Genomic DNA, 55,736 nt, shown 5'->3' on the forward strand with positions numbered 1-55,736 from the left:
TGCGCATGGTAGCGCTACCATTCTGACCGCCCTATCCGGGTGAACCCTGCCTCATGCCGCGCTTTCTCGCGCTTCCTTTCCGGCGTCGGCGAGGCGATACTCGCACGATGAACAGAAAACCGACCGGCGCAACCCGCGCCATTCGCGAAGTCGAAGCACCCACGCGTCAGCCTGCGCGGCGCCGGCCGAGCGGCCGCGCCACGATTGCCGATGTCGCAGAGCGCGCCCAGGTCAGTCCCATGACCGTATCGCGCGCCCTCAAGAATCCGGCGCAAGTGCTGCCCGAGGCGCGCGCACGGGTCGAGGCCGCCGTCGCGGCGCTCGGCTATGTGCCGAACCATGCGGCGCGCACGCTCGCCTCCTCGCGTTCGCGTGTGGTGGGAGTGCTGGTGCCGTCGTTATCGAACGCGGTGTTCGTCGATACGCTCGCCGGTATTCAGGATTGCCTGGGACCCGCGGGATATCAATTCCTGATTGGCAATACGAACTATTCTGCCGACAAGCAGGCTGAGCTCGTCACGACCTACCTCGCGCACGCACCAGACGGCTTTCTCGTCACGGGCATCGACGGTTCCGCAGCCATCCGTCAGCGTCTTGCTGCGGCCCGCGTGCCGGTGGTTCATATGTACGATCTGAGCCGCGCACCCGGCGAATGGTCGGTCGGATTTTCGCAGCAGAGCGCGGGCTTCACGCTCACGCGATATCTGCTGGAGCGCGGTTACCGGCGGCCGGGATTCGTGGCTGCGCAACTGGACCCCCGCACCATGCAGCGCCGCGCCGGATTTCGCCGCGCGCTGCGCGAGGCCGGACTCGACCCCGATGTTGAGATTCTGACCGGCGAGCCATCGAGCGTCGGCCTTGGCTCGAAACTGCTCGCACGGATGCTCGAACATGCGCCCACGTGCGACGCCATTTTCTGCTGCAACGACGACCTCGCGCTTGGCGCGTTGTTCGAATGCCAGCGGCGCGGCATCGCCGTGCCGGGACAGATTGCGATTGCGGGATTCAACGACCTGCCGCCCTCCGCCTGGGCGACACCGTCGCTCACGACAATCACGACGCCGCGCTACCAGATAGGCTTCGAGGCCGCGCGCCTGCTGTTGCAGATACTGGATGGAACGCCGCCCGAACGGAATCACGTGGATCTGTGCTTTACGCTGACGCCGCGCGAAAGTGCCTAGGATGAGCGCTGCTTGTCCGAACGATGGGCAAGCGCGATGGCGTCGAGTCCTGCCATCACGAAGCGTACGAAGTCCTCCGCTAGCGCCTCTTTGTCTTTGACGACGGCGGGCAACAGCGCAGCCTGCATCTGCCTTGGCGCGACCATCATCGCGACGCAAGGGAGCACGGTGAACATCACGGCTCGCTGGACGGCCGCAGTCCTGGGGTTGAGCCCCAGCACCGGGCCTGACATGGACGAGTCAACCGCTGACCGAGGATCTCGATGTCGTCGGGGACATCGAACTGCAACTCGACGCGCAAAGTACCGCGCCGGATACGGCGTGGATTGCGATTCTGCAGCATGTCGATGCCTCGGGTGCGGTGACGGAAGTCACCGCCGGCTATCTGCGAGCCAGCCTGCGCGCGGTCGAAGAAACTGACAGCCGCCCCGGCGCGCCCGTCCTTCCTTGCAGGACATTCGACGCCGTGCCCGTCGGCAAACTGGTGCAATACCGCATCCCCATGGTTGCCAATGCACGACGATTCCCGGCGGGTCATCGCATCCAGCTTTTCCTGACCAGTGACGACCAGAATCCGGAGACGCCCGCGTTGCTGAGCTTTCGCCATGCCAGTGTTGGCACCATCAGCCTCAACACGATCAGTTCGTCGTCCCGCTTGATGCTGCCGGTGTTGGCAAAGACGCACTGAAGTGCGCGGAGGTTACGCGGCGCCCGCTTCTCATTCGATCCGGGCATTGATATCGCAGACGGGCAATCGGCCGGTCGGCACTCAAGTGCTGACCGGCCGCAGAAGGCTACGGCTTAGTGTGCGATGGGTTGCGTGACGTCGGTGCCGAACCAGTGCACCGAGATTTTCTTCATCGTGCCGTCCTGCGTCAGCGACGTGAGCGCGTCATTGATCGCCTTGGCAAACTTGGGATTGCCCTTGCGGAAAGGGATGCCCATTTCCTGGTCGGCGCCCCTGAGCACTTCGCCCGGACGAAGCGGCAACTGCGATGCCTTGATGACGTACGGCAGCATCAGCCGGTCGTCGATCGTCGCGTCGATGCGGCCCGACGCCAGATCACGGAGCTTTTCGGGTGCGCCGGGATAAGTCTGCACGTTGATGCCCGATACGGCCCGCGCCATCTGATCGTAGTTCGTGCCGAGCGTCACGCCCAGCTTCTTGTCGCCCTTGAATTCATCGAGCGACTTGAGGTCGCGCTTGTCGTCCGAACGCTGGATCAGCTGCGCAGCGGAATACGTGTAGGGCTGGCTGAAATCCAGCGCCTCCTTGCGTTGCGGCGTGATGGTCACCTGGTTGACGATGACGTCGAATTTCCCGGCCTGCAGGCCCGCGATGATACCGCTCCACTCGGTGGGAACGAACTCCGGCTTGACGCCCAGTTTGGCTGCGACCGCCTTCGCCACGTCCACGTCGAAGCCTTCGAGTTCGCCCTGGCTGTTACGGGAATCGAAGGGAGGATATGTGCCTTCCAGACCGATCTTGAGTACCCCGGCCTGCTTGACGGAGTCGAGCAGATCTTCCGCGTGCGCGGCGACCGCGGTAAAGCCCAGCATGGATATCGCCACCACACTCGAACACAGCGCCTTCGAAAACTTCATGACATGTCTCCTGTTTATTTGAATGTTGGACTGCGCGACGACTTTACCATCGAGCATCGCAAAGCGGCCAACCATGTCATGGTAACAAAGGACGCATCAGCGCTTGCGCGCGCTGCCCGCGCAAGCCAGCAGCTCAAACCACCGTTTCACGCTCGGGGGTGGCGCTGATGCTGTGAATCGACAGGTCCGCGCCCTGGTATTCCTCCTCCTGATCGAGCCGCAGACCGATGGTCGCGCGGATCACGCCGTACACGACGAGCCCCCCGGCCGTCGCGATGACGATGCCGCCAAGCGTGCCGATCACCTGCGATACGAACGACACGCCGCCGATCCCGCCCAGCGCTTTCAGGCCGAAGATACCGGCGGCGATGCCGCCCCACGCGCCGCACAGTCCATGCAGCGGCCAGACCCCCAGCACGTCGTCGATCTTCCAGCGATTCTGCGCATGCGTGAACATGAAGACGAACAACACGCCGGCGATCGCGCCCGTGACGAGCGCGCCGAACGGATGCATCAGATCCGAGCCGGCACAGACCGCGACGAGGCCAGCAAGCGGCCCGTTGTACGTGAAGCCCGGATCGTTGCGTCCGGCGAGCCACGCGCTCAAGGTGCCGCCGACCATCGCCATCAACGAATTGACCGCGACGAGCCCGCTGATCTTGTCGACCGTTTGCGCGCTCATCACATTGAAGCCGAACCAGCCGACCGTCAGAACCCATGCACCCAGCGCGAGAAACGGAATATTCGACGGCGGATGCGCGGAAATCCGCCCGTCACGGTGATAACGGCCATGACGCGCGCCGACCAGCAGCACCGCCGGCAAGGCCACCCAGCCGCCGAACGCATGCACGACCACCGAGCCGGCGAAATCGTGAAATGGCGCACTCGTCATGTGAGCGAGCCAATCCTGAATGCCGAAGCGGTTATTCCACACGATGCCTTCGAAAAACGGATACACGAAACCGACCAGCACGGCCGTCGCGCACAGTTGCGGATTGAACCGGGTGCGCTCGGCGATACCGCCCGAGACGATGGCGGGGATGGCCGCCGCGAAAGTCAGCAGGAAGAAGAAGCGTACGAGGCTGTAGCCGTTGTCTTGGGCCAGCGACGTCGCATCGCCGAAGAACTGCACGCCGTAGGCGATCCAGTAGCCGATCACGAAGTAAGCGATGGTCGACACCGCAAAGTCGACCAGTATTTTGACCAGCGCGTTGACCTGATTCTTCTTGCGCACGGTTCCGAGTTCGAGAAACGCGAAACCCGCGTGCATCGCCAGAACCATGCCGGCGCCAAGCAGCAGAAAGAGGGTATCGGTTCCCGATTTCAACGTGTTCATATGTTCCAGATTGGGGCACGGGAGGATAGAAGGCGGCGATGTATGCAAATGTTGGGCCACGATGGGTTGGAGATGGCCCTGTTGCGGTGCTTGCGGGTGGAGAGTGGCGCTTCGATGGTGCGTTCGGGAGAACGCGAGCGCCAACCGGGTGCGTAGGGGGTCGCTTTTGAATGCACGTCTTTGGGGCGTGCTTGCACGTAAATTGCGCTCTGCGCACGGCCGTGGTGCCGATTCAGGAATCAGTTCGAGCGGTAGAAGCGGATCAAAACCAGTACGACCAATGCACCCGCGGTCGACACCACGATGTCGAGAAAAAGGCTGTTCGGAACCGTCAGCGCCAACGCATGCGCAATTCCAGACGCCATGCAGGCGCCCAGAATGCCCAGCACGATATCCTTGAGAATGCCGTAGGGCCTGCCTCGCCAGACAAAGCTGGCAAGTCCGCCCGCAATCGCGCCGCTCAAGATCCAGATGAGCAGGCTGTGGGAAGTATCACTCATTCGTTGTCCTCGATGAAGTGAACGGACCTGGCCGCCATCAGTGATGGTCGAAGAGTGCGATCTTGTTGGCTTTGATCATGGATCTGACTTTCGACATGAAGGGAGCATGCGGGTCCCGCTTGCACTCTTCCGCCACCGTCTCGCCCACCGGGTGGGCGGTATCGATGACCATGGTGTCGGTGCCTCTCACGCCAAGCTTATCGACGCCTGCGACCCAGTAAACCAGCGCGGGACGATAGACCTCGTCAACGGAGACGAAGTCCTCACAGGTCATTTTCGCCGGGCTCAACGGCTTCTCTTGCGCGCTGGCCGTATGAGCGACGAACAAACAGGCCACGATGGCCAGAACTTTCACGGATTTCATCAGGTACTCCAGGTGTCGATTAATGGGGTTTTGCAGCGGGGCTGCGGCATGACGTCAACAAGTCGTAGTGGACATACCGTCCGTCATGGAAATACATCGTAAGGACCTGGAATTAGCCCAGAATTACATCAACGTACGATGCTTTTCGCCTCAGGAGGCGTGCAACGTCCTGACGTTAGTGGACCTGCCCTTCATCCCCGCTCGTGATGACAGGGTGTACATTAAGGCCTCGTTGTTAGCCGATCTTCGTTGAATCCCGGATACCAGGGTGCCGCCATGAAAAGAATACTGATGGGCGTCGGGTGTAGCTTGATTCTCGGTGCTTGCAGCACGGGTAGTCCGTCGCGCCTACAGGTCCAGTCTGCGACCAACCTGCTGGTCTCTTCCGCGGGCGTCTACAGCGGCACGTCCTCGACGCGCGCCCCCGTCACCCTCCTCTCGCTTTTCGATGGGTCCGCCTATCTTTTCTATCAGGAGCCGGTGGCCGGCGTCATTATCGTGACCAACGGCCAGCAGACGGATGGTGGCCAGTTCAATGGCAGATCGGGCACCCAGTACAGTTTCGCGCCGGCAGCAGCGGCTTCGCCGGTGAGGGTGCAGATCGACTTCTCGCAATCGCCGAATGTGAGCGGCACGGTCGTCGCATCGAACCAGCCAGCCGTGCCCATGACCTTCTCCGCGACCTCCGAACCTTCGTTGGGACAAGGGCCCGGTCTTGGCGCGATTGCCGGCGAATACAGCGGGCCGATGCGCTCGTTACAGGGTAATGGGGCAGCGCAAATGCTCATCGCGCGTGACGGATTGCTGGCGGGCAGCACTTCCAGCGGGTGCGAGTTTCGCGGCAGCGTTTCACCCGATAGTGGCGTCAATGCCTACAGTGCATCCATCACGTTCAACGCTGCCCCGTGTGCGGTGCCGAACGCCACGATCACGGGGCATGCCTTGCTCCATGAAGGCCGTCTGCTGATTGCCTTGCCGAAGCAGGATCGCTCCGACATCGTCCTGTTCGACGGCACGAGATGATGACTGGTTCGTGGATCTAATCGGCTTTGACTTTGAATTGAGGTGAATAGGCGTGCACCACCCGGCGCACGCTCATGGCGCGCCAATAGGTGATAAACCGGCCACCGAACACGCCCGCGATCAAGCCCGACACAGCGGCCCCGATCAGCATATACATTCCAAGCGACGATACGTCGGTCGCCGTCGCCATCTGGAACCCGAGCCAGAATTTGCTGACGAATATGGCAACGATAAGAAGCAACGGCACCACTGAACCCGGCACCATCACGGTATTGGCAATCGGATTGACAATGAAGCGCGTCCGGCTCGCCATGAAAACACCGGCACCGATGCCGACCACTGCGCCAGTCGCCCATGCGATCGCGTCCGACCATCCGGCGAGCGGACTCGAAACCAGATGGGCGATGCCCCAGCCCGCAAAGATGAGCGGGACGATGGCCAGCCTCGAGAGTGGCGCCGTCCTGCTGTGCAACGCCTTAACACCCCGCGACAAAAGGACGGCGAGTAACACCCAGACCCAGATCGGTGTGCCGTGAATGATTGCTGCCGCTGACATGATGACCTCCATCAGAGATGATGATTTCGCGAAACGCGACGAACATCGGGATTGCCGAATGATCAGGATCGTAGCGGCGCTGAATTAGCTAAGAATGAGAGAGGTAAGCGGTTTCAGTCGACCCGTAACCGGCCATGCGATTGACGGAGTCGCCGCCTTGGGCGTATTTCTCTTCACAAGAGGCGCGGCGTATGACGTGCGTTGACGCGACGGTCGAATGGCAATGCGGGAGCGTCTGGTTATGGAAATAAGCTGTCTCTGGCGATTTCGGTGTGGCGGCACGTGCGTGCCGCGTCGCGCGCCATCCAAGGCCACTCAAGGCCGCTCAAGAACAGAGATGCTTGGCGCCGACGATCTTTTGTTCGTCCAGATGCCGCAGGATCACATTGCTGATCACGTTTGACGCCGCGTGAGCTGCCGGCGATAAAGGCCTTTCAGCCGACCTTATCTGACTCGCCGTCATATAGACTGGCGGCTCGAGAGGCACCGCTTTCATGTCCTCCCCGCCTCGGGTATGGGACAAGTCGCCGATTGCCAGAAGCGCAGAGCCGAGACCGGCCTGAACCGCTGAAATCTGCGCCCAGAAATCGTTCTCGACAATGATGGCTACCGCATGCGGACCTTCGTTGAAGACCGGATCCAGCAGCGTTTTCACAATGTGTTTGTGCGGAAGCTCGGGCAGGATGAGCGGCAGATGCCGCAGCGCGCTCCACGTAACGGAGTCCTGCTTGCCGAGCGTCGTGCGTTGCGCAATCAGAAAAAGTTGCTGCTTGAAAAGCGCCTGGCTGGCGACACCCACTGCGAATTCGCCGTCGAAAATCAGCGCGATATCGAGGCTGTGTTCGCGAACGCGGTTGCTCAGGAGTTCGCTTGCGGCGCGGACCAGATGCAGTGTGACATTGGGCAAAGCCGCTTTGCAGGCGCCCGTCACCGCGTTTGCCATGAACTCGGCCAACACTTCCGACATGCCAAGCCGAACGACGCCATTGACCTCTTCGCCGCAGGAGCGAACGAGGTCCGGTAGATGCTCGATACGGTCGATGATCGCCGTGGCTTCCGCATACAGCAGCTTTCCGGCGGCCGTGACTTGCACGCCCCGCGCGCTGCGGTGCAACACGGGGACACCCAACGTCTCTTCGAGCTCGCTCATCTGCTGGCTGAGAGCGGGTTGCGCGACATGAATCAGGGTTGCCGCACGCGAGAAGCTACCCGCGTCGACGATCTTGATGAAGTAAAGCAGATGCCTCAGTTGTATTCGCGATCGTCTCATGCCCGCTCCACGAAACCAGACTCGCCTACGGCCTGTGCGTCAGCTTACGAAAATGTCGTGATTCGTTAACGATTCAGTAATGTATACCATTCAGCCGTTTCGTTCCGGCAGGCGGCGATTCTGGCTTGAGGCCAGCGCACGGTTGACTGAAGGGCACAATTGAATTGCCACTCACCATTTTGTTTTCGCGGCGAAATTCGCCCACAATCCGCTACTTCGAGCGCATGTGATCAGCGAGCCGCTGCAGGTGTAGCAGGTTGATCTCGCCCTCACCCCATCCGAACCTTTCGAGCTCTTCGCATGAACCAGATACAGACCTGCACGCTGGACCAGCACAACCGCGCCACCCACCTCGCTCATGAAAACGAACGCCTGCGTGAGGCGATGCACGTGATTGCCGTCATTGCGGCCGGAGCGATTAGTCCGCAGCAGAATAAACTCAAGGCATCATCGTAGGTAAGTTGTTGCCACGCCTTCTCGCCCGCAACTCTGTCGCGCCCAATGTGCTCGTGAGACGTCCTGTGCGGGTCGACTTTCTTCCGGCCGTTCTGCAATACATCGAGTTGATACACTCGGCGTCGAGCACGGTACTCCTGCCGATAAATCGTGAACAGAAAGTGCACAGACGGCGGTCTCTGACCGTACTTTATAAGCAGGTCGGCGCTGACACCCTGGATACGCTTACCGTCTTCGTCAGTCACACCGAAAGCACAGTTGGCGACGCCAACCACTTCCGGCGCCCAGTCCCAACCATCGGAAGGGTCCCCGTATTTTATGAGTTCCAGAATTTTCTTGGCTTCGTCTGATGGCAGGTCGTCAATCATCGTTGGTCAATTTACCGCTATCTAGCTGATCAGACGTGTGACCCCGACGGTCGCCCACCAATTCGTATGATGTTACAACATCATACCCGCGCAGCGATCTGCTCCGACGCCTCACGGTAGTAGTCCTCCGGGAGGATACTCAGATCCTTCTGGCCACCGATCCTGACTAGCGTCATCACGCCGACCTTGCGTGAGAAGCGGGTCAGCGCTTCTGCCCGGCTGTCATCAAAGTGGCTATCTTCGATCTTGAGCGACGCCCTTGCCTTTCTGAACAGGAAGGTCAGCGAATGTGACGTTGTAGTGAAGCAATGTGCGCGGTCGACTACGGACGCCAACAGTCTAATAGCCGCGCGTGAGAGTGGAACCTGTCGAGGGCGCCGACCGTGGTGACGGGGAGAACTTCTGGTGCCGGGGACCGGACTCGAACCGGCAAGCTGTTAAGCGGCGGATTTTCGTCACACCACGTCTTTCGACGCCGACGGACACCGGGCGGCATCCTCGTTCGTGCGCTGGACTATGCCTTCGCCATCGCGGCTACGCTGTGCGGTAAAAATCCGCCAGCACAAACCACCTTAGGCGCCCCCCGTCTAGTCTCTACACCTTCCGCAACGGCGCATGTTTGCGACGGTGGGCTTGGCTCGGCGTTGCCTCAGTCCCGCGTGCAGCGGAAAACCAGGGGTTTCACCGAATTTGAGGGGTTCTGCACCGGCCGTTTCCGGACGGGCACTCAATATTTTAAGTCCGCTATGTTTACCAATTTCATCACCCCGGCAGGGCGGACGCGATTCTACCATTGCGTCGCGGCCGCACCAAACCCGCGCGTTCCGAGTCATCGCAGAGTCATAAAGCGTCCTGATAATGCCTTCGACGAAAACGTTTACAACCCGAGTGGAAACGACAGCGATGACCCCCACCATCAAGGATGTCGCGGCACACGCAGGCTTCTCGATTGCCACGGTATCGCGCGCCATCAACGCGCCCCATACCGTGAATCCGGTCACGCTCGACAAGGTGCGCCAGTCAATCGACGCCCTCAACTTCCGTCCCAGCCCGCTCGGCCGCCAGCTACGCGGCGAGCGTACCCGCCTGATCGGCGTGATCCTGCCCACGCTCGCCAATCCGGTGTTCGCGGAATGCCTGCAAGGCATCGACGAACTGGCCTGCGCGCACGGCTATCGCCTGATGCTGATGACCACCCAGTACGATGCCGATCGCGAGCGACACGCCATCGAAACGCTGCGCCAGCAGCGCGTCGAAGGTCTGATCCTGACGGTGGCCGACGCCGACACCCATCCGCTGCTCGACGAACTCGACCGCGACGGTCTGCTCTACGTGCTGATGCACAACGATACGGTGCGCCGTCCATCGGTCTCGGTCGATAACCGCCTCGCCGCATATGACGGCGTGCGCATGCTGATCGCCCACGGCCATCGCCGCATCCTGATGCTGGCCGGCACGCTCGCCGCTTCGGATCGCGCGCGGCTGCGCCATCTCGGCTACGCGCAGGCCATGCAGCAGGCCGGGCTCACCCCCGCCCCGGCGCTCGAAATCGATTTCAATGCCGACGAGCTCGCGCCCTCGGTCCTCGCGCATCTGACCAACGGCCCGAACCGCCCCACCGCCCTCTTCTGCAGCAACGATCTGCTGGCGATGGTCGTGATGCGCGGCCTGCGTCGCGCGCGTCTGCAGATTCCCACGGATATGTCGATCCTCGGCTTCGACGGTCTCGCTATGGGCGAATTGCTGCAACCGCCGCTCGCCAGCATCGGCGCGCCGAATCGCGAGATCGGCTGCGCGGCCTCGCGACGGCTGCTGGCGCGCATCGACGGCAGCTACGCGGACACCTCGCTCGCGCTCACGCTGCCGCACACCTTGCGCGAAGGCGCGACGATCGCGGCGATCTCGAACACGAGCGACGCGCCCCGCATGCGCCCGCTGCAACCCCTCGTGTAAGCGCGCCCGCAAGCGCTGATGCCGCGCTCTGATAACAACGCGCCGGGCCGCGCGACACCATGCAGCACCGTATCGCCGGCCCATCCCGCCCCGACTCTCGCCTCATTCCTTCCAAGGAGACCCGCTGTGACCCGCCGTTCCCTCTGCTCTGGTCTGCTCTTGCGCAACCTGACCGCCACGCTCAGGCGCGCGAGCGCCGCTGTGCTGTGTGCGTCGGCTGTCGTCGCCACCGCGTTGACGACCCTCGTCGCTCCGGCCACGGCCCATGCCGACGAAACCGCCATCTGCTACAACTGCCCGCCCGAATGGGCCGACTGGGCGAGCCAGATCAAGGCGATTCAGGCGAGCACCGGCATCCGCGTCCCGTTCGACAACAAGAACTCCGGCCAGGCGATCGCGCAGATGATGGCCGAGCAGAAAAGCCCGGTCGCGGACGTGGTCTATCTGGGCGTGTCGTCGGCCTTTCAGGCGAAAGACAAAGGCGTGATCCAGCCGTACAAGCCGGCTCACGGGGACGACATTCCCGCCAGCCTGAAGGACCCGCAAGGTTACTGGTTCGCGATCCATTCGGGCACGCTGGGCTTTTTCGTCAACAAGGACGCGCTCGAGGGCAAGCCGGTGCCGCGTTCGTGGGCGGATCTGCTGAAGCCCGAGTACAAGGGAATGATCGGCTACCTCGATCCGTCCAGCGCGTTCGTCGGTTACGCGGGCGCGGTGGCCGTGAATCAGGCACTCGGCGGCAGTTTCGACAACTTCCAGCCGGGTCTCGACTGGTTCCGCAAGCTCAAGGCCAACGCGCCGATCGTGCCGAAGCAGACCGCCTACGCACGCGTGCTCTCCGGCGAGATTCCAATCCTGCTCGACTACGACTTCGACGCCTACCGCGCAAAGTACAAGGATCAGGCCAACGTCGAATTCGTGATTCCTCAGGAAGGCACGATCTCTGTGCCGTACGTGATGAGCCTCGTCAAGGGTGCGCCGCATGAAGCGAACGGCAAGAAGGTGCTCGATTTCGTGCTGTCCGATGAAGGCCAGAAGCTGTGGGCCAGCGCCTATCTGCGCCCGGTGCGTGCCAGCGCCATGAGCCCCGAGGCTGCCGCGAAGTTTCTGCCCGCCGGCGACTACGCCCGCGCGAAGCCGGTCGATTTCGGCAAGATGGCCGCCAAGCAGCAAAGCTTCGGCGAACAGTATCTTCAGGTGATGCATTGAACGACGTCACGTTTCCGCTACGCTGGCGCATCGCGTTGATCGCGCCGGCGCTGGCGGTTTTCATCGCTTTCTGGCTGCTGCCGATGGGCGCGCTCGCGCAGTTGAGCGGCAACGGCCACGCGTTCGACACTTACCGCGCGCTGCTCACCAACGCCCGTTACATGACCAGCCTCGGCGCAACGGTGCTGCTCTCCGCAGCCGTGACGGCAACCACGCTGGTGCTCTCCGTGATCTCGGGCCTGCTGCTCGCGCGGCGCGAATTTCCCGGCAAACGTCTATTGCTGGCACTCCTGACCTTTCCGCTGGCGTTTCCCGGCGTGGTGGTCGGCTTCATGGTCATCATGCTGGCCGGACGTCAGGGTTTGCTCGGCGCCTTGTCGCTGAAGCTGACCGGCGACCGCTGGGTCTTCGCGTATTCGATGAGCGGACTTTTTCTCGGCTATCTGTACTTCTCGATTCCACGCGTGATCGTCACCGTGATGGCCTCGGCGAGCAAGCTCGATGCGTCGCTGGAGGAAGCCGCCCGCTCGCTGGGCGCCTCGCCGTGGCAGATCATGCGCGACATCGTGTTGCCCGCGCTGGCACCGGGCCTGATTGCTGCCGGCGCCGTGTGTTTCGCCACCGCAATGGGCGCGTTCGGCACGGCCTTCACGCTCGCGACCGACATCGACGTGCTGCCCATGACCATTTACACCGAGTTCACGCTGAACGCGAACATGGTGACGGCCGCGGGCCTGTCCATCGTGCTCGGCCTCGTCACCTGGCTGGTGCTGGCGTTGGCGCGCAGCGTCACCGGCGCGGCAGTCGCAGCAAGCGCCTGAGTGAGCGACTAGTCCTTTCCGAATGAAAATCCGCCAATGAATTCCGTCACCGATACCGCCAGGCCACCCGCAGCGCCGCCCTCTGCGCCCGTTACGCGGCGCCGCGCCCTGCCGCGCCTGTCGTCGCGCACGCTGCTGGCCGCCGGTCAATGGCTCGTCACCCTGCTGCTGTGCGCGTTTCTGATCGTACCGGTCGTGATGTCGATCATGGCCGGTCTCACCGTCAACTACTTCAAGGGCGTCTCGAGCGGTCTCACACTGCGCTGGCTGATCGAGGTGTGGACGCAATATCACGCGTCGGTTTTCCTGTCGCTCGAAGTGGCGGCGGCCACGCTCGTCATCACGCTCCTGACCGGCGTGCCGGCGGGCTATACGCTCGCCCGCAGCAAGACCCGCCTCGCGCGCGTCATCGAAGAATTTCTGGTGCTGCCCATCGCCCTGCCCGGTCTCGCGTCCGCCCTCGCCTTGCTGGTGGTGTACGGCGGCTTCACGATGTTTCGCATGAGCGTTGGGTTCATCGTGGTCGGCCACGTGGTGTTCACGCTGCCGTTCATGGTGCGCGCGGTCGCCGCTGTCTGCGCGAGCGCCGATCTGCGCACGCTCGAAGAAGGCGCCGCGAGCCTCGGCGCGAGCTTCGTGCAGCGCTTCCTGACCATCGTGCTGCCGAATGTGCGGCCGGGTATCGTCGCAGGCGCGCTGGCCGTGCTGACGCTGTCCATCGGCGAATTCAACCTCACGTGGATGCTGCATACGCCCGACACCAAGACCTTGCCCGTGGGTCTTGCGGACACCTATGCATCGCTACGCATCGAAATCGGCAGCGCTTACACCATTCTGTTTTTCATCATGACCATGCCACTCTTGGTGGCGATGCAATGGCTCGGCGTCGATGCCACCGGGCAGCGCAATACCTCGGCCAAACGCCAGCGTCCGGCACGCGCGCCAGGTGCCTCGAATGCGTCGGGTCAGCCCGCTTCAACCCGCTCCAACGACACGCCATGAAACTCGCTCCCGTTCCCATCACGCTCACGCAATGTGCCAAGACGTTTCGCGGCGCGCGCGTGCTCGAGCCATTGAACCTGCAGATCGGTGCCGGTGAAACGCTGGTGCTGCTCGGACCCTCCGGATGCGGTAAAACCACCACTCTGCGCATGATCGCGGGCCTCGAAACGCCCGACGTGGGCGGGCGAATCGCCTTTGGCGATGACGACGTCACCGCACTGCCCATCGAAAAGCGTCAGGTGGGCATGGTGTTCCAGAGTTACGCGCTGTTTCCGAACCTGACCGTGCGCGGCAACATCGGCTATGGCCTGAAAATCAAACGGGTCGCGACGGAGCTGGCGCGCCAACGCGTCGATGAACTGCTGGCGATGATGCGGCTCACCGGGCATGCCGACAAACCGGTCGACCAGCTCTCCGGCGGCCAGCGTCAGCGGGTCGCGCTCGCGCGTGCGCTGGCCATGCAACCGCGCGTGCTGCTGCTCGACGAGCCGCTCACCGCCCTCGATGCCCGGCTGCGCGACGCCTTGCGCAGTGAAATGAACGCGCTGCTGCGCGAGCTCGGCATCACCACCGTCTACGTCACGCACGACCAGGCCGAGGCGATGGAACTGGGCGACCGCATCGTCGTAATGAGCGCCGGACGTATCGAGCAGATCGGCACGCCACGCGACATCTACTATCGTCCCGCGAACCGCACGGTCGCGCAGTTCGTCGGCACGATCAACCGTCTCGCCGGCGAGCGGCGCGACGGCATGCTGACGACCACCGGCGGCGCCGTTCCGCTTCCCGCGCGGACCGTGGCGACAGGTCCATCGCCGCAGCTGGCGCACTCAGCGGCTACGGGGCACAACGAACTGTTTTTCCGGCCCGAAGACGCGTGGCTCGCCGATCCCGCCAGCGCGCACTTGCGCGGCACGATCGAAGCCGCAGCGTTTCTCGGCGAGCGGACCCGCCTGACGATTGGCGGAGCGGCACCCGATACGCTGATCGTCGATGTCGCCGGCCGGGTCGAACTGGCACGCGGCACGCCGGTAGGCATTTCGATCGCCCCCGAAGCGCTGATTGCGCTATCGTGAGTTTGGCGCGCCTGCCGCGAATCCTTGCGACGAATTCTTGCAAACCCCTGCGCATCTTTAAGGACATTTCCCCATGTTGCTAGCCCAGATCAGCGACCTGCATATCAAACGGCGCGGCGCGCTGGCTTACCGGCGGGTCGATACGGGCGCCGCGCTCGCGCGCTGCGTCGCCGCGCTCAATGCGCTCGAGCCACGTCCCGACGTGGTCGTCATGACGGGCGACCTCGTCGACCAGGGCGACCCCGAACAATACGCCCACCTCAAGGCGCTGCTCACGCCGCTCGAGATTCCGTACTATCTGCTGGTCGGCAATCACGACGACCGCGCCGCCCTGCGCGAAGTGTTCAGCGAGCGTGCCGAGTTACACACGGGGGGCGACTTCGTGCACTACGCAGCCGATATCGAACCGCTGCGCCTGATCGCGCTCGACTCGATGGTGCCGGGCCAAAGCGCGGGCACGCTCTGCGACGCCCGCCTCGCCTGGCTCGAAGCGCAACTCGACGCTTCGCGTGACAAGCCCGTGATCGTCGCCTTGCATCATCCCCCGTTCGAATGCGGCATCGGACATATGGACGAACTGCGCCTCGACCCACAAGCGGCCGACCGCCTGGCGGCGCTGATCGCGCGTCATCCGAATGTCGAGCGAGTGATTTGCGGCCATGTGCATCGGCCGATGTTCGTGCGCTTTGGCGGCACGATCGCCTCAGCGGTGCCGGCGCCCGCGCACCAGGTGGCGCTCGATCTGCGCGAGGACGCGCCGTCCGCCTTCGTGCTGGAGCCGCCCGCGTTCGCCCTGCACCGCTACGACGCGGCGAGCGGCCTCGTCACGCATCACGCGTATGTCGAGGCCGGCGAAGGTCCGTACCCGTTCTACGAGCCGGAAGGCGCCTTGATTGACTGAAGATCGTGCAGGGAATGGCGAACGTGCATTGACGCTGGCGGGCGTCAATGCACGACGAAGGTATGGCGCACGCGCAGCGAACATCTGAAGTAGGGAATCGCGAGGGTCGCGGCGGCGAGCGCCTGAATGAAGCCGTCGAACGGCACGGTGATGGCGATCGCAATGGCGTGAGTCATGTAATCGCCGAGCAGATACGCGATGCCGCGCATGACGACGATGCTCAGCAACCATGCCTGAAGATGCGCCGGAAAGCGCGCCGAGCGCCGCCAGCCGAGCATCAGCAACCAGCCCGCGCCCGCCACGATGAACGCGCCGATGGCCACGTCCATGCCGACCATCGCCAGCACCGTCCGATACCAGCCATGCGTTTCGGGCCGCACGAATACCGCGAGCAGTTCCCATTCGAGCATGGTCTCGAGCGGCTCGCGCATGTCGATGGCCGTGGTGGCCACCACCCACGCCAGTCCGAGCAGGACCAGCAGCAGCCAGCCGCCGAAGCCCTTCGGTTCTAATCCCTTTCGTTCAAATCCCGCTGCTGTATCCATGATGTGCTGCGCCTGAAGTCGCTGATCGCATGTCGCCGGTGGACGTTTGCCGGTCGCCCCGAAGCGGGGCCGCGCGATTTTACGGACATAAAGCGAACGACCATCTCATTTTTGTCATGACGGTATGCGCACCGCGAAACGCGAACTACGCAGCGCGAGCCAGCCCCAGGGTCCGTCAGCACGATCCGGCCCGCTCCGGTATCATCGGCACGCTTGGAGACCGTCCATTCAGGCGGTCCGAAACGCCTGCGCACATGTCCACTTCCGATTCCGCCTCCCCCGCCTCTGAACGCTCGCTGCGCAGCCTGTTGCTGCTGCTCGCCACCATCGCGGGTGTGTCCGTCGCGAACATCTATTACAACCAGCCGCTACTCGACAACTTCCGCGAGTCGTTCCCGCAGAGCGCGTCGTGGGTCGGCGCGGTGCCGGCCGTCACGCAACTGGGCTACGCCGCCGGCATGCTGCTGCTCGCACCGCTTGGCGACCGTTTCGACCGGCGCGGACTGATCCTGCTGCAGATCGCCGGCATGTGTGTCGCGCTGGTGGTCGCCACCCTGGCGCCGAACCTGACGGTCCTGATCGGCGCGAGCCTCGCGATCGGTGTGCTCGCAACCATCGCACAGCAAGCCGTACCGTTCGCCGCCGAAATCGCCTCCCCCTCCGGCCGGGGTCATGCGGTCGGCACGGTCATGAGCGGACTGCTGCTGGGGATTCTTCTGGCGCGGACCGCTGCGGGCTTCATCGCCCAATACTTCGGCTGGCGCGCGGTGTTCGGCGCCTCGGTGATCGCGCTGCTGGTGCTTGCGGTGGTGATCTGGCTGCGCCTGCCCAAAAGCAAGCCCACCTCGACCTTGCCGTACGGCAAGCTGCTCGTTTCGATGTGGCATCTGATCGTCGAACATCGCGGCCTGCGCGAGGCTTCGCTCACCGGTGCTTGCCTGTTCGCCGGTTTCAGCATTTTCTGGTCGGTGCTGGCGCTGCTGCTGGCGGGCGCGCCATTCCACCTCGGACCTCAGGCCACGGGGCTGTTCGGCATCGTCGGCGCCGCCGGCGCGATGGCCGCGCCGTTCGCCGGCAAGTTCGCCGACCGTCGCGGACCGCGCTCGATCATTACACTCGCGATCGCGCTGGTGGCCGTGTCGTTCGTGATTTTCGGCGTGTCGGCTACTAGCATCGTCGGGCTGGTGGTGGGCGTGATCGTTCTCGATGTCGGTGTGCAGGCCGCGCAGATCTCCAATCAATCGCGCATCTACGCGCTCTCGCCGCACGCGCGCAGCCGTGTGAATACCGTGTACATGGTCGCGTATTTCATCGGCGGCGCGGTGGGGTCGGCGATCGGCGCGATGGTCTGGCCGGCGTTTGGGTGGATTGGCGTGAGCATCGCCGGTTTGGTGTTTACGGGACTTGGCGCCTGGAATCATCTGCGCAAGGCGTCCCAGTCTGTCGCGACCTCCTGAGCGGAGCGCGGGTGGCCGAGTCGGGCGCGTGCGGCCTTCCGGCGCTTGCGTCTCAGGCCTCCGGCGGTCGTCTCTCGTTGCGTGTGTGAGCGTAGTCGTGCAATGCTTCGATAACCCGATCGAATTCAAACGACTTGTCGTAGAAATGGCGTACGCCGTATTGCAGGCAGCGTTCGCGGTACGCCGGTAACGCATGATTGGTCAACACCGCGGCGAAGGTGCGTTCGATCAACCCCTCCCGCTGCAGGTAGGCGAGCACTGGCACGCCTGAGCCATGCTTGAGTTGCAGGTCGATGATGACCGCATCGAAGCGCTCGTCCGCCAGCAGCGCGATCGCCTCGTCCGATGTATCGGCGTAAGCCGCCACATGCAGCACGCCCGAGGCGTCGATCGCTTCGACGAGACTGCGCCGGATCAACGCCGAATCCTCGATCAGCAGCACCCGCAAAGGCGGCTGGCCGGCGTTGGAAAGAGTGGTCGATTCGCTGCTCATTGCACTGGTCCGCGCGTCGCCGCGCGCCTGGCTCCTTTGCCCCGCGTTATTCGCCCGGCTAACCGCCCGGTTTCCGGAATGGTTGCGTGCCCGGTCACCTGTGCAGCCAGCGGGTCAATGCCCCGCCCATTCACCTGCTCATTCACCTGCGCATGGCAACGGCTCATGTCACCCGCTCGGGTCACCCACTCATTCACCCCCGCATGCCACCCGCACATATCACTCAATCAACCCGTTCTTGATCGCGTAATACGTCAGATCGGCGTTGTTGGTCAGGCGCATTTTCTCCAGCACGCGCGCCCGATAGGTACTCACCGTCTTCACCGATAAATGCAGCTCCTCTGCAATATCCGTTGGAATTTGCCCACCGGCGAGCTTGCAGAAAATCTGGAACTCCCGCTCCGACAACGCCTCGTGCGGACGCCCCGCGGCGGGCTTGTCGAGATTGTCGGCGAGAGTGTCGGCCACCGCCTCCGACAGATAACGGTGCCCCCGCGCCACCGCGCGGATCGCCCGCACGATTTCGTCCGGCTCGCAGTCCTTGTTCAGATACCCGTTGGCGCCCGCCCGCAACAGGTTGATGGCGTACTGGCTCTCCGGATAGCCGGACAGGATCAGCACGCCCTGGTCCGGGCGCACCTGCTTGACGATGCGCAAGGTGTCGATGCCATTCTTGTCCGGCATGGCGATATCCAGCAGCACCACGTCGAAAGCCTGCTCGCGCACGAGGCGGATGGTTTCGTCGCCGGTCGCGGCTTCCGCCGCCACGCACATATCCGGCTCGTCGGCGACGAACTGTCTGAACCCGCCTCGGACGATCGCGTGATCGTCGGCTATCAACACTCGGATCATCGGCTCCCCGCAGGTGCTGTGAAGATCGCGCCAGAGCAGACATTGTAATGACGTCCCGTCTCGCCGTGAGGCGAAACGTGCATGCGCTGCCCATGGGTTCGGTAGACGCTCACTCGCGGCCTTCGAGCAGGTCCGCCATGTCGTCGGCGTGCTCTTCCTCGACCGCCAGCACATCCTCGAAAATGCGCCGCGTGGTGATGTCGTTATCGCCCAGGTAGCGGATAATTTCGCGGTACGTATCAATGGCGATCCGCTCGGCGATCAGGTTCTCGCGGATCATGTCGGTCAGATTACCGCCTTCCTTGTACTCCGAATGCGAGCGGGTTTTCAGGCTGTCAGGTGCGAAGTCCGGCGCACCGCCCAACTGCACGATGCGTTCGGCAAAGCGGTCGGCGTGTTCCTGCTCCTCGGCGGCATGCTCGGCGAACTCGGTCGCAACGGCTTCCGAGTTGATGCCCTTGGCCATGAAATGATGGCGTTTGTAGCGCAGCGTGCAGACAATTTCCGTTGCCAACGCATCGTTCAACAACTTGAGCACCGTCTCCTTGTCGGCGCTGTAACTCTGCGTGACCGAGCCGTCGGACATATGCTTGCGGGCCTGTTCGCGGATCTTCTGCACATCCATCACGAACGAACCCTGGGGCTGGCTAGCTGGCTTGTTTGACATGGTGTTACTCCTTCATCCGGTATGGGGAACTGCACTTTCCGCACGAATCGCGCCTGACGCGCCAGTTGGCGCGAAGCGGCGTCTACGTTCGAAACACACCGAGCAGCAACGTGACGACAAACACAACCAGAAAGATATAAAACAGGATCTTGGCGATTTCAGCCGCGCCTGCCGCGATGCCGGTAAAACCGAACACGGCGGCAATGATGGCGATCACAAAAAATACGATGGCGTAGTGAAGCATGGTGACTCTCCTTCCTGAATGTTGAATGTGATGGATCGCCGGACCCGCGGCGCGGCCGTTCGAGGCGGGCTTCAGAAAAAGCGCCCGCCGCCGTACGCCGCGCCGCTAATCCACGATCTTTTTCGTGACCACAAAGCCCAGCACGAGGAACAGCACGCAGAGGATCAGGAAGACCACGAACAGGAACTTCGCGATCGCGGCGGCACCGGCTGCAATGCCGGTAAAGCCGAACAGGCCGGCAATCAGGGCGATCACTGCGAAGATCAAGGCCCATTTCAGCATGATGGATTCCTCCAGAAACACAGATGGTGGGTTGACACAGTCATCCTAACGATCGATCCAACGCGCCGCATTCGGGCTCTCGCCGTTTTTCGTGTGGGAATCCGCCGACATCGCATTACAGACGCATTACGATGACGCAACGCCGCACGGCATCGCGACCGCTCAGTCGCCGCGACGGCTACACTGATACCTCCGCGAAAAAGCAAGCCGTGCGAAAGGTGCGAGACCCGACCGTGACAACCCGACTCAACGAATGGATGCGCCACCGGAGCTGGGCGATTGCGATGACGGTCGCCATCGTCATCACGGTGGGCGGCCTCGTGATTCTCGAAACGGCCCGCGAGCGCATTGCCGCCGAGTACGAGAGCGCCCTCGAAGCGCGCGACGTCACCGTGCAGCTCAGCACCCTGGAAAGCCAGCTGGCGCGATTGCGCGCCTACCAGAGCGACTTTCTCCTGACGAAGCAGACCGCCAGCGCGCAGGCCTATTGCACGACGGCGGCACGTCTGCGCCAGACCGCCCAGCAATTGAGCCTCTACTACCGGCGCCGCGAAGCGGGCAGCGCCGAGCTAGCCAGCTTCACGCAAGTGAGCGGGCTGATCGACGCGCGCATCGGCGCAGGCGTCGCTGCGTTGCAGCAGGCCGCGCCGCAACCGCTCGGACTGGCCGCCTGCGGCACCGCGAGCGGCGAACGCGCGGTGGACACGGCGCTGGTCGACAACACCTTGTCGCTGCTGCGCGATAACGAAGCGAACCGCGCCCAGCATGCCCTCGACGCAAGCCGTGCAGACCAGCGCATTTCGACGCTGTGCGCCGCGGCACTCGCGGCGCTGAATATCGTCCTGTTCATCCTGCTGTTTCGCAATCTCGGCATTCAGCTCAACCGGCAGGCGCGCGTCCAGCGGCAACTGATCACCCAGCAGGAAGAACTCGACCAGCTCGTCATCGAGCGCACGCGCCAGCTCGAAGCGCTGGGCTGGCATCTGCAGGCCGTCAGTGAAAATGAGAAGACCCAGCTCGCGCGCGAACTGCACGACGAACTCGGCGCCATCCTGACCGCGAGCAAGATGGATGTGGCCTGGGCCAATCGCAAACTGAAGGACAGCGAACCGGCGGTCTCCGAGAAACTCGCCCGCGCGCTCGCCAATCTCGACCAGGGCATCGCGCTCAAGCGCCGCATCATCGAAGACATGCGGCCTACCGTGCTGGCGAATTTCGGCCTCGTCACCGCCCTGCGCACGCTCGCCGATGAAGCCGCGCAGCGCAACAACTGGACACTCGACCTGCAACTGCCCGCCGACGACATCCAGCTCGACGAGCAAACCGAAATCGCCCTGTTTCGCGTCGCACAGGAATCGCTGACGAATGCAGCGAAATACGCCCGAGCGTCGCGCGTCTCGATTGGCTTGCAGGTCGAGGATGCCCAGGTGGCGCTGTCGATCGCGGATAACGGCGTCGGCATCATGCAGGCGGATCTCAAGCGCACGCATACGCACGGCCTGCTCGGTATGCGCCAGCGCGTCGCGGCGCACGGCGGGCGCTTCGATATCCGGCGCGGCGTGCCGAACGGCACCGATATTCACGTCGTCATGCCCTGCGTCAGTTCGGCCGCGCCCTCGCTCGACGCTCCGCCGGCGAATACCGCGCTGTAGGACAACTCCCACGCGAACAACGGATCACGCCTACACCAAAATCGCAATCAGGCTGACAGCGCCGAAGCACCCCATTTCTTAAGATGCAATCAGACCGGATCGGCTGGCGTGATGCCCGGTCGGACGACAGCAAGCGCGTGCCGGTCGTCGGGCACGTCAACCGAATGCATTCTTGAAAGGGGAACTCTCATGACTCGACTCATCGCTTTGCTTCTCATTGCAGGCACTGCGGCACTCGCCGGTTGCAATACCATGGCTGGCGCCGGACAGGATATTTCCAACGGCGGTCACGATCTGACCCACTCCGCCGAGCAAGCCAAGTAACTTCAAAAAGACGGCGCCCGCGCGGCGCCGTCTCGTCGCTTCAAGTTGATCGGCAACACGGGCCCGGCGCATTCATCGATGCGCCGGGTTTTTTTGCGCCGCATCCCGTTCGCCATGTTGTTTGCCATGACGTTCCCCATAAACAAAACGGCGATCCACCGCGGGTGGATCGCCGCCCTGCTCCTCCCTGCCTCCCTGCCTGATCAAACCCTATACGGTCCTCGCGGCCCGATGCGACCGCTCGTATTCCATGCCGGATCGCCGCTTACTGGTTCGTGAGCGTGTTGTTCAACTCGATCGCCGGGGTACCGGTGTTGCCGCCCTGTGCCACCAGCAGATGGATCTGCCCCGGCAGCAACTGGCTCAACGTGCCGGCGATCGGTACCGTCGTCACCAGCCAGTCGGCGTTGTTGGCGAGACTGAAGCCCGGGGACTGGTAGATCGGCGTCTTGCTGCCCGCCGTCGTGGCGATCGCAACGTAGGTGCCACCCGACAGATACAGCGAATCCTGGCCCGTCGCCGGTACGGCATTGCTGAACTGGACGCCGGACATCGTCGGGCTCACCGTGTTGATGTTGGTGCCCGCGGGAACGATATACAGATCGAGGTTGGTCGCATTCGCCGATGCATTGAAAGCGCGTACGCGGGCGTCGCTCGACAGCAGCCCCTTGTCGAACGGATCGTCGATCAGGCCAATGCTGGGCGCGGTCAGCCCAGGCAAGGCAAGCACGGTGTACTCGTGGCCATTGGCGGCATCCGGAAAGCTGCCGCTCGCGAGCGCCGTGGTCGTGCCCGTGGCCGCATACGCCACTGTGGTGTTACCCGTGCCGATGTTGGTGAAATTGGTCACGCCGAGATAGTTGATGTCGGTTTGTCCGCCGGGTGCCTTGCCGTTCACGAGGAAATCGACGGCTGGGCCGCCTGGAATAGCGTGGATGAAATGGATTTCCGGATCAGTGATCCCGAGCGTTTTCGCTGCGTCACTGCCGCTGCCACCACACGCCGTCAAAACGGCCGCAACGCCAGCCAGCAACGCCATGGTTCGGATGAGCTTCATGTATTCACCTGTATCGATATCGGGTCTTGACCCATTAATTATGTGAGCGCCCGACCCGCCAGCCGCCGTGTGGGTGAGTGACCCGAACGGCGGCTGGCGGGATCGTTTTCGCGACGCCCCCTCCCTATCCCTACTGCACATCGCGCGTCTGGGATAACGCCGCGCGGCTCCAGCCTGTTGTCCTTGAGCCCGCCGGCGCAGTGCCGCCAGGCTCAAGAACGGTCGATATGAGATGTGCTGTTAGTGACGCTCGCTTTCAGCAATCGCCGTGCCGCGTGCACCAGACTGGCGCTGGAAGGGGCGAAAGCCGCGTGGTGGTCAACGAAGCGGGCGGTTTAGAATTTTTCCTCGGCAGACGCGCGCGAGGCGCGGTGTATCGTTCGTGCGCACCCCACTTTTACAAGGCCCGTTGCATGCCTTACCGACTCTTGCTCTCCGAACTGGACCTCGGCTTCACGACCTTGCGCAACCGCGTCGTCATGGGTTCGATGCACACGGGCATGGAAGACCGCTTCTGGAATTACCCTAAGCTCGCCGCCTATTTCCGCGAGCGCGCCAAAGGCGGCGCGGGACTGATCATCACAGGCGGTATCTCACCGAACCGGCGAGGCTGGCTGCTGCCGTTCGGCGGCACGCTGAATTCGGTGTTCGATTTGCGCAATCACCGTCTGCTGACCGGCGCCGTGCATGCGGAAGGCGGCAAGATCGCGCTGCAGATCCTGCACGCGGGGCGCTACGGCTATCAGCCGTTCGTGGTGTCGGCGTCGGCGCTCAAGTCGCCGATATCGAAGTTCAAGCCGCGCGCCTTGAGCCTGGCGGGCGTCGCGCAGACGGTGCGCGACTATGCCCGTTGTGCGCGCCTCGCGCAGCGCGCCGGCTACGACGGCGTCGAAATCATGGGCAGCGAGGGCTATCTGCTCAACCAGTTTCTCTGTCCGCGCACCAATCAGCGCACCGATCGTTACGGCGGCAGCCTCAAAAACCGGCTGCGGCTCGCGCGGGAGATCGTCGAAAGCGTGCGCGCGGCATGTGGCGCGAACTTCATCGTCGTGTATCGGCTCTCGCTGATCGATCTGGTCGAAGGTGGCAACACGTGGGACGAAACCGTGCAGGTCGCGCAGGCGCTCGAAACGGCCGGCGTGACGATGTTCAATACCGGCATTGGCTGGCACGAAGCACGCGTACCGACCATCGTGACCTCGGTGCCGCGCGCCGCCTTCGCGCCGCTCAGCGCGCGCCTGAAGGCCGCCGTCAAGGTGCCGGTGATCGTGTCGAACCGCATCAATACGCCGGAGGTGGCCGAAGATCTGCTCGCGCAAGGGGCAGGCGATCTGGTGTCGCTTGCGCGGCCGTGGCTCGCCGATCCGGAATTCGTCGTCAAGACCGCCGAGGGACGCACACACGAAATCAACACCTGTATCGCCTGCAATCAGGCCTGCCTCGATCACACGTTCCAGAACCGGCGTGCCACCTGTCTCGTCAATCCGCGCGCGGGACGTGAGACGGAACTGGTGTACCGGCCGCTTGGCGGGCACGCAACAGCGCGCGCGATCGCCGTGGTGGGAGCGGGTCCGGCAGGGCTCTCGGCGGCGACGGTGGCGGCCTCGCGCGGTCATCGCGTGACGCTGTTCGATGCGGGCGCAACCATCGGCGGACAGTTCAATCTCGCGATGCGTGTGCCGGGCAAGGAGGAGTTCAGCGAAACCCTCCGCTATTTCCAGAGCCAGTTGCGGCGGCATCGTGTCGAGGTGCGGCTCGCTACCCGCGTCGATGCGGCGCTGCTCGGCGCCGGCGGCTATGACGACGTGATCCTCGCCACCGGCATCGTGCCGCGGCGGCCGGCGATTGCCGGCATCGACGGGCCGAATGTGCTGACCTATGTCGACGTACTGCGCGGCGCGCCGGTGGGCCGCAGCGTGGCGGTGATCGGCGCGGGCGGTATTGGTTTCGATGTCAGCGAGTTCCTGCTGCATCGTCCCGGAGAGCCGCTGCCGCAACCGTGCGATGCGTGGCTCGACGAATGGGGTGTCGACCTGACGGTGCGCGGGCGCGGCGGTCTCAAGGCGGCCGCGCCCGCGCAACCGGTGCGCGACATCTGGCTCTTGCAGCGCAAGGCGGGCAAGCTCGGCGCGGGGCTCGGCAAAACTTCCGGCTGGGTGCATCGGGCCACGCTGGTTCGCAACGGCGTGCGCATGCTCGACAGGGTGTCGTATCGGGAGATCAGCGCGCGCGGGCTGAAAATCGCGCGCGACGGCGCCGAACAGTGGCTCGAAGTGGAAACGATCGTGATCTGTGCCGGGCAGGATTCGTTGCGCGATCTTCAGCCTGCCACGCCCGCCGCTGACGGTCCGCGCTTTCACGTGATCGGCGGCGCAGCGCTCGCGACCGAACTGGATGCGAAGCGGGCGATTCGCGAAGGTGCGGAACTGGCGGCACGGTTGTAGCAGCGCGGGTTATGACGCGCTTGCGCGCCGTGTTTGCGCGCTGCGTTTGCGTGCCCGCGCGAAGCTGACGGGCAACGCCCGCGCCGTGACGAGATGCGCCAGCCGTCAGGCCAGCGTGCGACGCCGGTAGTCGAACCAGAACGACAAACCGACGCTCGTGAGAATCACCGCCGTCGCGATCACCGTCGCGCTCGTCACCGCCTCGCCGAGCAGCAGCGCGCCGAGCGCGACGGCCACCACCGGATTCACGTACATGCAACTGCTGGCGATGATCGGGCTGGTATGCCGGATCAGATAGCCATACGCGACATACGCGGCCATGGTACCCACCAGCATCAGGTAGAAAAACGCCAGCACCGGCAGAAAATGCACCTCGCCCATGCGCTCGCCCGAGACCAAAGCGACGATCGTCGACATGGCCCCGCCGAGTCCGATCTGCAACGAGGTAGATAGAAACAGGTCCGAAGGCAGTTTCAGGCGGCTGGCGAGATGCGCGCCACCGGCCCAGAAAAGCGCGCCGCACAGGATCGCAAGGCTGCCGCCGGCCGACCCGGCTGCGCCGCCGCCATGACTCAGAATCGCAATCCCGACGAGGCCCAGACCGACCGCGAACCATTCGCCCGGCCCGATCTTGCGCCCTGCCACGACCGCGATGACAGTGGCAAACAGCGGCACGGTGGCGACCATCACGGCAGCCGTGCCGGTGCCGACCGTGCGCATCCCATAGGCGAGCATGCCGCTCGACAGCCCGACCAGCATAGTGCCCACGAGCCCCGCATTGCGGATTTCAGCGGCACTCGGCCAGACCGGCTCGCGCCGTGCGGCAAACACGAAGAGGCCCACTCCGGCGCACAGGTTGCGCAAGCCGGACAGCAACAACGGCGGGAACGAGCCGAGCGCCACATGGATGGCGAGGTAGGTGGAGCCCCACACGAGGTAGACCACACCGAGCGAAAGCGCGATCCGTCCGCTACGGGACTGGGGCAGACGAAGTGGAAAGCGGCTGGGAAATGGCAGCGACATGCGTTCAACCCGCCTCGACCGTTCGAGGCCTTGCGCCGCCGCTGGTGACCCTAAGGCCGGATGGCGGGTGCCGCAAGATGAATGCGGCCTGGCGGGCAAGGCTGAAAGACATGGCGGTAGAACAGGGAGAATGGCGAGGGACGGCAAATACAGGTCTATCAAGGCACCCGGGCCGTCACGATGATGCATCGCGCAACCTCAGCCGCCTGACAGCAGCGGGCACGCGCTTAAAGCCGGCGAGCCCCATGCGCCAACCGTTCAGCGCACCGCAGCATTATGCAGGAACGCCGTCGAACATCCATGAAAGAATCGTAAATTCTGTATCCGCGAAAAAGTCAGGCCGGGAACTCGCCCCGGCCTGCCCTTGCCGCACGCTCGACCGTTCAAGCGTGCCCGGTGCGCATCCCGGTCAATTGGCCATCGCACCCGAGGCTTCGTGCTTCATGCCCATTGCATCGTTGCCCTTCTTCATCGTGTCTTTCGACATGCCGTCCTTCTTCATGGCGTCCTTCTTCATGGCGTCCTTCTTCATGCCGTCCTTCTTCATGCCGTCCTTCTTCATGGTGTCTTTCGACATACTGTCCTGCTTCATGGTGTCTTTCGACATTGCGTCGTTCGACATGGCTCCGCTTGCCTGCGCGAAGGCGGCCGTGCCGCTCGTCAGAAACGCCACGGCCAGTGCTGCGATTGCGAACTTCTTCATGGGATGACTCCGTTTGTTGTGGATAAAGAGCGCCGGTCATGCCAGCGTGTTTCCGAAGCTTCTGCCGCTCGCGGGTCGGGCCCAACCCGCGCGCGTCAGGAGCCTCCGAACCAGTTGTAGCCCTGATCGACCCAATAGCCGCCAGGGTAGGTATTCGTGACGAACATCTCGACGATGTGCTTCGGATTCTTGTAGCCGAGCTTGGTCGGCATGCGCAGTTTCATGGGGAATCCGTATTTCGCGGGCAGGCGCTCGCCGTCGTATTCAAACGTGAGGAGCGTCTGCGGATGGAGCGCGGTGGCCATGTCGATGCTTTCGTAGTAGTCGTCGGCGCATTTGAAGCCGACGTACTTCGCGCTGGTATCCGCGCCGACGCGCCGCAGAAAACCAGCGAATGGCGTGCCGCCCCAGCGTCCGATCGCACTCCAGCCTTCCACGCAGATGTGCCGCGTGATCTGCTCGGCGTGCGGCAGCGCGTATAGCTCGGGCAAGGTCCAGCTCCGTTGACCGGTGATGAGACCGCTTACGTTCAGGCGGTAGTCCGCGGCGTCGACATCGGGCACGGCGTCGATGTCGTAGAACGCGTTGAAGGGGAACGGCCGGGTGAGCTGCGCTTCGGTATAGGTCGGCGCAAGTTGCTGCGGATCGAAGATGAAGGCCTGGGCGCGATCGTTCAGCCGCGAGACGGCGGTGAGAAACGCGTTGACCGATTTGTCGTCGCTGAGCGAGCAGCCGGTCAGCATCGAGAGGCCGCCGAGCGTGAGCACCTGTTTGCCGAACAGTCGCCGCGACGGCATGCTGAGTTCGCGGCGCGCGTCGATGAGGATCGACTCGCGGTCGAGCTTGCCCGGGACGATCCGCCGGGCCGGTTTCTTGTCTTGCATGGTCATGGTAAGGGATCCTTAGCGGCCGCGCAGCATGGCCAGTAACGAGCGCGGCACGAGTGCCACCATCGCCAGATGCACGGCGATGAACGCGGCCATCAGCGACATCGCACAGAAGTGCACGATGCGTGCGTTGTCGTAGCCGCCCATCAGTTCACGTAGCAGCGGAAATTGCACCGACTTCCAGATTGCCAGTCCCGACAGCACCAGCACGATCAGGTCGCACACCACGAACAGGTAGGCGAATTTCTGCACTGCGTTGTAGACGCGCAGATCGGCATGCGCGAGCTTGCCGGTCAGCGCGGCGATGAAATCGCGCAGGATGGCGCGCGGCGAAAGCGGCAAGAACTTGCGGAAAAAGCGCCGGCTCACGAGGTTGAGCGCGAGATAAACCAGGCCGTTGAAAAACAGCAGCCACATGGCCGCAAAGTGCCATTGCAACGCGCCCCCGAGCCATCCGCCCAAGGTGAGCGAAGGCGGGAACGTGAAGCTTTTGAAGATCGGCGATGCGTCGTAAATGCGCCAGCCGGAGAGCATCATCGTGAGCGCCGCGAGCGCATTGAGCCAATGCGTGACGCGTACCCAGAGCGGGTGTATCGGACCGCTGCGCGGCGGCGCGGCGCGCGGTGTCGTGTCAGCGAGAGCGTGAGGCGTTGCCATGTGAATCTCCTTGAATCAAGGGCGTGAGGTGCGGCGCGTGGCGCGTGCATAGCGGTGCATGTGGATCACGAACTTCAGCGAAGCTGGCCGCATCCACCGATCCTGAACCTATGTCGGGGCGTGTCAATGACACGTGGCCAGTTCAGCCACTTGCAATACCTCGCCCGTGGCGGCGTTTTCAACGAAACCCACCACGCCGAACTTGCCGGGCTGCGCGGCGTTGTCCGCAGCGTCGGCAGGATCGAAGGTGATCTCGCGGCGAATCTGCGCGTTGCCGGCCTCGAGCGGCACCGGGCCGATCCATTGCCGCACGACACGTTCGTGATGCAGCGTCACGCCGCTGTTTTCACCCGCGCGCACCTGCGAAGTCAGTGCGTTTTCGTAGACGGCGAGGTAGGCGTTCAAGGGATCGTGAAGGCTGGCATTGGACGCGAAGCGCGCGTCCACGCTGAAGCCCTTCGCGCCTTGCGCGGGCGGCGCGAGTTCGAGCGCGACAGTGGCCTGTGCAGGCTCGGCGATCACTTTATGGATGCGTTCGTCGAAGCTCGCGGGCTGCGACCAGCCGCGCAATTCACGACCCGACACGAAGATTTCCGGCGTGTAGATCGTGTGGCCGCCGGCGAGATCGGTCAGGCTCTGCTGGCGCTCCGTGAAGCGATGCTGGGAGAAGCGGTCCGTCCAGCCGGGGCTGTTCCAGTAGTCCACATGCAGGGCGAGCGGCACGATGCCTTGCGCCGCGCCGCTATCCTTCCATTGGCCGAGCCAATGATCCGCCGGCGGGCAGCTATTGCAGCCCTCGCTGCTGTACAACTCCACCAGCGCGACACGGTGCGCCGGACTGTGCGCCGTACACATCGAACCGGCGGCTTGAGCGACACCGCTGGTCGCGAGCGCGGCGAGCAGCGCGACGGCACGCACGAACGGCGAAGAGCCAAAGCGACGGCTCACTGAAGTCATGCGCGAAGGCAACAGCGAATGTACGCGCGGAGGCACAAGGAAACGCACGAGGGAATGCATGGCAGGCTCCATCAGGAAATCTGCACGTTTGTCGGCGCGCGTCGGCCGTTATGACAGCAAATCTGAAAATTTCTTGTGAGACCGAGAAAGGACCCCGCAAGCGCCCACAGCATCGGCGTTTCGCGAGCGCCGCTGACTGCTGCGGCAAAACGTGTCAGCCGGAACCCAAAAGGGCCGAATCGCCAGCGTGCTACCATCGACCTACCGTGTGCCGCCTCGTTCGGCACCTTGTCCCAAACACCGCTTCTCAAACACCTTTTCACCCAATCCGCCGGCTCCCCATGCGCACTCCGTTCAACCGTGTCCTGTCCCGTCTGCGTCTGCGCAGGGCGGCTGGCTGCGCGCGCGCCGGAGACTTGCGCCACGCCTCCCGTCAACGAACGCTGCCGCTTTCCGCGGCCCGGCGTCTGACCTGAACGCACCTCCTGACCGGAGCCGCGTGGGTCGGGCTCCGGGCCGATCCCGTACGCATGCCGTTCGCGCGCTTTCGCCGCGCGGCCCTCTTACACCGATCGAATGGAAGTCCCGTCATGAAGACGACCCAAACCTGCTATCTCACCGAACTCGACGTCGCCCGTCTGGAAAAACACGCCGCCATGCCCGGTGCCAACGCGCGGCTGCAAGACATGCTCGATGCGCTGTTGCTGCGCGCCGTCATCGTGGATGCGCACGACATCCCCGCTAACGTCGTCACGATGAACTCGCGCGCCACGCTCGCCGATCAGGCCAGCGGCGAACAGATGACCTGGACTGTGGTGTACCCTTCGAACGCCGATTTCGGCAGTGGCCGGTTGAACGTGTTTTCGCCGGCGGGCCTCGCCCTGCTAGGCGCAAAACGCGGCGCAACGATCCGCTTCACGCCGCCCAGCGGCGCGCAACAGAGGCTCAAGATCGAGCAAATCCTGTTTCAACCCGAAGCCGCCGACGATTTCACGCTGTAGGTCTACCTTTCAAAAGCCGCCGACGATTTCATGCTGTAGGCGCACCTTTCATCTTGCGACGCGCCCCGCCGCGCAGCCCAAACGAGACAAGCGTCCACGGCTGTAAGGCGTCCCCGGATCGGCCGGCGGCAATTTCGAGAGCGGTTGCCAAGCACCGCACAGCCGGTGTATCGTGTGCGCTGCTAACGCGGGGGTCCTGCGTCGCACAGGGGTTGGAGGTCTGTGCTGCGTGGGTGAGAAATACCCTTTGAACCTGATCTGGATAATGCCAGCGCAGGGAAGCGTACGGAATTCGCATCGCAGCACCGCCTCATCTTCCGGCGAATTCCCACAACTTCCGTCTCGTCTCCTGCTTAGCGGCCCCCCATATTGTTTTGCATGGAGATCCGCATGAACGCCAATCCGAAGTTCCTTTCCGCCGACGCTCACGTCGATGCGGCCGCTGTTGCCCCGCTGCCGAACTCCCGCAAGATCTACGTCACCGGCTCGCGCCCCGATATCCGCGTGCCGATGCGCGAAATCACCCAGTCGGATACGCCCGACAGCTTCGGCGGCGAAAAGAATCCGCCCGTGTTTGTCTACGATACGTCGGGCCCGTACTCCGATCCGGACGCCACCATCGACATCCGCGCCGGTCTGCCGGCGCTGCGTCAGCGCTGGATCGAAGAGCGCGGCGACACCGAAGCGCTGAGCGGACTGACGAGCGACTACGGTCGCGAGCGCGCCGCCGATCCCGCCACCACCGAATTACGCTTCCAGGGCCTGCACCGTACGCCGCGCCGCGCCAAAGCGGGCGCCAACGTCTCGCAGATGCACTACGCGAGGAAAGGCATCGTGACGCCGGAGATGGAATACATCGCGATCCGCGAAAACCAGCAGCGCGCCGCGTATCTGGAAACGCTGAAGACGAGCGGCCCGAACGGCGAAAAGCTCGCTGCCATGATGGGCCGCCAGCATCCGGGCCAGGCGTTCGGCGCGAGCGCCTTCGGTCCGAACGGCCTCACGGAAATCACCGCTGAATTCGTGCGCGACGAAGTGGCGCGCGGCCGCGCCATCATCCCGAACAACATCAATCACCCGGAAAGCGAACCGATGATCATCGGCCGCAACTTCCTCGTGAAGGTGAATGCGAATATCGGCAACTCGGCGGTGACCTCGTCGATCGGCGAAGAAGTCGACAAGATGACGTGGGCGATCCGCTGGGGCGGCGACACGGTGATGGATCTCTCCACCGGCAAGCACATTCACGAAACCCGCGAATGGATCATCCGCAATTCGCCGGTGCCGATCGGCACGGTGCCGATTTATCAGGCACTCGAAAAGGTCAACGGCAAGGCCGAAGACCTGACATGGGAAATCTTTCGCGACACGCTGATCGAACAGGCCGAGCAAGGCGTCGACTACTTCACGATCCATGCCGGCGTGCGCCTGCAATACGTGCCGCTGACGGCCAAACGCATGACGGGTATCGTCTCGCGCGGCGGCTCGATCATGGCGAAGTGGTGTCTCGCGCACCACAAGGAAAGCTTCCTGTACGAGCACTTCGAAGACATCTGCGAAATCATGAAGGCCTACGACGTGGCGTTTTCGCTCGGCGACGGCCTGCGCCCTGGCTCGATCTACGACGCCAACGACGAGGCGCAACTCGGCGAACTGAAGACGCTCGGCGAGCTGACGCAGATTGCGTGGAAGCATGACGTGCAGACAATGATCGAAGGTCCGGGTCACGTGCCGATGCAGCTCATCAAGGAAAACATGGACCTGCAACTGGAATGGTGCGACGAAGCGCCGTTCTACACGCTGGGACCGCTGACCACCGACATCGCGCCGGGCTACGACCACATCACCTCGGGGATCGGCGCGGCAATGATCGGCTGGTTCGGCACCGCCATGCTCTGCTACGTGACGCCGAAGGAACACCTGGGTCTGCCGAACAAGGACGACGTCAAGACCGGCATCATCACCTACAAGCTGGCCGCGCACGCGGCGGATCTCGCGAAGGGCCATCCAGGGGCGCAGGTGCGTGACAATGCGCTCTCGAAGGCGCGCTTCGAGTTCCGTTGGGAAGACCAGTTCAACCTCGGTCTCGACCCGGACAAGGCACGTGAATTCCACGACGAAACGCTGCCGAAGGACTCGGCCAAAGTCGCGCACTTCTGTTCGATGTGCGGGCCGCACTTCTGCTCGATGAAAATCACTCAGGACGTGCGGGAGTTCGCGGCACAGCAAGGCGTGACCGACGACGAAGCCCTGAAGAAAGGCATGGAAGTGAAGTCGATCGAGTTCATGAAAAAGGGCGCTGAGATTTATCAGCGGCAGTAAGGCCCGAGGCTGGCGCAGGGTGAACGCGCCGCCGCGCTTGCCGCGGCGCGTCATCCTCGGCCAGTCACTGAAATAAGCGGTAACGACTTTGCAACCTGATGCGGGGCCGCACGGCGTAAGCTAAGAGAATGGTGCCGTGTTGCACATCGTCAACGTCGACCGTGGCGGCATCCAGACGCATCAGGAGCGTGCCATGAGTCCCCTTTCGGCTACCACCCGCCTCGCCGCCGCGGCTGCGGTGCTTGCCCTGGCAGGCTGTTACTACCCGTACGGCTACTATCCGTACGGCGCGAACGGCTACTACACCACCGCACCCGGCTACGCCGCGCAGACTGCGGTGCCGGTCAGCGCCAGCGGCGAGCCGCTGCCGGCCCTGAACGATCACGCCTCTATTCCGGCGCCTCCGCCGCCGTCGGTCACCGCCTCGGGGTCGTACACGGTGCCGTCCGCTTCCTACGCGCCGACCCAGCAGCAACAGGTTTATGCGCCCGCTGCGACGTCTGGTTATGCGGCCTATCCCGCTCCTGCTCCGGCTTATTACCCTTATCCGGCTTACCCTGCTTATCCCGCCTACTATGGCTACGGCTACGGTTATGGCTATCCGTATTACGGACCGTCCGTCTCGATCGGCTTTGCCGGCTTCTGGGGCGGCGGTTGCTGCTGGGGTGGCGGTTGGCACGGCGGCGGCTGGCACGGCGGTGGCGGTTGGCACGGTGGTGGCGGTCATTGGCATTGAGGGTTGCGCGTAGCGACGCGCCGTGAGCGCCATGAAGCGCCACGGCTGCCGCGATGCTATTTGACTGCGCCCCCGATCGTGGGGCCCAACCTCTGTCTCACAGCCCCCGCTTCATAGCCCTTGCCTCACAGCCTTCGTCTCACAGCCTCCTTCTCGCCGCTCCAGTCCACCGAATCTGACCGTTTCGCCAACCCGGCGACATTTTCCCGTCACTTCCCCGCCACCCGTCAGCCATCCGTCCGGCTGACGGTCACCTCTCCCGTAGTTTCCCGTCTTGACTGCGCCAACGCGGGCTTTATGCTGGGATCGCTATGTGCACTACCTATTTAAATACGCGATTCCGGTGCTGTTTCCACGCGCAGCCGTACCGTCATTCGTCCTGCTCCATCCGACGCGTCACGTAGCACGCAGTCCGTCGCGCCGATTCGAATAACAAAGAAGGAGACGTGATGTTTCATCAACTGTTGACTCCCATCGGCAATTCGCTCTTGCCGTCGTTTCTGGTTGCCGCGCTGCCGATTCTGGTCGTGCTGGTGTTACTCGGCTGGGCCCGGCGGCCCGCCTGGCAGGCCTCGCTCGCCGGACTGGTCGTCGGGCTGCTGGTGGCGATTTTCGGCTGGCAGTTTCCGGTCGGGCTCGCCATCAACACCGTGGTCGCCGGCGCCGTGTTCGCGCTCTGGCCGATCATGTGGATCGTCGTCACCGCGATCCTGCTGTATAACATCGCGCAACGCTCGGGCCGCTTCGAAGCGTTTCGCATGTGGATGATCGACAACCTGCCGAACGACCGCCGCATCGTGCTCGTCGTGGTCGGCTTCTCGTTCGGCGCGCTGCTCGAAGGTATCTCCGGGTTCGGCACGCCGGTCGCCATCACCAGTTCGCTGCTGATCCTGCTCGGCTTCCCGACGCTCGAAGCCCTGACCTTCACGCTGATCTTCGATACCGCACCGGTCGCCTTCGGCGCGCTCGGCGTGCCGGTCACCGTGCTGGCGGCGGTCACGCATCTGCCGGCCGACAGTCTCGCGCAGATGATCGGCCGCCAGTTGCCGTTCTTCGCCTTGCTGCTGCCGTTTTACGTGATCACCGTGTATGCGGGCTTTCGCAACATGCTGCGCATCTGGCCGGTGCTGCTGGTCGCCGGCGGCAGCTTCGCCGCCACCCAGTTCGTCGCCTCGAACTACCTGAACTACAGCCTGACCGACGTGCTCTCCTCGCTGGTCTCGCTGATCGTGACGGTGGCCTTCCTGAAGGTCTGGAAGCCCGCCGTGGATCCGAAGTTCGCCGTCAACATCGACCGCATCGCCGAAACCCGCAACCGCAAGATCAGCGGCGCGCAGGGCTGGTACCCGTGGATCATCGTCTCCGTGGTCGTGATCGTCTGGACGATCGCCAAGGTGTTCACGATCGGCGATATCAAGGTGGCGTGGCCGGGTCTCAACAAGGCCGTCTTCATCACCCTGTATCACACGCCTTACGCGGCCATCTGGGACTTCCAGCCGCTCGCCACCGGCACGGCCATCCTCGTGGCGGCAATCATCACAGCGTTGCTGGTGCGCCTGTCGCTGGCTGAATTCGGCCGCGCCATCGTCGATACCTGGGTACAGACGCGCATCGCCATTCTGACGGTGGCAACCATCGTCGGGCTCGCTTATCTGATGAACTACTCGGGGCTCACCTACACGCTCGGTCTCGGCGTGGCGTCCGTAGGCGCGTTCTTCCCGCTGGTGTCGGCCTTCCTTGGTTGGGTCGCCGTATTCCTGTCGGGCAGCGATACCTCCGGCAACGCCCTCTTCGGCAACCTGCAGGTGGTGGCCGCCAACCAGCTCAACCTGAACCCGATCCTGATGGCGGCGACCAATTCGTCGGGCGGCGTGATGGGCAAGATGATCTCGCCGCAGAACATCTCGACCGGCGTCGCCACCACCGAACTCAAAGGCAAGGAAGGGGTGGTGTTCGCCAAGACGTTCAAACATTCGCTGATCCTGACCGTCGTACTGGGGATCATCGTGTGGCTGCAGCAGAACTACCTGCAATGGATGATTCCGCATTGAGCCTCCGCTCGCCGTCATGAAAGAGGCACGCCCACGGGCGTGCTTTTTTTCACCTTCGCTTTCGTTCTGTCAATTTCTCTCACATAGCGATGACTATTGCTCGTTTTACCTGCGGGACGGTTAAGCCTACGATTCACAAGGCTGGACAGCCTGCGGCCGGAGATTCTTGCTGTTTCATTCGAACCTGAAATATTCACAGATTCCCGCTGCTAATATTTGTTTCTGTATCGACTCAATCGCGTTTGACGAGCCTCTCATGAATTCCAGAAGCCTCTCCCAGCTTGTGCTGCTCGCTGCCCTATGGGGTGCGTCGTTCCTGTTCATCCGGATCGGCGTCGCCGACTTTGGCGTCGCGCCGCTGATGGCGCTGCGGGTCGGGATCGGCGCGCTGTTTCTCGTGATCGTGCTGTTCGCGAGACGCCCGGCGCGCCAGTCGCTCACGATCTTGCGCAGCCGTGCGCTGCCGCTGCTCGTGGTTGGCGTGCTGAATTCGGCGGCGCCATTTTGTCTGTTCGCGTACGCGGAGTTGACGCTGTCGGCGGGCGTCACCTCGGTGATCAACGCGAGCGCGCCGCTGTGGGGCGCGCTGGTGGCCTTCCTTTGGCTCAAGGACCGGCTGAGCGCGCTGCGCAGCGTGGGTCTCGTGATCGGTTTTCTCGGCGTATCGATGCTGGTGTGGGATCAGATCACCGCGTCACACGGCGGCAACGCGACGCCCATGACCGCTGCACTGGCCGCAGGCGCCGGACTCGGCGCGACACTGCTCTATGGCATCGCCGCCAACTATACGAAGCGTCACCTGACCGGCGTCGATGCGCTGACCGTCGCCACCGGCACCATGCTCGGCGCCACCGTCGTACTCGCCCCGCTGGCGGTGATCTACTGGCCGGACGCAGCCGTCTCGCCGGGCGCGTGGGGCGCGGTCATCGCGTTGGGCGTCGCCTGCACGGGCGTCGCGTACATGCTGTACTTCCATCTGATCGCGACCGTCGGTCCGGCTCGCGCCATCACCGTGACCTTCATCGTGCCGATCTTCGGCATCCTGTGGGGCGCGCTGTTTCTCGGCGAACGCGTGTCGCCGGGCATGCTTGAAGGCTGCGTGGTGATCCTCATCGGCACCGCCCTCGCGACCGGCGTGATCAAAAAGATCCCGTGGGTGAGGCCGCGCCGTCCTACCCGTGCCGATACCTGAAGCACAAAAAAATTGCCCGCGCTCCGTAGGGAGGGGCGCGGGCAAAACCGTCGCCCTACGAGGATAGGCGACGGGGCCACCGGGGCCGCGCGTCACGCGCGCAGGCCGTCATCGGGCGAAGCACCGGCTGGCTGGCCGGCGCTGGAAATCGTGATGATTCGGGGCGGGTAGAGTTCGCGTGCAGCAGTCGCCTGAGCGGCTACTACACGGCCATCAGGCCCCTTGAGGTAGATAAAAGCAGCTTGCGTGCCAGGCGGAAATACCGTTGGCGCATGGATGTAGATCGTTGATTTTTATCATTATTTTTTAACTCCCGGGCCAATCGAAGGACTTTTGCAGCGAGTTACGCCGTAACGTCACGTTACGTGCGACCCGCACACGCGGTAACAGAGGCCACACGCGGGCTCATCGCATCCACCGTCTGGCGCGCGCCGCCGGTTGGCGCACATGCAGCGGAATGCGCTTGTGACGGTCCCTGGATTCCTGTGTTGAAAGCGCCGCGCCGCACACGAGCGCCAGAACGAGCAGGCTGCTTGCCCACATCCAGTAGGGAATAACATCGAACATGGCGGGTCTCCTTTGTCATGGTTTTGCAAGACAAGCAAACTTCGTGCGAACCGCGCCGTCGCACTTCTGACGCTTCAGTAACGCCATCCGCCGCCGCGCCAAGCCATAAAAAAACCCGCCTGGAAGCCATCCCAGGCGGGTTTTTGACAACGTAGACGATGAATCAGCGCAACTGATCGACCACGAGACTCATGATTTCCTTGGCCGGCTGCGACGCGTCGACCTGACCCTTGTCGTCGACCACCGCGACACGCGTCTGGTCCGGCGTCACTGCGCGCACGTTCACGAGGTATTGCTTGGCGACCTTTTCGGTCTTGCCGTTGAATACCTGGCTCCAGAAGCCCTGCTCGGCGGAGCGCATGTCCTTCGGATCTACGTAGCGGATCGAATACAGGCCGCGCGTACGGTCGCGATTCTCGACCGTGAAGTTGCTGCGGTCCAGCGCGATGCCCACGCGCACCCATGCGCGGTCATACGGCTCGCCCAGCGTAAGTTCAGTGGACGTGTACTGAGCCGACGTGTTCGAGGTTTCGTTCTGATCCGGCCTTGGCGGCTGCGTCGACATGGCGACGTTTTCCGCTGCCGTTTTGGCGGCCGCCGAGTTTGCCCCTGCGGTTGCGGCGCCCGGCGCCGTCTGCGTGCCAGCCGGCGACAGCGCTGTGCTCTGCGTGTCGCCCGTTGCAGCATGCGAATCGGCCTGTGCCAGCGACGCCATCAGGCGCTTCAGGTATTCGGTTTCGAGACCCGGATCGTTCGGCTTGGGCTGCCACGTGGTCGACTCGTTGTTCGCGCCACTGAGGGCTTCCTGCATGCCCTTCTGGCTGATGAACACGTACGTGCCGCCGGTCGGCGCCGCTTCGAGGCGCGTGCGGAACTTGTTGCGTTCCGAGGCCACGTACGAATTGCCCATTGCCTTCGACAGCGTATCGCGGATCAGACCGTCGTTGATCTGCGCATGGGTTTCATTCCAGTCGGTCTCCATCACGCCCTTGTCACGCTGGTCCACCACCAGCAGGAAGCCCTGCTCCTGCCAGAAGCGGCGGATCTGCGCCCACGCCTGATCGGGCGTCTTGCCGTCGATCACGAGCCAGCTCTCGCTGCCGTCACGCTGGATGTGCATACCCTGGACGGCCGGCACCACGGTCAGGTCGGAAACCGGCGCCTGCGCCTGAACCTGCTTGAGCGTGGACAACGAAGTCTCGCCGCCCTGCGGCGGAAGCGAGCGCTGATCGGACGTCTCCTCGATCATGTTCGGCGGAACGGCCAGCGACACCTGCTTGGATTTGGAGTCGCTCTTGTAGTCAATCTGGGTCGGCGACGAGGTACCGCAGCCGGCGACCAGCCCGCCTGCCATCAGCAATACTGCATACCGCTTGGTAAGACGAAGATCAGTCATGTTCAGGGAATCCTTCCGCTACGCCACGGCAAGTTTCCGTGGATCAACCCGTTATTTTACCGATCCCGGAGGCTCATGTGCAAAAAGCCGGTTTGGCGGCCGCGCGGGGGCCATTTTGACCGCTGGTATTCACGACTCGCCGGGGCGGTGAAGCGCAGATGACGCGCGGGTCGAAAGCGGGTCGTTTTAACAGTTCACAACATTCCCCACATCGACATCAGACTGTCCTGACAGAAACCCTATCCCATTGTTTTACCGAGCCATTTCCGGTTCGCATGACGGCAATTTTTGAGATTCCAGAATGCCTCGCGATCCCCCGCCCGCTTTGGCCAAGAAACCCCAGTGATATCTTGAATTCGTCATCTTTAAAAGAACGAAGAGGTCAGCATGCGGATGTCGAGGACGATCCTTTTCCGTATTTCTGGAAGCGTCGCGTGGTCGGCGATGTTCAGCTTACTGCTTCCGGCAGCAGACGCCTGCGCGGCACTCGGCGACACCATGGCCAGCGCGCGGCTGGGAACGAGCGCCGCACCCGTGCCGCTGCTCAACGGCGCGGTGCAGATGCGCACCCAGCGCGACGCGGGCGGCACGACCGTGAACGAATACGCCTCCAGCACCGGGCAAATCTTTGCCTACACCTGGCAAGGCCCCACGATCCCCGATCTGCCCGCGCTGCTGGGCGCATACGACGCGTCCTATCGCGCCGGCGCTGCCGAAGGATTGACCGGGAGTCACGACCTGCATGCGTCGCGGGTGGCCCGTTCCGATGTGGTCGTAGAGTCCGGGGGCCAGATGCGTAGCTACGTGGGTCGAGCATGGCTGCCCGCGGCTTTGCCTGCCGGCGTCACACCTGCCGATCTGCCCTGAAGGAGTCCACTCATGCCGACCCGCATCGTGTCCTTGCTCCTGCTGTACAGCGTACTTGGCAGTTGCCTCGCCGGCTGCGGCGGAGGCGGCGGAGGGAGCGCCAATCCCACCACGAGCGGCGCGGCTGCCGTCCCGGCCTCCGACCCCGCAGCAGCCAGCGCGCCACTTACCGCCGGCCCCGTAGCGATTCCCCAATCCACTACGCCAAACGTTCAGCCGATCGCCGTCGCCGCCGCGCCCGGTCTGATCCGCAATATGTTGACCACCAGCGTCACGATCTGTGAGCCCGGCACCCGCCACTGCGCGACGATCGACAATATTCAGGTGGATACCGGCTCCCAGGGCCTGCGCATTCTCGCCTCGGCACTGCCGGCTGGCCTGCAACTGGCGGCGCTGCCGTCCGGCGGCGGCACGACCGGCGAGTGTGCGGTGTTCGGCGGCGGCTACACCTGGGGCGCGGTGCGCAGCGCGGACGTGCGGATGGCCGGCCAGCTCGCCGCCGCGCTGCCGGTCCAGTTGATCGCCGACCCCGCAGTGCCCACCGTGCCGTCCGACTGCGCGGGCGCGGGCCTCGCCATGCAAAGCGACCTGTTCCTGCACAGCAACGGCATTCTCGGCGTCGGCCTGTTCGCGGCGGACTGCGGCAATGCCTGCGAGAATGCCGCCCTGCCGCGCTGGTATTACAGCTGTGCCGCGAACGGCGCCTGCCAGGCCGCCGCCCAGCCGCTCGCCCAACAGGTCACGAATCCGGTAAGCGAATTCCCGCTCGATAACAACGGCGTCATCATCGACCTGCCCGCGGTGGCCGATAGCGGCGCGCCATCGGTCGCGGGATCGCTGATTTTCGGCATCGGCACCCAGGCCGATAACGTGCTCGGCGGTGCGACGGTGCTGCGGGCCAACGCGCAAAGCGGCTATGTCACCACGCAGAGCGGCGGGCAAACCTACTCGCGCAGCTACCTGGACAGCGGCTCGAATGCCCTCTTCATCGCCGACGCCGGGTTACCGGAGTGCGGCCTGTGGTACTGCCCCGCTACGCCGGTTGCCGCGACGGCAAGCATCGCGGGCACGGACGGTGCCGCCTCCACGATCGCCTACTCGATCGGTTATTCCACGGCGCTCTTCAACAGCGCGAACAACGCCTTCGACAACCTCGCCGGCATCGCCAGCAACGGTTTCGGTTGGGGCTTGCCGTTCTTCTACGGACGCCGCGTCTACACCGCAATCGAGTCACGCCTGACCTCCGCAGGCGCCGGTCCTTATTACGCCTTCTAACCATTCGGTACGCAAACGCGCGCAAGGCACCCGCACAGAAAATTCCCAAAGTCCCGCACTAGACAAAATTGATACGAGCCAACTGCGATAATTCGATTCTGGACTACATCATCTCAATATTGTTAGTCCTCCCTATCTTTATAAACGTATCGAATTGATGGAAGAAATTTTCTCGCTCGACGACTTCGAAGAACTCGTCTACACCCGCGCGTACGATCGCGCCTCGATCCAGTTCATCGCGTTTCTGGCACTTCTGCATCGCAAACGCGGTGAACTGGATGCTGATTTTCGTGGGTCCGGGCTGAGCGATCTGTCGCCTGGCGAGCAACATGCGCGCTTTTGCACGCGCCTCGCAACGGCCGTTTCAACGCTGTTTGCCGACCCGGATTTTCGTCCCACCACCGTTTGCTTCCGGCTGATGTTGACGCTGCACGAATGGATTGGCGTGCTGTTTTCGGCCACCGCGCTCGGCAACGCCGATCACATCCTCCGTCATCTGAATCCACGCGGTCCGGCTGGCGCACCGTTTCTCCCCGGCGACCGCTTTGTCGAAAAGCTGTGCCTCCTCTACTCCGGCGAATCCGCCTGGGAGCTCGATTTCGCCGCCCTCTGGGCGCACGACAAGACCCTCGCCGCCTGCCTCGCACTCGCGCTGATGGCACCGGTTTTCCAAGGCTCGGCCCACGCGCACGGCAAGCGCGAAACCTTGCTGCAATGGCTGCCAGGCAAGCTGCAACAGATCGACGATCTGGACGACCTGCCCTCGGCTGTGCTGCACAACGCTTATATGTTCTGCAGCTACGCCGATACGCCCGCGCGTCACGCAATCAAGCAGGACATCAATGTGCTGGTGCTCCGCAAGCTGGCACAGCTCGGACTCACCGATCTGACTGCGCAGAAAGCGGCTCCATCCACCGCGAGCGGGAAGCGCCGCAAGAAGCCGTTGATGGTGGTCGTCACGGAATGGTTCAGTGGCGCTCACTCGATCTATCGCACCCATTCAAGGACCATCGAGGCCGCGCGCGAGCATTTCGAGGTGGTCGGCTTCGGCTTCGGCTACGCGGTCGACGACGCCGGACGCGCGGTCTTCGACCGCTTTATCGAACTGGCAGAACCGGACTATCTCGGCGAGTGCCTGAAGACGATCCGCGAATTCGCCGAAGCCGAGCAGCCGGACGTGCTGTATATGCCGAGCGTCGGCATGTTCGTGCTGACCGTGTTCATGTCGAACCTGCGCATCGCGCCGCTACAGATCGCCGCGCTCGGCCATCCGGCCACCACGCACTCCGACAAGATCGATTACATCAGCGTCGAGGAAGACTACGTCGGCGACCCGGCCTGCTTTAGCGAACGCCTCCTCACACTGCCGCGCGACGGCCAGCCGTATCGCGCCTCGCGTGCGCTACCGGACATCGCGCCGCGCGTGCCCGAGCGGCGCGAGACGATCCAGATCATCGTCACGGCCAGTCCAATGAAGCTCAATCCGGCCTTTCTCGATGCCTGCCGCCAGATTCAGGCGCGCGCCGGACTGCCTGTACAGTTCCATTTCATGACCGGTAACGGCATCGGCTTGCCGCTCAACCACATGCGGCGTGTCATCCGCGTGGCCGTGCCGGGCGCCATCACGCACGGTTACCACGATTACACCGGCTACCTGGCGCGGGTCGACGAGTCGGACCTGTTTCTGAGCCCGTTCCCGTTCGGCAATACCAACGGGATCGTGGATGCGTTGACGCTCGGCTTACCGGGCGTCTGCAAGACCGGTCCGGAAGTCTTCGAGCATATCGACGGCGCGTTGTTCGAGCGCGCCGGTATGCCCGCCTGGACCACGGCGGAGACAGTCGAGGGTTATATCGAAGCCGCCGTGCGCATGATCTCGCAGCATGAAGAACGCGAGGCTTTGCGACGCCAGCTGATCGAGACCAAGGCGGTTGAAAGGCTTTTTGAGGGACGTCCAGAGGTGTTCGGCGAACGTGTTTTGCAACTCGTACACGACACCCGCAAGCGCAATGCCCAAGCGGCTGCGGCCGTCGTCAGCGCTTGAAGTTCAGGGGGAAGCGGGGCGAATGCCCCTGAAACCGGTCGATACTGGAGGCAGGGCAAAGCGCAGCGTTGCCCTGTGTGACGCAACGCAAGTGCCCTTATTCGCTGGTGTCGCCAACCGCCGAGTCGCTGGTCTGCAAGAGTTCCTTCGGTGCCAGCCACCGGAATGACGCCAGATTCAAACCGGTGAACGTGCATTCCGCCGCTACGTTCTTCGCCAGCTTCCGGGGTTTGGACGCTTTCGCACGGGCTGCCGCCGAGGACAAGCCCGGCGGGGGCGCCGACGCCGCCTGGGCCGCCGATGCAGCCGTTTCCTCCTCGGTCTGCATCCGCGACAGCGTGGCCTCCACCACAACCCGCGTGCCGTCGATCCCCGTGCCGCGGTGCCCGACCGACAGCTTGCTGCTGGCTATATCGGGCAACTGTTCGGGCGACACGTCAGCCAGCTTGCTGCGCATCATCTGTTCACACGCGTCGGTGTTCTTGTAGACGGCGGTACACCCCGCCAGCAGCACGGCGGCGGTCGTTACGCATGCGATACATAGAGTGCGGGTCTTCATCGATATTCCGTTTTTCAGGCTGTCGGCATTGTAGCGTAAGGGCTGCGACGCGCGCAGTCCGCCCCGCCATTGCCGTCCCGCTCGCCCGCTTATCCTTTCACCCGGTTCAAGCCGCACCCCCTCAAGCCGCACTCACGATCTCCCCGCCCTTCCGAATCAAGCACTACTGAGCATTACGTGAAACGCAATTGAAACGATGCCCGACGGTCGACCTCTGCCGGTCGCCGTCGGACATCGCAATACCCTCTCTGCACAGATGCTGCCGCGTACCTGAAGTCAATTCGACGGCGGCGGCTGGACATTGGTGCGCACGCCGGCCAGCGGCGCCCCATAGCCGCCCGCTTCCACATTATTGGGCAGGCCATTGACGAGTTGCGCACGCGGATCGGTCGGATTGAGGTTCATTTCCCCCGCCTGCTGATTGCCGTGCGACGGATATTCGCTGCCGAGCGCTGCATTGGGCATCAACTGCTTGCCGTTTTGCGGCGCGTACACATCGTCCTGCGGGGCGAGACCCTGAGCACCCGCGTACGCGGCGACGGCGAGGGTGCCTGCGCACAATAGGGCCTGCAATAGCTTCGATGTGAGTTTCATGTTGCCTCCGACGAATGGAATGGGGTCACGCACGATCCGCGTCTTGCCAGCCGAAAACGACCGGACATTGGGTCGAACATTGTTTACCAGCATAGACGAGCCACGCCGGTCTTGCCGAGCATCATGACGTCGCTCTGGAAGCTTATACGCAGCGTTCCCTTGTCTGGTTTCAGGGGCAGCATCGGCCACGCCACATTCAACTGGGGAAAAAGCGGTTCTCCGGGCGCGGCAGTCCAAGGTTCTCGCGCAGTGTCGCGCCTTCGTATTCGCGCCGGAAAATCCCTCTGCGCTGCAATTCCGGAATCACCTTGTCGACGAAATCGTCGAGGCCGCCCGGCAGATGCGAGAACATCACGTTGAAGCCGTCCGAGCCCTCACCGACGAGCCACGCTTCCATCTGATCGGCAATCATCGCGGGCGTCCCGACGAATTCCAGCCCCGAGTAGCCGCCAATGCGCTGCGCCAGTTGGCGAATCGTCAGTTTGTCCCGCTCGGCCCATTCGACGACGCGCTGCCGGCTGGTGCGGCTCGCGTTGCTTTCCGGAATGTCGGGCAGCGGTCCGTCCGGATCGAAGCCCGACACATCGTGTCCGAGCGCAATGGATAGCGACGCGATCCCGCTGTCGTAATGCACGAAAGTGTCCAGACGTGCGCGCTTTTCGAGCGCTTCGTCGAGCGTGTCGCCCACCACCACGAACGCGGCAGGCAAGATCTTCATATGGTCGCGGGCGCGTCCGAGCTTCTCCATGCGGCCTTTCACGTCGGCGTAAAAACGCTGCCCTTCGGCCAGCGTCGTCTGCGCGGTGAAAACAGCCTCCGCCGTCTCGGCGGCGATCTGCCGTCCCGCTTCCGATGATCCCGCCTGAACGATCACGGGCCAACCCTGCACCGGACGGGCGATGTTGAGCGGCCCTCGCACCGAATAGTATTGGCCCTTGTGATCGAGCACATGCAGTTTGTCGGGGTCGAAGAAAATGCCGGAGTCGACGTCGCGAATCAGCGCGTCGTCGGCCCAGCTGTCCCACAGGCCCGTGACGACATCGAAGAACTCGCGGGCCCGTCGATATCGTTCGTCATGCTCAACATGTTCTTCGAGCCCGAAGTTTAGCGCCGCGTCCGGGTTCGACGTAGTCACGAGATTCCAGCCCGCGCGGCCGCCGCTAATGTGATCGAGCGAGGCAAAGCGGCGTGCGACGTGATACGGCGCGTCGAATGTCGTGGACGCTGTCGCGATCAGACCGAGATGCTCGGTGACGGCCGCGAGCGCCGGCAGCAGGGTCATGGGTTCGAAGGACGTGACCGTGTGGCTGCGTTTCAACGACGCCACCGGCATGTTGAGCACCGCAAGGTGATCGGCCATGAAAAACGCGTCGAAGCGGCCGCGCTCGAGCGTCTGCGCGAAGCGCTTCATGTGCGCGAAATTGAAGTTGGCATCCGGATACGCGCCTGGATAACGCCACGCGCCGGTGTGAATGGTCACGGGTCGCATGAAGGCACCGAGGTGCAACTGCCGTGGCTGGATCGACATAAAGGCAATCTCCGCTTGAATCGACGGCCGCGTATCGCCTGACGAGCGACGCGGGATAGAGAGGCACTTGCAATGCAGTCTGCTCCGCCATGTTCGCGCCCGCCTCGTGTTGGGTTGGCGCCAGTCAGAGGCAAGCAGCAATGAGGAGCGAACTCGCGAAATAACATACGCTGAATCCGCCGCGCTTGCAGGCCACGTGCCAGCCTCCCTGCCAGGCCACCGTGTCTCGCCGTCCATTTCAAGGAGCCGCCAGCGACTGCCTGCGTGCGTCATGCGTGCAAAGCGCGCGGCAAACGCTTATCGTTAGGCCTGTTGCCGTCGCGACTCAGGTTTGCCGCGGCCCACTCGAACTCATTCCAGGTGCCATGACTCACCATCCCAATCCGATGTTCCGCACGCTGCGTTACTCCATTACCGGGCTATTGGCGGCACTGCTGCTTGCGGCCTGCGCGTCAGCGCCATCCGGCACGGACGCGTCGCTTACCAGCGCGATCGCCGGTCCGCAGCGCAGCGACGCCGCGAAAGCGCGCGACGTCTATCGTCATCCGCAAGACACACTGCAATTCTTCGAGATCGCACCCGCGCAAACGGTGCTTGAAATCGCGCCGGGTGGCGGCTGGTACACCGACATTCTCGCGCCTTACCTGCACGATCACGGCTTGCTCTACGAGGCGGAATACGTGAGCCCGTCGCCTGCGGCGGCGGCCGAAGAACAGGCCGGTGCCGCCGCGTTTGCGCGCAAGCTCGCCGCGACGCCGGCCGTCTATGGCAACGTGGTCGTCGGCACCCTGCAGGCGGGACAGTTCAGCGGTTTCGCGGCGAACGGCAACGTCGATCGCGTCTTCACGTTCCGCAATATCCATAACTGGATCAAGGACGGCCAGCTCGATGCCAACCTGCGCGCGTTCTACCGTGCGCTCAAACCGGGCGGCATGCTCGGCGTCGAGGAACATCGTGCGGCACCGGGTACTTCGCTACAGCAGATGATCGACAGCGGCTATGTCACGGAGGCGTACGTCGTCGAGCACGCGCGTGCCGCCGGCTTCGAACTCGCCGGACACAGCGAAATCAACAGCAACCCGCGCGATACGAAGGACTATCCGCACGGCGTGTGGTCGCTACCGCCGACTTACGAAGGCGGCAGCCTGGACAAGGCGCGCTTCGCCGCGATCGGCGAGTCGGACCGGATGACCTTGAGGTTCGTGAAACCGCAATGATGACGAGCGGTGGCGCGCGCTGTGCGGCGCGCCGCCGTCAAAGCCTCAGCGCTGCGCCGAGAGGCGCCGCACTACCGACACCAGCGTACCGACCTCATCGCAGGTGTTGTAGCACGCAAGCGAAGGCCGTACGGTCGCCCCGACGCCGAAGCAGCAAAAGCGTATTGCGAACCCGGCGGACTCAACTGGCCCATGCGTCCGGCAGCGTTTGCGTCAACGTGGACACGAAACGCGCGGTCTCGGCTTGCCGAGGCTGGGTGAAGATCTGCCGCGACGCGCCCTGCTCCACCACCACACCGTTACTCAGGAACACGACATCGCGTGCGATCGACGCGGCAAGCCGCAGGTCGTGCGTGGCCATCAGCATCGTCATGCCTTCGCTGGCCAGCTGCTTCAATACTTCCACCACCTCTGCGGCGAGGCCGGGGTCGAGTGCCGAAGTCGGCTCGTCGCACAGCAACACCTCGGGCGACGGCGCCAGCGCCCGTGCAATCGCGACACGTTGTTGCTGCCCACCGGAAAGCGTCGCGGGCCACGCGTCCGCCTTATGCGCGATGCCCACTTTGGTCAGCAATTCATGCGCACGTTCGCGTGCCCGCGCCTTGTCCCACTTCTGCACCGTCAGGAGGCCTTCCATGACGTTCTGCAGCACGGTCAGATGCGGGAACAACTGAAAGTTCTGGAACACCATGCCGGTGCGACGCCGGATGGCGAGCACCGCGTCGCGGGCAGGCTTGTGCTGGCGGCTGAATTCGAGCCGCCGGTCGCCGAGTTCGAGCGAGCCGCCCTCGGGAATTTCCAGCAGATTCACACAACGCAACAACGTGCTTTTACCGCTGCCCGATGGGCCGATCAATGCCGTGACATTGCCGGAAGCGAGCGTGAGATCCACCGAACTCAGCACCCGATGCTCACCAAAGAACTTTTCAATCTTTTCCAGTTTGATCATCAGTTCCCCGCCTGGAAAAGCGCGTGCCGGCCGAAGCGTTTCTCGAGCCGCACCTGCGCGGACGACAACACCGAACTGAACACCAGATAAACCAGCGCCGCTTCCGTATACAGAATCAGTGGCTCATAGGTCACCGAAGCAATCCGCTGCGCCGCCTGAAACACTTCAGGCACCGTAAGCACGGCCGCAAGCGAGGTGTCCTTGACGAGCGAAATAAACGAGTTGGAGAGCGGCGGCAATGCCACCCGTGCCGCTTGCGGCACAATCGCGCGGCGCAGCGCCTCGCCGCGTGTCATCCCCATCGAATAGGCGGCTTCCCACTGGCCCTTCGGAATCGACTCGATCACCCCGCGAATCACCTCGGAGTTGTAGGCGCCGACATTCAGCGAGAAGCCGATGATGGCCGCCGTCAATGGGTCGAGCACGATCCCAACGTTCGGCAGTCCGTAAAAGATCACAAACAGTTGCACCAGCAACGGTGAGCCGCGGATCAGCCAGACATAGAAGCGCACCACCGCCACCGCCCAGGCGGGGCCAAACAGGCGGATCAGCGCGGCGGCAAACGCCAGCATCAAACCGAGCGCGAACGACGCAAGCGTGAGCGGCACAGTGAACACGAGCCCCGCATACAGCAGGGGCCACAGCGACTGTGCCATCAGGTGCAACCAGGCTGGCATGTTTCAGACCCCTCAGAGCCGGACGGCGCTCACTGGGAGACGTCTTTGCCGAAATACTTCTGCGAGATCTTCTCGTAGGTACCGTCCGCCTTGATGTCGGCGAGCGCCTTGTCGACCGCTTCCACCAGCGCCGGATCGCCCTTGCGCAACAGCACCGCCGATTTGTCGCTGTCACCGGAATTGTCGAGCGCGACGATCTTCACCTGCGCGTCCGGCTTGTGCTTCTTGAAGTCGAGAAACGACAACGAATCGTTGACGGTCGCATCGACCCGGCCCGAGGTCAGCAGGTCGATCGATTCGTTAAAGCCCTGCACGGGGATCACATCCGCGCCGTGATCTTTGGCGATCTTGCCAAAATTGCTGGTCAGCGTATTGGCCGATTTCTTGCCCTTCAGGTCGTCGAAGCGCTTGATGCTGGTGTTATCCGCGCGCACGATCAGGGCCGCATGCGAGGTGATGTACGGCGTCGAGAAATCGTATTTGACCTTGCGCGCATCGGTAATGGCGACTTCATTGATCACGGCGTCATAGCGGTTCACGTCGAGGCCGGCAATCAGACCGTCCCACTTGCCTTCGACAAACTCGGGCTTCACGCCGAGGTGTTGTGCGATGGCCGTGGCGATGTCCACGTCGAAGCCGGTCAGCTTGCCCGCTTCATCGTGGTACGTGAACGGCGCATAGGTGCCTTCGGTGCCGACCTTGAAGACGCCCGATGCCTTGATCTGGGCAAGCTCGTCTGCAGCGAAAGCCGAGGTCACGGCCGCGGCCTGCAGGAGAGCGATCAACAGAATGGAACGAATCGACTTCATGAGCGTGTGCTCCGTAGGTATTGGTATGGAGAATCGGTACCTGCGCGGCTAGGCGCCCCGGCAGAGTGGGCGGACTGTAGCAAACGGTCTGCGTTTCGACAAAGCACGAAGTTTTCGAAGAATATGCGGATCGGTGATAAGCCGTCAGGATGCGAGTTTCAGCGCGTTGAACGCGCGGGGCACGGCCGCCATTACAATACCGCTTGAGGCGCCGAAGCCGGCCTCACCCGCACTGCAGCAAAGGCTAAGGCCGCTGGGTCATCCCTCTGTACCGCGCCGGCGGTTATCGGCGCCACCGGAAGCCCTGCAAGAACGACCTGCTCATCACTGCGAGGTTCTATGTTCGGTGGCATCTTCCAGATCGTGACGGACCGCGACGGGCACCGTCATTTTTATGCCTATACCGACAGCGCCGCCGTCGCCACGCTTCTCGTGATCGCGTTGCTGCTGTTCATTCTGCTGATCAGCACGCTCTGCTATTACCTCACGCGTTTCATCATGCTGTGGATCGTCGGGCGGCTCGCGCGCGGCGAACGCCGCAAATGGCTGCAAGCCGCAGTGAAGCACAAGGTGTTCGATCGCCTCGCGCCGCTGGTGCCCGCGTACCTTGTTTATCTGTCAGCGCCGCTGATATCGGGTTTGTCGTTTCCTGTGGTCTACCTGTTGGGGGCGCCACTCGCGACGCTCGCCGCGTGCTACATGGTGCTGACAATACTGCGCGCGGCTTTCGCTTTTCTCGCCAGCATCGAGGATCGCTATAGCCATTTTCCGCACGCGAGCGAGCGGCCGATCAAGAGCTTCCTGCAGGTTGCCACCATCGTCCTGTATCTGGCCGCCCTGATCGCCCTCATTTCCGTGCTGCTGCATCGATCGCCCACCTATTTCCTCACCGGCGTGAGCGCGATGACAGCACTCCTGATCATCATTTTTCGCGACTCGTTGCTGGGCTTCGTCGCCAGCATCCAGCTGGCCGCTTACGACATGTTGCGGGTGGGCGACTGGATCGAAGTGCCTGGCTTCGTCGCCGACGGCACGGTTGTCGACATTGCCCTGAATACGATTACCGTGCGCAATTTCGACAACGCGATTGTGACCATACCCAGCTATGTCCTGCTGAGCAACGGCGTCAAGAACTGGCGCGGGATGGTCGAATCCGGTGGACGGCGCCTCAAACACGAGATTCATCTGGACGTCGACAGCATCCGGTTTGGCGACGACGAACTATTCGCGAAGCTGCAGGCCAGCACGGATTTGCAGACGCCGTTGATCCTCGCGGAGGAAGATCCGCGCCTGACCAATCTCGGCATCTTTCGCCGCTATCTGACGGGGTATTTTCGCCAGCATCCCACGATCCGTACGGATATGCCGCTGGTGATCCGCCTCCTGCAATCGACAGACCGCGGTCTGCCGCTGGAGCTGTTCCTGTACATCGACGACACCGACTGGGAATCGTTCGAACGTATCCAGTCGGACATGCTCGACCATGTCTATGGGGTGCTGCCGCAGTTTGGACTGCGGGTCTGGCAGAAGCGCTAGCGCGCCGTCATGAAGAGCAAAAAATCCTGACCCGAAGACGCATCCCCACGGGTCAGGCGCAGACTCACTTACCGCTCGACCGCGTGCGGCTCCTTGAGTTTGTTAGCCACCCGGATCGCATCGAAGTACGCGGAGTTCGGCGGGCGCTTCAGATATTGACCCGCGCCCCGTACCGCACGCAGATCGCCATCCGTCCAGGCCAGCGCCCCGCGCGTGAGCGTATGGGTTGCCACCCCCTGCACCGTCATGCCTTCGAACACGTTGAAGTCCACCTTCTGGTGATGTGTCTTGACGGAAATCGTTTTGGTGGCGGCCGGGTCCCACACCACGATATCGGCATCGGCCCCGACCTGGATGGCTCCTTTGCGCGGATACAGGTTGAAGATTTGCGCGGCATTGGTCGAGGTAATGCGCACGAACTCGTTGGGCGTGAGACGGCCCGAATTCACGCCGTGATGCCAGAGCACCGCCATGCGGTCTTCGACACCGCCGCAGCCATTTGGAATCTTCGTGAAGTCCTCGCGGCCCATCGCCTTTTGCGATGCGCAAAATACGCAGTGGTCAGTCGCGGTGGTGTGTAACTGTCCCGCTTGCAGTCCGGCCCAAAGCGCCTCGCGATGCTCGGCAGAACGAAACGGCGGACTCATGACGTGCGCCGCCGCGCGGGTCCAGTCGGGGTTGCGATAGACGGCCTCATCGATCACCAGATGCCCCGGCAACACTTCGCCGAACACCCGTAGTCCTTCGCTGCGCGCCCGCGCAATCGCATCGGCCGCATCTTTGGACGACACGTGCACGATATAGACCGGCACGCCCAGCACCTGGGCGATCCGGATTGCGCGGTTGGCCGCCTCCCCCTCCACCTCGGGCGGTCGCGAAAGCGGATGCGCTTCCGGCCCGGTGATGCCGCGCGCCAGCAACTGCCGCTGCAACTGGAACACCAGTTCGCCGTTTTCCGCGTGCACGGTAGGGAGCGCCCCCAGTTCGAGCGAGCGCGCGAAGCTGTTCACCAGCACCTCGTCGTCCGCCATGATGGCGTTCTTGTAGGCCATGAAATGCTTGAAGCTCGACACGCCATGCTCATGCACGAGCGTGCCCATGTCGCGATGCACCGATTCGTCCCACCATGTCACCGCGACATGAAACCCGTAGTCCGCGGAAGCTTTCTCGGCCCAGCCGCGCCATGACTGAAACGCCTCCATCAGCGACTGGCGCGGGCTGGGAATCACGAAGTCGATGATGCTCGTGGTGCCGCCCGAAAGACCCGCCGCGGTGCCCGTATAGAAATCGTCACTGGCGGTGGTGCCCATGAAGGGCAACTCCATATGCGTATGCGGATCGATGCCGCCCGGCATCACATACTGCCCATGTGCGTCGACAATCGACGCGCCCGCCGGCGCCTCCAGGTCCGGGCCGATCTGCAGGATCGTGCCGCCATCCTGCGGGTCCGCACACAACACGTCCGCCCGCCAGCTACGGTCCGCATCGATTACCGTGCCGCCGCGAATCAGGGTCGTCATCTTGCTGCCTCCTCATTGACTGCTACGTATTCATTGCCGCTGTCACTGCGTCGGAACAGCGGCTATGTCTATTCCGCCCGCTCACCCTTTACCTCATGCGCTGGCAACCCGCGCACTCGATCCCTTGCTCAACTTCATCCACGCACTGTAGACAATGGACGCGAGCGCGAGGCCCACGAACCATGCATACGTATAGAGCGTATTGAAGAACGCCGGCACGTTCGGAAAGGTGGCCGGAAACGCGGTATGCAAAAAGCCGGGCAGATTCGGCAACACGCCCACCAGCAGCGACACCACCGCGCCGATATTCCAGCCGCCCGTGTAACTGTACTCGCCGTTTTCGTCGAACAGTTCGCGCGGGTCGAGCCGCGTGCCGCGAATCAGGAAGTAGTCGACCATCAGGATGCCGGCGACGGGCCCGAGCAACGCCGAATAGCCCACCAGCCACGTGAAGATATAGCCTTGCGTCGTGGCCAGAATCTTCCACGGCATCATGACGATGGCGATGGTCGCGGTAATCATGCCGCCCATGCGATACGAAATTCCCTTCGGCCACAGGCTCGAAAAGTCGTAAGCCGGCCCGACGAGATTGGCCGCGAGGTTGCAGCACATCGTGTCGAGCGTCAGGATCACCAGCGCGACGCCGACGCCAATGCCGGTCATACGGCTGGTGAGATCGATAGGATCCCAGATTGCCTTGCCGTAGATCACCACCGTGGCCGACGTCACCACCACGGAGATCACCGAGAGCAACGCCATGGGCGCCGGCAAGCCGATCGACTGCCCGATGACCTGATCGCGCTGCGAACGGGCAAAACGCGTGAAGTCAGGAATGTTGAGCGCAAGTGTGGCCCAGAAGCCGACCATCGCGGTCAGCCCCGGCCAGAAGGTGACCCAGAACAGCCCCTCCTTCTTGCCGCCGGCCACGAACTGCGACGGCGCCGACAGCATCGAGCCAATCCCGCCGGCCTTCGATGTCGCCCACCACACGAGCGCGATACACATCACCACCTTGATCGGTGCCGACCAGCTTTCCAGCCAGCGGATCGAATCGGTGCCGTGCACGATGAAGTAAATCTGCAGCGCCCAGAAGACGACGAAACACGCTAGCTGCCCGAGCGAAATATCGAGGAACGGCAGCGCCTCGCCATGCAGCGCATTGCCGGTGAGGATATTCAGCAGGGTGTAAATAGCGCTGCCGCCGAGCCACGTCTGAATTCCATACCAGCCGCACGCCACGATGGCCCGCAGCATGGCCGGCAGTTTGGCGCCCTGCGTGCCGAACGACGAGCGCACCAGCACCGCATACGGAATGCCGTGCTTGGCGCCAGCGTGGCCGATCAGCAGCATCGGCGCCAGCACGATCAGATTGCCGAGCAGCACGGTCACCACCGCCTGCCACGGCGACATGCCCTGCTCCGTCAGGCCCGCAGCAAGCATGTATGAAGCGATATTCATCACCATCCCCACCCACAGCGCCGCGAAGTGATACCACTTCCACGTGCGTTGCGCGACGCCGGTTGGAGCCAGGTCGTCGTTGTAAAGACTGCTGCCTTGCGCGCCGGCCGCTAGCTGCGGATCGACGGTTTGCGCTGTCTGCTTCATTGAATGATCTCCACGGGTCGCTGAGTCGTTGATTCCCTTAGGCCTGCGCGGCGGCTTGCAACTCGCCCACCTCCACGCGTGCCGGGTTGTTCGGATGCGTGGTCCAGTTTGCATATTCACCGGCGTCGACGCGTTCCATCGTGATGCACTGCTCGACCGGGCAGACATGCATGCATAAATTACAGCCCACGCACTCAGAGTCCACCACTTCAAAATGCCGAACGCCATCTTTTTCGCGCGTGACGGCCTGGTGCGAGGTGTCTTCGCAGGCGATATGGCACAAGCCGCACTGGATACACTTGTCCTGATCGATGCGCGCCTTGATGTCGTACTTCAGGTTCAGGTGCTTCCAGTCGGTGACGTTGGGGACGGCGCGCCCGCGAATCGCGTCGAGCGTTGCATAGCCTTTTTCGTCCATCCAGTTCGACAGGCCGTCGGTCAGATCGGAAACAATACGGAATCCGTAATGCATGGCGGCCGTACAGACCTGCACGCTGCCCGCGCCCAGCACGATGAATTCCGCGGCATCGCGCCAGGTCGAAATGCCGCCGATGCCGGAGATCGGCAGACCGGGCGTTTCGACGTCGCGGGCAATTTCGGCCACCATGTTCAGCGCAATCGGTTTCACAGCCGGACCACAGTAGCCACCGTGCGTGCCCTTGCCGTCGACGATCGGCATGGGCGCCATCACGTCCAGATCCACGCCGACGATCGAATTGATCGTATTGATCAGCGACACGCCATCGGCCCCGCCCTTGTAAGCAGCGCGCGAACCCGTGCGGATGTCGCTGATGTTCGGCGTGAGTTTGACGAGACAGGGCAGCCTCGTGCCCTCCTTCACCCAGCGCGTGACCATCTCCACGTATTCGGGCACCTGTCCCACCGCCGCGCCCATGCCGCGCTCGCTCATCCCGTGCGGGCAACCGAAATTCAGTTCCACTGCGTCGGCGCCGGTGTCTTCGACCAGCGGCAGGATCCATTTCCAGTCGCGTTCGTTGCACGGCACCATCAGCGAGACGATCAGCGCGCGATCCGGCCAGTCGCGCTTGACCTGGGTAATCTCGCGCAGGTTGACGTCGAGCGGCCGGTCAGTAATTAGTTCGATATTGTTCAGGCCTGCGATACGTTGGCCGTTCCATTGCACCGCGCCGTAGCGGGAGCTGACGTTCACTACATGCGGGTCGAGGCCGAGGGTTTTCCAGACCACGCCGCCCCAACCCGCTTCGAAGGCACGGTTGACGTTATAGGCTTTGTCGGTCGGCGGTGCGGACGCGAGCCAGAAAGGGTTCGGTGACGTGATGCCGGCAATCGTACAGCGCAGATCGGCCATGTTCGGCTCCTTGGGGACTCTGTTTTATGCGGGTGTCGCAGGTTCGTCTGGGTGCAGCACGTGCGTTGCCATCAGGCGGCCCTGATCGCCGTGCGG

At 63.2% G+C, this 55,736-nt stretch carries 57 protein-coding genes and 1 riboswitch (1 of these 58 only partly in view); of the genes, 24 read left to right on the top strand and 33 right to left on the bottom strand.

From position 1 onward, the window contains the following. The first annotated feature begins 107 nt into the window (after positions 1–107). Positions 108–1,181, top strand: coding sequence for a LacI family DNA-binding transcriptional regulator (locus P3T43_RS22985; RefSeq protein WP_429283341.1), 1,074 nt, complete (start codon positions 108–110; stop codon positions 1,179–1,181). Here the strand turns inward: P3T43_RS22985 and P3T43_RS22990 are convergent. Next, positions 1,178–1,357: a hypothetical protein gene (locus P3T43_RS22990; protein WP_429283342.1), complete on the bottom strand. Its 180-nt coding sequence runs from the start codon at positions 1,355–1,357 to the stop codon at positions 1,178–1,180. The genes P3T43_RS22985 and P3T43_RS22990 overlap by 4 nt on opposite strands. Before the next feature lie 101 nt (positions 1,358–1,458). Between P3T43_RS22990 and P3T43_RS22995 the strand changes: the two genes are divergently transcribed. Then, positions 1,459–1,869: a CocE/NonD family hydrolase C-terminal non-catalytic domain-containing protein gene (locus P3T43_RS22995; RefSeq protein WP_429283433.1), complete on the top strand. Its 411-nt coding sequence runs from the start codon at positions 1,459–1,461 to the stop codon at positions 1,867–1,869. Between the two features lie 113 nt (positions 1,870–1,982). Here P3T43_RS22995 and P3T43_RS23000 read toward each other — a convergent pair whose 3' ends face one another. From P3T43_RS23000 to P3T43_RS23015, 4 genes are all read right to left on the bottom strand, one after another. Further along, positions 1,983–2,786, bottom strand: coding sequence for a transporter substrate-binding domain-containing protein (locus P3T43_RS23000; RefSeq protein ID WP_429283343.1), 804 nt, complete (start codon positions 2,784–2,786; stop codon positions 1,983–1,985). Between the two features lie 133 nt (positions 2,787–2,919). Further along, complete coding sequence (locus P3T43_RS23005) at positions 2,920–4,122, bottom strand: ammonium transporter (RefSeq protein ID WP_429283344.1); 1,203 nt, start codon at positions 4,120–4,122, stop codon at positions 2,920–2,922. 239 nt (positions 4,123–4,361) lie between these two features. Continuing rightward, the gene (locus P3T43_RS23010) at positions 4,362–4,622 is read right to left on the bottom strand and encodes a GlsB/YeaQ/YmgE family stress response membrane protein (RefSeq protein ID WP_429283345.1); all 261 of its coding nucleotides are present in this window, start codon (positions 4,620–4,622) and stop codon (positions 4,362–4,364) included. Between the two features lie 37 nt (positions 4,623–4,659). After that, the gene (locus P3T43_RS23015; RefSeq protein WP_429283346.1) at positions 4,660–4,986 is read right to left on the bottom strand and encodes an HdeA/HdeB family chaperone; all 327 of its coding nucleotides are present in this window, start codon (positions 4,984–4,986) and stop codon (positions 4,660–4,662) included. Positions 4,987–5,262: 276 nt separating this feature from the next. Between P3T43_RS23015 and P3T43_RS23020 the strand changes: the two genes are divergently transcribed. Beyond that, positions 5,263–6,009 (top strand): hypothetical protein, encoded by a 747-nt coding sequence (locus P3T43_RS23020; protein WP_429283347.1) that lies wholly within the window; start codon positions 5,263–5,265, stop codon positions 6,007–6,009. 16 nt (positions 6,010–6,025) lie between these two features. On the opposite strand, the gene P3T43_RS23025 is transcribed toward P3T43_RS23020, so the two are convergent. Together P3T43_RS23025 and P3T43_RS23030 are read right to left on the bottom strand one after the other, a co-directional pair. Next, positions 6,026–6,565: a DUF6622 family protein gene (locus P3T43_RS23025; protein WP_429283348.1), complete on the bottom strand. Its 540-nt coding sequence runs from the start codon at positions 6,563–6,565 to the stop codon at positions 6,026–6,028. A 325-nt stretch (positions 6,566–6,890) separates the two neighbouring features. Further along, positions 6,891–7,835: a LysR family transcriptional regulator gene (locus P3T43_RS23030; protein ID WP_429283349.1), complete on the bottom strand. Its 945-nt coding sequence runs from the start codon at positions 7,833–7,835 to the stop codon at positions 6,891–6,893. Between the two features lie 300 nt (positions 7,836–8,135). Between P3T43_RS23030 and P3T43_RS23035 the strand changes: the two genes are divergently transcribed. Next, complete coding sequence (locus P3T43_RS23035) at positions 8,136–8,291, top strand: hypothetical protein (protein WP_429283350.1); 156 nt, start codon at positions 8,136–8,138, stop codon at positions 8,289–8,291. A 448-nt stretch (positions 8,292–8,739) separates the two neighbouring features. Here the strand turns inward: P3T43_RS23035 and P3T43_RS23040 are convergent, their stop codons facing one another. Then, the gene (locus tag P3T43_RS23040) at positions 8,740–8,994 is read right to left on the bottom strand and encodes a hypothetical protein (RefSeq protein WP_429283351.1); all 255 of its coding nucleotides are present in this window, start codon (positions 8,992–8,994) and stop codon (positions 8,740–8,742) included. A 568-nt stretch (positions 8,995–9,562) separates the two neighbouring features. Here P3T43_RS23040 and P3T43_RS23045 point away from each other — a divergent pair. The 6 genes from P3T43_RS23045 to P3T43_RS23070 all read left to right on the top strand — a co-directional run bounded on the left by P3T43_RS23045 (position 9,563) and on the right by P3T43_RS23070 (position 15,621). Further along, positions 9,563–10,612, top strand: coding sequence for a LacI family DNA-binding transcriptional regulator (locus P3T43_RS23045; RefSeq protein WP_429283352.1), 1,050 nt, complete (start codon positions 9,563–9,565; stop codon positions 10,610–10,612). Between the two features lie 126 nt (positions 10,613–10,738). Further along, the gene (locus tag P3T43_RS23050; protein ID WP_429283353.1) at positions 10,739–11,821 is read left to right on the top strand and encodes an ABC transporter substrate-binding protein; all 1,083 of its coding nucleotides are present in this window, start codon (positions 10,739–10,741) and stop codon (positions 11,819–11,821) included. Further along, positions 11,818–12,642 carry an ABC transporter permease gene (locus tag P3T43_RS23055; protein ID WP_429283354.1) on the top strand — a complete coding sequence of 275 codons (825 nt, stop codon included), beginning with the start codon at positions 11,818–11,820 and terminating at the stop codon, positions 12,640–12,642. Before P3T43_RS23050 ends, P3T43_RS23055 begins: the two co-directional genes overlap by 4 nt. A gap of 36 nt (positions 12,643–12,678) precedes the next feature. Beyond that, positions 12,679–13,644, top strand: a complete 966-nt coding sequence (locus tag P3T43_RS23060) for an ABC transporter permease (RefSeq protein WP_429283355.1) — start codon at positions 12,679–12,681, stop codon at positions 13,642–13,644. Then, positions 13,641–14,720: an ABC transporter ATP-binding protein gene (locus tag P3T43_RS23065; protein ID WP_429283356.1), complete on the top strand. Its 1,080-nt coding sequence runs from the start codon at positions 13,641–13,643 to the stop codon at positions 14,718–14,720. The genes P3T43_RS23060 and P3T43_RS23065 overlap by 4 nt, the downstream gene beginning before the upstream one ends. Before the next feature lie 73 nt (positions 14,721–14,793). Then, positions 14,794–15,621, top strand: a complete 828-nt coding sequence (locus tag P3T43_RS23070; RefSeq protein WP_429283357.1) for a phosphodiesterase — start codon at positions 14,794–14,796, stop codon at positions 15,619–15,621. Positions 15,622–15,665: 44 nt separating this feature from the next. Here P3T43_RS23070 and P3T43_RS23075 read toward each other — a convergent pair whose 3' ends face one another. Next, entirely contained in the window at positions 15,666–16,166 is a 501-nt protein-coding gene (locus P3T43_RS23075; RefSeq protein WP_429283358.1) for a DUF2569 domain-containing protein, read from the bottom strand. Between the two features lie 254 nt (positions 16,167–16,420). Between P3T43_RS23075 and P3T43_RS23080 the strand changes: the two genes are divergently transcribed. Then, positions 16,421–17,623 carry an MFS transporter gene (locus P3T43_RS23080; protein ID WP_429283359.1) on the top strand — a complete coding sequence of 401 codons (1,203 nt, stop codon included), beginning with the start codon at positions 16,421–16,423 and terminating at the stop codon, positions 17,621–17,623. A 52-nt stretch (positions 17,624–17,675) separates the two neighbouring features. On the opposite strand, the gene P3T43_RS23085 is transcribed toward P3T43_RS23080, so the two are convergent. The 5 genes from P3T43_RS23085 to P3T43_RS23105 all read right to left on the bottom strand — a co-directional run bounded on the left by P3T43_RS23085 (position 17,676) and on the right by P3T43_RS23105 (position 20,161). Then, positions 17,676–18,116: a response regulator gene (locus tag P3T43_RS23085; protein ID WP_429283360.1), complete on the bottom strand. Its 441-nt coding sequence runs from the start codon at positions 18,114–18,116 to the stop codon at positions 17,676–17,678. A gap of 219 nt (positions 18,117–18,335) precedes the next feature. Beyond that, entirely contained in the window at positions 18,336–18,968 is a 633-nt protein-coding gene (locus P3T43_RS23090; RefSeq protein ID WP_429283361.1) for a response regulator, read from the bottom strand. A 109-nt stretch (positions 18,969–19,077) separates the two neighbouring features. After that, positions 19,078–19,635: a ferritin-like domain-containing protein gene (locus P3T43_RS23095; RefSeq protein ID WP_429283362.1), complete on the bottom strand. Its 558-nt coding sequence runs from the start codon at positions 19,633–19,635 to the stop codon at positions 19,078–19,080. Between the two features lie 82 nt (positions 19,636–19,717). Beyond that, entirely contained in the window at positions 19,718–19,879 is a 162-nt protein-coding gene (locus P3T43_RS23100; RefSeq protein ID WP_006052455.1) for a DUF1328 domain-containing protein, read from the bottom strand. A gap of 105 nt (positions 19,880–19,984) precedes the next feature. After that, the gene (locus P3T43_RS23105) at positions 19,985–20,161 is read right to left on the bottom strand and encodes a DUF1328 domain-containing protein (protein WP_429271254.1); all 177 of its coding nucleotides are present in this window, start codon (positions 20,159–20,161) and stop codon (positions 19,985–19,987) included. A gap of 257 nt (positions 20,162–20,418) precedes the next feature. On the opposite strand from P3T43_RS23105, the gene P3T43_RS23110 reads away from it, so the two are divergent. Then, entirely contained in the window at positions 20,419–21,813 is a 1,395-nt protein-coding gene (locus P3T43_RS23110) for a sensor histidine kinase (RefSeq protein WP_429283434.1), read from the top strand. A gap of 189 nt (positions 21,814–22,002) precedes the next feature. Beyond that, entirely contained in the window at positions 22,003–22,137 is a 135-nt protein-coding gene (locus P3T43_RS23115) for an entericidin A/B family lipoprotein (protein WP_429283363.1), read from the top strand. Between the two features lie 2 nt (positions 22,138–22,139). Here the strand turns inward: P3T43_RS23115 and P3T43_RS23120 are convergent, their stop codons facing one another. After that, positions 22,140–22,265 (bottom strand): hypothetical protein, encoded by a 126-nt coding sequence (locus P3T43_RS23120; RefSeq protein WP_429283364.1) that lies wholly within the window; start codon positions 22,263–22,265, stop codon positions 22,140–22,142. Between the two features lie 137 nt (positions 22,266–22,402). Continuing rightward, on the bottom strand, positions 22,403–23,194 hold the full coding sequence (locus P3T43_RS23125; RefSeq protein WP_429283365.1) for a DUF4397 domain-containing protein: 792 nt from the start codon (positions 23,192–23,194) through the stop codon (positions 22,403–22,405). A gap of 413 nt (positions 23,195–23,607) precedes the next feature. On the opposite strand from P3T43_RS23125, the gene P3T43_RS23130 reads away from it, so the two are divergent. Then, a complete protein-coding gene (locus P3T43_RS23130) occupies positions 23,608–25,638 on the top strand; it encodes an FAD-dependent oxidoreductase (RefSeq protein WP_429283366.1) in 2,031 nt (676 codons plus the stop codon). 105 nt (positions 25,639–25,743) lie between these two features. Here P3T43_RS23130 and P3T43_RS23135 read toward each other — a convergent pair whose 3' ends face one another. From P3T43_RS23135 to P3T43_RS23155, 5 genes are all read right to left on the bottom strand, one after another. Beyond that, a complete protein-coding gene (locus P3T43_RS23135; protein ID WP_429283367.1) occupies positions 25,744–26,661 on the bottom strand; it encodes an EamA family transporter in 918 nt (305 codons plus the stop codon). A gap of 409 nt (positions 26,662–27,070) precedes the next feature. Further along, positions 27,071–27,364 carry a pentapeptide MXKDX repeat protein gene (locus P3T43_RS23140; protein ID WP_429283368.1) on the bottom strand — a complete coding sequence of 98 codons (294 nt, stop codon included), beginning with the start codon at positions 27,362–27,364 and terminating at the stop codon, positions 27,071–27,073. Between the two features lie 95 nt (positions 27,365–27,459). Next, on the bottom strand, positions 27,460–28,254 hold the full coding sequence (locus tag P3T43_RS23145) for a molybdopterin-dependent oxidoreductase (RefSeq protein WP_429283369.1): 795 nt from the start codon (positions 28,252–28,254) through the stop codon (positions 27,460–27,462). A 12-nt stretch (positions 28,255–28,266) separates the two neighbouring features. After that, the gene (locus P3T43_RS23150) at positions 28,267–28,908 is read right to left on the bottom strand and encodes a cytochrome b/b6 domain-containing protein (protein WP_429283370.1); all 642 of its coding nucleotides are present in this window, start codon (positions 28,906–28,908) and stop codon (positions 28,267–28,269) included. Positions 28,909–29,031: 123 nt separating this feature from the next. Then, positions 29,032–29,865, bottom strand: coding sequence for a DUF1223 domain-containing protein (locus P3T43_RS23155; protein WP_429283435.1), 834 nt, complete (start codon positions 29,863–29,865; stop codon positions 29,032–29,034). Between the two features lie 590 nt (positions 29,866–30,455). On the opposite strand from P3T43_RS23155, the gene P3T43_RS23160 reads away from it, so the two are divergent. The 5 genes from P3T43_RS23160 (at position 30,456) to P3T43_RS23180 (ending at position 37,167) form a co-directional block, all read left to right on the top strand. Next, complete coding sequence (locus P3T43_RS23160) at positions 30,456–30,866, top strand: GreA/GreB family elongation factor (protein ID WP_429283371.1); 411 nt, start codon at positions 30,456–30,458, stop codon at positions 30,864–30,866. Positions 30,867–31,045: 179 nt separating this feature from the next. Beyond that, positions 31,046–31,164: riboswitch (TPP riboswitch) on the top strand. Between the two features lie 92 nt (positions 31,165–31,256). Beyond that, positions 31,257–33,188, top strand: a complete 1,932-nt coding sequence (gene thiC, locus P3T43_RS23165) for a phosphomethylpyrimidine synthase ThiC (protein ID WP_429283372.1) — start codon at positions 31,257–31,259, stop codon at positions 33,186–33,188. A 193-nt stretch (positions 33,189–33,381) separates the two neighbouring features. After that, positions 33,382–33,924: a hypothetical protein gene (locus P3T43_RS23170; protein WP_429283373.1), complete on the top strand. Its 543-nt coding sequence runs from the start codon at positions 33,382–33,384 to the stop codon at positions 33,922–33,924. A 449-nt stretch (positions 33,925–34,373) separates the two neighbouring features. Beyond that, positions 34,374–35,975, top strand: a complete 1,602-nt coding sequence (locus tag P3T43_RS23175) for an L-lactate permease (protein ID WP_429283374.1) — start codon at positions 34,374–34,376, stop codon at positions 35,973–35,975. Between the two features lie 256 nt (positions 35,976–36,231). Beyond that, positions 36,232–37,167: a DMT family transporter gene (locus P3T43_RS23180; protein WP_429283375.1), complete on the top strand. Its 936-nt coding sequence runs from the start codon at positions 36,232–36,234 to the stop codon at positions 37,165–37,167. A gap of 405 nt (positions 37,168–37,572) precedes the next feature. Here the strand turns inward: P3T43_RS23180 and P3T43_RS23185 are convergent, their stop codons facing one another. Together P3T43_RS23185 and bamC are read right to left on the bottom strand one after the other, a co-directional pair. Continuing rightward, entirely contained in the window at positions 37,573–37,734 is a 162-nt protein-coding gene (locus P3T43_RS23185; protein WP_429283376.1) for a hypothetical protein, read from the bottom strand. A 163-nt stretch (positions 37,735–37,897) separates the two neighbouring features. Continuing rightward, positions 37,898–39,130, bottom strand: coding sequence for an outer membrane protein assembly factor BamC (gene bamC, locus P3T43_RS23190; protein WP_429283377.1), 1,233 nt, complete (start codon positions 39,128–39,130; stop codon positions 37,898–37,900). Positions 39,131–39,574: 444 nt separating this feature from the next. Here bamC and P3T43_RS23195 point away from each other — a divergent pair, with 444 nt between their 5' ends. From P3T43_RS23195 to P3T43_RS23205, 3 genes are all read left to right on the top strand, one after another. After that, positions 39,575–39,997 (top strand): DUF2844 domain-containing protein, encoded by a 423-nt coding sequence (locus tag P3T43_RS23195; RefSeq protein ID WP_429283378.1) that lies wholly within the window; start codon positions 39,575–39,577, stop codon positions 39,995–39,997. 12 nt (positions 39,998–40,009) lie between these two features. Next, positions 40,010–41,272: a DUF3443 domain-containing protein gene (locus P3T43_RS23200; RefSeq protein WP_429283379.1), complete on the top strand. Its 1,263-nt coding sequence runs from the start codon at positions 40,010–40,012 to the stop codon at positions 41,270–41,272. Between the two features lie 154 nt (positions 41,273–41,426). Further along, positions 41,427–43,316: a glycosyl transferase family 1 gene (locus P3T43_RS23205; protein WP_429283380.1), complete on the top strand. Its 1,890-nt coding sequence runs from the start codon at positions 41,427–41,429 to the stop codon at positions 43,314–43,316. 97 nt (positions 43,317–43,413) lie between these two features. Here P3T43_RS23205 and P3T43_RS23210 read toward each other — a convergent pair whose 3' ends face one another. The 3 genes from P3T43_RS23210 to P3T43_RS23220 all read right to left on the bottom strand — a co-directional run bounded on the left by P3T43_RS23210 (position 43,414) and on the right by P3T43_RS23220 (position 45,997). Next, positions 43,414–43,875: a hypothetical protein gene (locus tag P3T43_RS23210; protein WP_429283381.1), complete on the bottom strand. Its 462-nt coding sequence runs from the start codon at positions 43,873–43,875 to the stop codon at positions 43,414–43,416. 276 nt (positions 43,876–44,151) lie between these two features. Continuing rightward, on the bottom strand, positions 44,152–44,469 hold the full coding sequence (locus P3T43_RS23215; protein ID WP_429283382.1) for a hypothetical protein: 318 nt from the start codon (positions 44,467–44,469) through the stop codon (positions 44,152–44,154). 196 nt (positions 44,470–44,665) lie between these two features. Further along, positions 44,666–45,997 (bottom strand): LLM class flavin-dependent oxidoreductase, encoded by a 1,332-nt coding sequence (locus tag P3T43_RS23220; protein WP_429283383.1) that lies wholly within the window; start codon positions 45,995–45,997, stop codon positions 44,666–44,668. Between the two features lie 365 nt (positions 45,998–46,362). Between P3T43_RS23220 and P3T43_RS23225 the strand changes: the two genes are divergently transcribed. Next, entirely contained in the window at positions 46,363–47,214 is an 852-nt protein-coding gene (locus P3T43_RS23225; RefSeq protein WP_429283384.1) for a class I SAM-dependent methyltransferase, read from the top strand. 181 nt (positions 47,215–47,395) lie between these two features. Here P3T43_RS23225 and P3T43_RS23230 read toward each other — a convergent pair whose 3' ends face one another. Genes P3T43_RS23230 through P3T43_RS23240 form a run of 3 tightly spaced genes read right to left on the bottom strand, consistent with a single transcriptional unit; the run spans position 47,396 to position 49,649 of the window. After that, positions 47,396–48,163, bottom strand: a complete 768-nt coding sequence (locus tag P3T43_RS23230; RefSeq protein ID WP_429283385.1) for an amino acid ABC transporter ATP-binding protein — start codon at positions 48,161–48,163, stop codon at positions 47,396–47,398. Beyond that, positions 48,163–48,840, bottom strand: a complete 678-nt coding sequence (locus P3T43_RS23235; RefSeq protein WP_429283386.1) for an amino acid ABC transporter permease — start codon at positions 48,838–48,840, stop codon at positions 48,163–48,165. Before P3T43_RS23235 ends, P3T43_RS23230 begins: the two co-directional genes overlap by 1 nt. A 29-nt stretch (positions 48,841–48,869) precedes the next feature. Continuing rightward, on the bottom strand, positions 48,870–49,649 hold the full coding sequence (locus P3T43_RS23240) for an amino acid ABC transporter substrate-binding protein (protein ID WP_429283387.1): 780 nt from the start codon (positions 49,647–49,649) through the stop codon (positions 48,870–48,872). Between the two features lie 339 nt (positions 49,650–49,988). Here P3T43_RS23240 and P3T43_RS23245 point away from each other — a divergent pair, with 339 nt between their 5' ends. Next, entirely contained in the window at positions 49,989–51,185 is a 1,197-nt protein-coding gene (locus tag P3T43_RS23245) for a mechanosensitive ion channel family protein (protein WP_429283388.1), read from the top strand. Between the two features lie 68 nt (positions 51,186–51,253). On the opposite strand, the gene hydA is transcribed toward P3T43_RS23245, so the two are convergent. The 4 genes from hydA to P3T43_RS23265 form a co-directional block, all read right to left on the bottom strand. Next, a complete protein-coding gene (gene hydA, locus P3T43_RS23250) occupies positions 51,254–52,705 on the bottom strand; it encodes a dihydropyrimidinase (protein WP_429283389.1) in 1,452 nt (483 codons plus the stop codon). 93 nt (positions 52,706–52,798) lie between these two features. Further along, positions 52,799–54,310 (bottom strand): NCS1 family nucleobase:cation symporter-1, encoded by a 1,512-nt coding sequence (locus P3T43_RS23255; protein WP_429283390.1) that lies wholly within the window; start codon positions 54,308–54,310, stop codon positions 52,799–52,801. 37 nt (positions 54,311–54,347) lie between these two features. After that, positions 54,348–55,640 carry an NAD-dependent dihydropyrimidine dehydrogenase subunit PreA gene (gene preA / locus P3T43_RS23260; protein WP_429283391.1) on the bottom strand — a complete coding sequence of 431 codons (1,293 nt, stop codon included), beginning with the start codon at positions 55,638–55,640 and terminating at the stop codon, positions 54,348–54,350. Between the two features lie 71 nt (positions 55,641–55,711). Beyond that, positions 55,712–55,736: the end of an NAD(P)-dependent oxidoreductase gene (locus P3T43_RS23265; protein ID WP_429283392.1), read on the bottom strand. Its footprint extends 1,331 nt past the window's final position; only the last 25 of its 1,356 coding nucleotides appear in the window; its start codon lies off the right edge, out of view; its stop codon occupies positions 55,712–55,714.

Origin of the sequence: Paraburkholderia sp. GAS41 (assembly GCF_050436545.1) — a bacterium.
Classification (GTDB): Bacteria; Pseudomonadota; Gammaproteobacteria; order Burkholderiales; family Burkholderiaceae; genus Paraburkholderia.

Excerpts from the sequence above, each read along its gene's own strand:
- P3T43_RS22985 (WP_429283341.1), top strand. The coding sequence starts at position 108 with ATGAACAGAAAACCGACCGGCGCAACCCGCGCCATTCGCGAAGTCGAA.
- P3T43_RS22990 (WP_429283342.1), bottom strand. The coding sequence starts at position 1,357 with ATGTTCACCGTGCTCCCTTGCGTCGCGATGATGGTCGCGCCAAGGCAG.
- P3T43_RS23000 (WP_429283343.1), bottom strand. The coding sequence starts at position 2,786 with ATGAAGTTTTCGAAGGCGCTGTGTTCGAGTGTGGTGGCGATATCCATG.
- P3T43_RS23005 (WP_429283344.1), bottom strand. The coding sequence starts at position 4,122 with ATGAACACGTTGAAATCGGGAACCGATACCCTCTTTCTGCTGCTTGGC.
- P3T43_RS23010 (WP_429283345.1), bottom strand. The coding sequence starts at position 4,622 with ATGAGTGATACTTCCCACAGCCTGCTCATCTGGATCTTGAGCGGCGCG.
- P3T43_RS23015 (WP_429283346.1), bottom strand. The coding sequence starts at position 4,986 with ATGAAATCCGTGAAAGTTCTGGCCATCGTGGCCTGTTTGTTCGTCGCT.
- P3T43_RS23020 (WP_429283347.1), top strand. The coding sequence starts at position 5,263 with ATGAAAAGAATACTGATGGGCGTCGGGTGTAGCTTGATTCTCGGTGCT.
- P3T43_RS23025 (WP_429283348.1), bottom strand. The coding sequence starts at position 6,565 with ATGTCAGCGGCAGCAATCATTCACGGCACACCGATCTGGGTCTGGGTG.
- P3T43_RS23030 (WP_429283349.1), bottom strand. The coding sequence starts at position 7,835 with ATGAGACGATCGCGAATACAACTGAGGCATCTGCTTTACTTCATCAAG.
- P3T43_RS23035 (WP_429283350.1), top strand. The coding sequence starts at position 8,136 with ATGAACCAGATACAGACCTGCACGCTGGACCAGCACAACCGCGCCACC.
- P3T43_RS23045 (WP_429283352.1), top strand. The coding sequence starts at position 9,563 with ATGACCCCCACCATCAAGGATGTCGCGGCACACGCAGGCTTCTCGATT.
- P3T43_RS23060 (WP_429283355.1), top strand. The coding sequence starts at position 12,679 with ATGAATTCCGTCACCGATACCGCCAGGCCACCCGCAGCGCCGCCCTCT.
- P3T43_RS23065 (WP_429283356.1), top strand. The coding sequence starts at position 13,641 with ATGAAACTCGCTCCCGTTCCCATCACGCTCACGCAATGTGCCAAGACG.
- P3T43_RS23070 (WP_429283357.1), top strand. The coding sequence starts at position 14,794 with ATGTTGCTAGCCCAGATCAGCGACCTGCATATCAAACGGCGCGGCGCG.
- P3T43_RS23075 (WP_429283358.1), bottom strand. The coding sequence starts at position 16,166 with ATGGATACAGCAGCGGGATTTGAACGAAAGGGATTAGAACCGAAGGGC.
- P3T43_RS23080 (WP_429283359.1), top strand. The coding sequence starts at position 16,421 with ATGTCCACTTCCGATTCCGCCTCCCCCGCCTCTGAACGCTCGCTGCGC.
- P3T43_RS23085 (WP_429283360.1), bottom strand. The coding sequence starts at position 18,116 with ATGAGCAGCGAATCGACCACTCTTTCCAACGCCGGCCAGCCGCCTTTG.
- P3T43_RS23090 (WP_429283361.1), bottom strand. The coding sequence starts at position 18,968 with ATGATCCGAGTGTTGATAGCCGACGATCACGCGATCGTCCGAGGCGGG.
- P3T43_RS23095 (WP_429283362.1), bottom strand. The coding sequence starts at position 19,635 with ATGTCAAACAAGCCAGCTAGCCAGCCCCAGGGTTCGTTCGTGATGGAT.
- P3T43_RS23100 (WP_006052455.1), bottom strand. The coding sequence starts at position 19,879 with ATGCTTCACTACGCCATCGTATTTTTTGTGATCGCCATCATTGCCGCC.
- P3T43_RS23105 (WP_429271254.1), bottom strand. The coding sequence starts at position 20,161 with ATGCTGAAATGGGCCTTGATCTTCGCAGTGATCGCCCTGATTGCCGGC.
- P3T43_RS23110 (WP_429283434.1), top strand. The coding sequence starts at position 20,419 with ATGCGCCACCGGAGCTGGGCGATTGCGATGACGGTCGCCATCGTCATC.
- P3T43_RS23115 (WP_429283363.1), top strand. The coding sequence starts at position 22,003 with ATGACTCGACTCATCGCTTTGCTTCTCATTGCAGGCACTGCGGCACTC.
- P3T43_RS23120 (WP_429283364.1), bottom strand. The coding sequence starts at position 22,265 with ATGGCAAACAACATGGCGAACGGGATGCGGCGCAAAAAAACCCGGCGC.
- P3T43_RS23125 (WP_429283365.1), bottom strand. The coding sequence starts at position 23,194 with ATGAAGCTCATCCGAACCATGGCGTTGCTGGCTGGCGTTGCGGCCGTT.
- P3T43_RS23130 (WP_429283366.1), top strand. The coding sequence starts at position 23,608 with ATGCCTTACCGACTCTTGCTCTCCGAACTGGACCTCGGCTTCACGACC.
- P3T43_RS23135 (WP_429283367.1), bottom strand. The coding sequence starts at position 26,661 with ATGTCGCTGCCATTTCCCAGCCGCTTTCCACTTCGTCTGCCCCAGTCC.
- P3T43_RS23140 (WP_429283368.1), bottom strand. The coding sequence starts at position 27,364 with ATGAAGAAGTTCGCAATCGCAGCACTGGCCGTGGCGTTTCTGACGAGC.
- P3T43_RS23145 (WP_429283369.1), bottom strand. The coding sequence starts at position 28,254 with ATGACCATGCAAGACAAGAAACCGGCCCGGCGGATCGTCCCGGGCAAG.
- P3T43_RS23150 (WP_429283370.1), bottom strand. The coding sequence starts at position 28,908 with ATGGCAACGCCTCACGCTCTCGCTGACACGACACCGCGCGCCGCGCCG.
- P3T43_RS23155 (WP_429283435.1), bottom strand. The coding sequence starts at position 29,865 with ATGACTTCAGTGAGCCGTCGCTTTGGCTCTTCGCCGTTCGTGCGTGCC.
- P3T43_RS23160 (WP_429283371.1), top strand. The coding sequence starts at position 30,456 with ATGAAGACGACCCAAACCTGCTATCTCACCGAACTCGACGTCGCCCGT.
- thiC (WP_429283372.1), top strand. The coding sequence starts at position 31,257 with ATGAACGCCAATCCGAAGTTCCTTTCCGCCGACGCTCACGTCGATGCG.
- P3T43_RS23170 (WP_429283373.1), top strand. The coding sequence starts at position 33,382 with ATGAGTCCCCTTTCGGCTACCACCCGCCTCGCCGCCGCGGCTGCGGTG.
- P3T43_RS23175 (WP_429283374.1), top strand. The coding sequence starts at position 34,374 with ATGTTTCATCAACTGTTGACTCCCATCGGCAATTCGCTCTTGCCGTCG.
- P3T43_RS23180 (WP_429283375.1), top strand. The coding sequence starts at position 36,232 with ATGAATTCCAGAAGCCTCTCCCAGCTTGTGCTGCTCGCTGCCCTATGG.
- P3T43_RS23185 (WP_429283376.1), bottom strand. The coding sequence starts at position 37,734 with ATGTTCGATGTTATTCCCTACTGGATGTGGGCAAGCAGCCTGCTCGTT.
- bamC (WP_429283377.1), bottom strand. The coding sequence starts at position 39,130 with ATGACTGATCTTCGTCTTACCAAGCGGTATGCAGTATTGCTGATGGCA.
- P3T43_RS23195 (WP_429283378.1), top strand. The coding sequence starts at position 39,575 with ATGTTCAGCTTACTGCTTCCGGCAGCAGACGCCTGCGCGGCACTCGGC.
- P3T43_RS23200 (WP_429283379.1), top strand. The coding sequence starts at position 40,010 with ATGCCGACCCGCATCGTGTCCTTGCTCCTGCTGTACAGCGTACTTGGC.
- P3T43_RS23210 (WP_429283381.1), bottom strand. The coding sequence starts at position 43,875 with ATGAAGACCCGCACTCTATGTATCGCATGCGTAACGACCGCCGCCGTG.
- P3T43_RS23215 (WP_429283382.1), bottom strand. The coding sequence starts at position 44,469 with ATGAAACTCACATCGAAGCTATTGCAGGCCCTATTGTGCGCAGGCACC.
- P3T43_RS23220 (WP_429283383.1), bottom strand. The coding sequence starts at position 45,997 with ATGTCGATCCAGCCACGGCAGTTGCACCTCGGTGCCTTCATGCGACCC.
- P3T43_RS23225 (WP_429283384.1), top strand. The coding sequence starts at position 46,363 with ATGACTCACCATCCCAATCCGATGTTCCGCACGCTGCGTTACTCCATT.
- P3T43_RS23230 (WP_429283385.1), bottom strand. The coding sequence starts at position 48,163 with ATGATCAAACTGGAAAAGATTGAAAAGTTCTTTGGTGAGCATCGGGTG.
- P3T43_RS23235 (WP_429283386.1), bottom strand. The coding sequence starts at position 48,840 with ATGCCAGCCTGGTTGCACCTGATGGCACAGTCGCTGTGGCCCCTGCTG.
- P3T43_RS23240 (WP_429283387.1), bottom strand. The coding sequence starts at position 49,649 with ATGAAGTCGATTCGTTCCATTCTGTTGATCGCTCTCCTGCAGGCCGCG.
- P3T43_RS23245 (WP_429283388.1), top strand. The coding sequence starts at position 49,989 with ATGTTCGGTGGCATCTTCCAGATCGTGACGGACCGCGACGGGCACCGT.
- hydA (WP_429283389.1), bottom strand. The coding sequence starts at position 52,705 with ATGACGACCCTGATTCGCGGCGGCACGGTAATCGATGCGGACCGTAGC.
- P3T43_RS23255 (WP_429283390.1), bottom strand. The coding sequence starts at position 54,310 with ATGAAGCAGACAGCGCAAACCGTCGATCCGCAGCTAGCGGCCGGCGCG.
- preA (WP_429283391.1), bottom strand. The coding sequence starts at position 55,640 with ATGGCCGATCTGCGCTGTACGATTGCCGGCATCACGTCACCGAACCCT.